The organism is Amycolatopsis sp. NPDC059235 (assembly GCF_042754125.1).
GTDB lineage: Bacteria > Actinomycetota > Actinomycetes > Mycobacteriales > Pseudonocardiaceae > Amycolatopsis > Amycolatopsis albidoflava.
In genome coordinates this window covers 1-55,981 of the sequence record NZ_JBHZAG010000032.1, presented here as the reverse complement: position 1 = coordinate 55,981, position 55,981 = coordinate 1, and the positions used below count along the sequence as shown (strand labels likewise).

Genomic DNA, 55,981 nt, shown 5'->3' with positions numbered 1-55,981 from the left:
ACTTGGTCGCGGTGTAGGCGACGAGAAACGGCATCCCGGCCAGACCCTCCACAGAGGACACGTTGACGATGGAGCCGCCGCCGGCCCCCGCCATCGGTTCAACGACCGAGCGCATGCCGAGAAACGCCCCGATCTGGTTGATCCGCACGACGCGTTCGTATTCGGCCAGCGGCGTCTTCGCGAGCTCCGAAAAGTACAGCACCCCGGCGTTGTTGACCAGCACCGTCGGCGGCCCGAATGCGGCGACCGTGGCCTCGACCGCGGCCGTCCAGCCGTCCTCGTCGCTCACGTCGAGGTGGCAGAACAAGGCCGATTCGCCGAGTTCGGCGGCGAGCTGCTTGCCTTCGTCGTCGAGGACGTCGGCGATCACCACCTTCGCGCCCTGCGCGACGAACGCGCGCGCGGCCGCCGCGCCCTGGCCGCGTGCTGCTCCGGTGATCAGGGCGACTTTGCCGGCCAACCGGTCGTCGGTCATGCGTCCTCCGGGTTCAGGGCAGCGAAAGCAGATCGGTCGCGGCGAACATCCGCTCCGGGTCGCGATCGGCGAAATGCGCGCCGACGGTCGCGGCGAGTTCGCCGGTGGTCCAGGCGCCGTTCGCGGTGTCGAACCGCTCCTCCACCGACGGCGGCTTCAGCAACGCGACCATGCCGCCGTGGACGACGAAAACCTGTCCGTTGACGGCGTCCGCGTCCGGTGAGGCAAGGAATGCGACAAACGGAGCAACGTGCTCTACCGACAACGGATCGAGCCCGTTTTCCGGTGCTTCGCCGAAGACATCCGCGGTCATCGCGGTGCGGGCGCGCGGGCAGATCGTGTTGGCGCGCACGCCGTATTTCGCCAGTCCACGCGCCGCGGACATGGTGAGCGCCGCGATGCCCGCCTTGGCCGCCGAGTAGTTGGGCTGGCCCGGCGAACCGACCAGAAACGCCTCGGACGCGGTATTGATCAGCCGGCCGTACACCGGCTGTCCCTCCATTTTGGAGCGATCGCGCCAGTACGCGGCGGCGTTGCGGGACAGCAGGAAATGCCCGCGCAGGTGTACCGCGATGACCTTGTCCCAGTCCTCGTCGGACATCGAGAACAGCATCCGGTCGCGGAGCACACCCGCGTTGTTCACGACGATGTCGAGGCTGCCGAAGTGGCCCACTGCCGCCGACAGCAGTTCCTTCGCGGTCTCGGCCGAGGAGACGTCCCCGGCCACCGCGAGCGCCTTGCCGCCGTGCTTCTCGATCTCGGCCACGACGTCCGTCGCCTCGCCGATGTCGTTGACCACCACGGACGCGCCTTCGCGGGCCAGCGCGAGCACTTCGGCCCGGCCCAGCCCCGCTCCGGCTCCGGTGACGACAGCGACCTTGCCCTCGAGCGTCATCGAATCGCCCCAGCCCGGTCGTCGTACGTGTTCCCTGCGGCCGATTTCACCCGCGAGCCTCCTCGTCGAAGCCTGCCTGACGAAGCACAGACTAGAATCTGTTCTCGTATTGAGCAAGCCCCGATCAACCGGTCGTGAACAGGGCGTTCTTCGGGCAGTTCGTCACCGCTTGCGAAACACGTTCTACTTCGTCCTCCGGAACCGGGCCGATCACCAGGTTCTCGTCGTCGTCGAGATCGAAGACGTCCGGCGCGAACCCCACGCACACCGCGTTGGCCTCGCACAGCGTCCGGTCGACACTGACCTCCATGCTTCCTCCCGCTCGCCGCTCCTGGTACAACTAGAACAGGTTCTAGCTTACCGCCGGGGCCCGGTACGACACCACAACGAGACCGGCGGGGTGGAGGTGACGGGTGCGGATCGACTATACGAGCGAGCAGCAGGCACTGGCCGCTGAGCTGCGGGAATACTTCGCCGAACTGATGACTCCGGCACGGCGGGAAAGTCTCGCCGCGCCGGGCGGAGAGTACGGCGACGGGTTGGCGTACAAGGAAATCGTGCGGCAGCTCGGCAAGGACGGCTGGCTCGCGCTCGGCTGGCCGCGCGAGTACGGCGGCCAGGACCGGAGCATGCTCGACCAGCTGGTTTTCACCGACGAGGCGGCGATCGCCGGGGTGCCGGTGCCGTTCCTGACGGTGAACACGGTCGGCCCGACGATCATGCGCTTCGGCACGCCGGATCAGAAGGCGTTCTACCTGCCGAAGATCGCCGCCGGCGAGCTGCATTTCGCGATCGGCTACTCCGAGCCGGGCGCGGGCACAGACCTCGCCTCGCTGCGCACGCGGGCTACCCGCGACGGCGACGAGTACGTGGTCAACGGGCAGAAAATGTGGACCAGCCTGATCGAGTACGCCGACTACGTGTGGCTCGCCGCGCGCACCGATCCGGAGGCGCGCAAGCACAAGGGCCTGTCGATCCTGATCGTGCCGACCTCCGCGCCGGGCTTTTCCTGGACGAAGGTGCACACCGTCGCCGGCCCCGGCACCAGCGCGACCTACTACGACGACATCCGCGTGCCGGTCACGTCGCGCGTCGCCGAGGAGAACGCGGGCTGGCCGCTGATCACCAACCAGCTCAACCACGAACGCGTCGCGCTGACCTCTGCCGCACCGGTGCGGAAAGCGCTGGCCGACGTCGTGGAATGGGCTCGCGCGGAGTCGCTGACGGACCGCGAGTGGGTCCGGACGCACCTCGCGCGCGTGCACGCCTACGCGGAGTATCTGAAGCTGCGGAACTGGAAGATCGCCTGGGCCGCCGCTGCCAGCGAACTCGGCCCGGCCGAGGCGTCGGCGACCAAGGTGTACGGCACCGAGATGGCGATCGAGGCGTACCGGCTGCTGATGGAGGTGGTCGGCGCGGCCGCCGTGGTGCGCGACGGCTCCCCCGGCGCGGTGCTCGCGGGACGGCTGGAACGGCTGCACCGTTCGGCGTTGATCCTCACTTTCGGCGGCGGCACCAACGAGGTGCAGCGCGACATCGTCGCCGCCACCGCCCTCGGCCAGCCCGTGACGCGTTAGGAGTTCTCCCGGTGGACTTCTCTCTCACCGAAGCACAAAACGACCTCTCCGCCCTTGCCCGGCGCATTCTCGGCGACCAGGTCACCGCGGAATCGCTGGGCCCGCACGGCTCCGGCGGCTTCGATGCTCCACTATGGACGGTCTTAGCCCGTTCCGGAGTCCTCGACGCCGCCCTGCCCTCGACAGTCGGCGGCGGCGGTTTCGGGTTGCTGGAACAGTGTTCTGTCCTGATCGAGATCGGCCGCGCGGTCGCTCCGGTCCCCTATCTGTCGTCGGTCGTCCAGGCCGGTTCGGTGCTCACCGATCCGTTGCTGGCTGAGAAATGGCTGCTGCCGGTTTCGCGCGGCAAGGCCGTACTCGCTGTCGCGCTGGGCGGTTCGTTCGTCGCTTCAGACGGACGCCTCACCGGTACGCAGACCGCTGTCCCCTTCGCAGCCTTCGCGGACGCCTTACTCGTCGAAGCCAACGACGGCGTGTACATCGTCGAGAAGGACGCTGTTGGTGTCTCTATCGAGGCGCAGTCCACGACCGACCACGCCGACGCGGGTTTGGTGACACTTTCCGACACCCCCGGAGTCGCTCTCGGCGATGTCGGCGAACAGCTGCGCCTTCGCGGCACTCTCGGCGCTTGCGCGCAACAGTTGGGCGTCTTGGAACGCGCGCTCGAACTGACCGCCGACTACACGCGCGAGCGCAAGCAGTTCGACAAGGTGCTGGGCAGCTTCCAGGCCGTCCGACACCGTCTCGCCGACGCGTACATCGACGTCGAAGCCGTACGGCTGACGCTGTGGCAAGCAGCCTGGAAGCTCTCCGAAGGCCTGCCCGCCGCCGCTGACGTGGCCACGGCGAAGTTCTGGGCCGCCGAAGCCGGACACCGCGTCGCGCACACCGCGGTGCACCTGCACGGCGGCGTCGGCATCGACGTCGAGCACCCTGTCCACCGCTACTTCGCCGCCGCGAAGCGCCTAGAGTTCACCAGCGGCGGCGCGACCGAACAGCTGTTGGGCCTCGGCGAACTGGTGGTCAGTCCAACGGCGTGATGTGCCGCAGCCGACGCGGTCCGGTATCCGGCCGCGTCGGCGGCGCGCCCACCACCAGCCGCGCGTTGGCGACGAACGCCCCGTCCGGCGACGCGAGGATCGGATCCAACGCCAACGACCGCACCTCGGGGTTGTCCTCGGCAAGCGCCGCCACGCGCAACACCATGTCCTGCAACGCCGCAAGGTCCGCGGGCTCGTCACCGCGGTACCCCGTCAGCAACGGCGACGTACGCGGCTCACGGATCAGCGTCGCCGCGTCGACGTCGGTCAACGGCACCGCCCGGTACGCGCGGTCCCCGAGCAGCGTGCTGACCAACCCGGACAGCCCGAACGACACAAGCGTGCCGAACGACGGGTCGTCCTGTAGCCCGATCGCGCACGACAGCCCCTTCGGCGCCATCTGTTGCACGTACACGTCTTCGTCGCCCGACACCGCACACAGATCCCGGTACGCACCGCGTACGGAGTCTTCGGACATCAGGTCAAGCCGTACGCCAGCGAAGTCCGGCCTTCCACGCAGCCGCTCGTCGACGGCCTTGAGCGTGACGGGATACCCAAGTTCAGCCGCCGCGGCCACCGCTTTGCTCTCACTGGACGCCACCCGGAACGGCACCACATCCACGCCGTAACAGCTGAGCAACCGCACCACGTCGTCGTCAGACAACAGCGTCGAACTGCCGTCCTCCGGCAACAACTCGCGCACGATCTCCTGTGCCTGCTCGACATGCAATCCGCCAGGCCGCACCAAGGTCCCCTGCGGCCGCTGCCGCCACGCCGCGTACCGCACCACGCGCGCCAACGCGTTGACCGCGCGCTCCGGACTCGAATACGACGGAATCGACCCGCGCGTCGGCACCCCGTCATCGGACAACACCGCCAACTCGTCCGGTACGCCTTCCGCGGCGAGGAACGTCGAGACGATCGGCTTCGACTGCTTCATCTCCGACACCGCTTCGCGCAACGCCCGCGCGTACGCAGCCCCAGGAATCGCCACCGGCGGAGCGAAGACCGCTATCAACGCGTCCGTCTCCGGCGAATCCAACGCCTCGCGCACCGCCGTCGCGAACTCGTCCGGCCCAGCCTGCGGGCCGATGTCGACCGGATCGAACGCCAGCCGCAACCCCTCCGCGCGGGCGGTATCGGCGGCCAGCAACCCGATCGCACTGGAGTTCCCGACAATCCCGATCCGCGGCCCCGCCGGCAACGGCTGATGCGCGAACACGAGCGCCGTGTCGAACAACTGCGCCAGCGACTCGACCCGCACGACCCCGGCCTGCTCGAACAACGCCTGCACACTGGCCTCGTCGACCTCCGCGGAGGTCGCCGCGAGCTGCGGCCGCACCGCGTGCCGCCCGGACTTCACCGCCACGATCGGCTTCGACCGCGCCAACCTGCGCGCGAGCCGCGCGAACTTCCGCGGGTTGCCGAACGACTCCAGATACAGCAGCACCAGGTCGGTATCCGGATCGGTTTCCCAATACTGCAGCAGATCATTGCCGGACACGTCCGCCCGGTTGCCCGCCGACACGAACGTCGACAACCCGAGCCCGCGCGATCCCGCGTCGGCGAGAATCGCTGTTCCGAGCGCCCCCGACTGACAGAAGAACCCAGTCCGCCCCCGCTTCGGCAACCGCGGCGCGAGCGTCGCATTCAGCCGGACGTCCTTCGCGGTATTCAGCACGCCCAGCGCGTTCGGCCCGACCACGCGCATCCCGTGCGCCCGCGCCTCGCCGACCAGCCGCAACTCCGCGTGCAACCCGAGCGGCCCGGACTCGGCGAACCCGCCGGACACGATCACGAGCGTCTTGACGCCCTTGGCCAAACAAGCGTCCAGCACCGATTCGACGGCCTCCGCGGGCACCGCCACCAACGCGAGATCGACGGGATCCGGAATGTCCAGCACCGACGGATACGCCCGCACCCCGCGAACCGACCGATGCTCCGGATTGACCGGATAGACGGCCCCCGCGAAATCGGCCGCGAGCATGTTGGCGAACGCGACATGCCCGACCTTGGTGGGATCCGCCGACGCCCCGATCACCGCCACCGTGTCGGGATGGAGCAGATTGTGCACACTCCGCGCCTCCGCGGCTTGCTCCCTCGACCGCGCGACCGCGAGCGATTCCTCCGTGGGGTCGATGTCGAACTCGAGATGCAGCACGCCTTCCTCGATCGCGCGGCTGACCTGATAGCCCGCGTCGCGGAACACGCGCACCATCGCCGCGTTCTCGCTCAGCACCTCGGCCACGAACCGCCGCAACCCGCTTTCCGACGCCGCCGCCGCGAGGTGCTCCAGCAGAATCGACCCGAGCCCGCGCCCCTGATGCTTGTCGTCGACGACGAACGCGACCTCCGCCGAAGGCCCCTGATCGAGCCGCTCGTAGCGCCCCACCGCGACCACGTCGTCCCCGAGCAAAGCGACGAACGCGACCCGATCGTGGTGGTCCACAGTGGAAAACCGCTCAAGATCCCGCGGCGGGATGCGGGGGTAGGCGCCGAAGTACCGGAAGTACCGCGTGCGCTCAGAAAGCCTGCCGTGCAAAGCGACGAGCCCGTCGGCGTCACTGGGCACGACGGGTCGCAAGTGGACAGTGCCGCCGTCGGAGAGGACGACGTCGGCTTCCCAATCGCGGGGGTAGTCGTAGGGATCGCGCTTCCCGCTGGGGGCGGGGTGTGCTGCCGCAGCTTCGCCAGCTGTTGGGCCGTGCGCAGCGGAATTCCCCGCGGAATCAGGCTGTTCCGACGCCGCTCGCCCATCCGCGGCCGGGTGCGGAGCGGAAAACCCGCCGGACTCGCCCGGCTCGCCGCCCCGTTCGGGTTCGCCTGGCAAACCGCTCTCTCCGTGCTTGCCGTCGGCGGCCGAACCAGGCGATCCGGCGCTGTCCCTTGCGGAAGCGCGGCCAGGCTCCGCCGGTCCGGCCGCGGCGGGCCTGCCCGCTGGGTAACCGGCGTCGCGGGCAAAGGTGCCGCCGGACTCGCCCGTCCCGCGGGCGCCGGGAGCAGGGCCACCGGGGTCGGAAGTGCCGGAGTTTTCGCCGGGATGGCGAGGCTGGTCGGGCATGGTCAGTCCCTCGGATCGTCCGGGTCGAGGCCGTGCAGCGGGAAGATCGCGCGGCGGGTGTCGCGGATCGCGATGTCCACCGGGTCGTCCGCGTCGTCGCCCCACGGTTTGAAGGCGGTGTCCTTGCCGTCGGTCATCGCGGCGGGAAGTTCGGCCGCCGGGGCCGCGCGCGTGACCGTCGAGACCCAGCCGGGCGGGAGCGGCGTTTCCGGCGGGACGTCGCGGTCCAGCACGGTCGCCATCAGGTGCGTCCACGAACGCGGCACCACGCGGATCAGCTGGTATCCCCCGCCGCCGACGGCCAGCCAGCGGCCGTTCGCGTAGCGTTCGGCCAGGTCGCGCAGGGTGGAGTAGATGGTGCGGTGTCCGTCGACCGACAGGGACATGTCCGCCATCGGGTCTTCCTCGTGCGAGTCGACCCCGCACTGCGTGACGAGCAGCTGCGGCTGGAACTCTTGCAGCACAGCCGGAACCACCGCGTCGAACGCGCGCAGCCATCCGGGGTCCCGAGTGTGCGGCGGCAGCGGGATGTTCACCGCCGTGCCGGCCGCCTTGCCCTTGCCGACCTCGGCGGAGTAGCCGGTGCCGGGCCAGAGCGTGAACGGGTGCTGGTGCATCGAAACAGTCAGGACGCGCGGGTCGTCGTAAAACGCGGCCTGGACGCCGTCGCCGTGGTGCACGTCGGTGTCGACGTACGCGATGCGGTCGAAGCCGTGGTCGAGCAACCACGAGATGGCGATCGCGCAGTCGTTGTAGATGCAGAACCCGGACGCGTGATCGCGCATCGCGTGGTGCAGCCCGCCCGCGATGTTGACTGCCCGCCGCACCTCGCCGTCGGCGATCTTGCGTGCGGCGAGCAGCGTCGAGCCCACGACCAGCGCGGTCGCGTCGTGCATGCCGGGGAACACGGGGTTGTCGTCAGTCCCGAGCCCATGCCCGACGTCCCAGCTCACGTTCGGAGCTTCCCGCACGGCGGCCAAGTACTCGGGCGCGTGCACTCGCAGCAGTTCCTCGTCGCCGGCCGCAGTGGGCACGAGCAGTTCGACGCCGTCGAGCACGCCCAGCTCGGTCGCGAGCCGCACGGTGAGGTCGAGCCGGACGGGGTTGAACGGATGTTGCCCGCCCAGGTCGTACTTCAGCAGCGACGGATCCCAGACAACTGCAGGCGACGACATGCCCCGCACTGTACTTCCCCGCCGCGCCCCGAGCCGGATTCCGCGGCGGGGCGGAACTCAGCCGCGCGTCCAGACGACGCCGCGCGCTTCGTACTCCAGCATCTCCTCCAGCCCGGCCGCCGCGTCGGAGCCGAGTTCCCGTTTCACCAGCCATAAGGCCAGGTCCAGCCCGCTCGTGATGCCGCCCGAGGTGACCACGTCGCCGTCGTCGACCACCCGGGCTTTCTTGACCACGCCGCCCTGCTGGACAAGCGTCTCGACCGCGCCGTGGTGCGTCGTGCACGGACGCCCGCGCACCAGTCCGGCCGCGCCAAGCAGAAGCGTGCCCGTGCACAGCGACGCCAAAGTCAGCCCTTCGCGCTGCGCCGCGGCAAGCGCGTCCGGCAGCACCCGGCGATCGATCTCCGCCCAGATGCCCGGCCCTTTCCGCTTCCCGTAACCGCCGCCCGGCACGACGATGATGTCAGCGTCCTGCGGAGACCAGCCGCGCTCGACCTCCACCTTCGTGCCGTACGAAGCGCGCACGACGCCCGGCCCGTCCACGCGCACGTACGAAACGTCCGTGCCGCGCTTCGCGTGCATGCCCGCCGCGGAGAACACCTCGTAGGGACCGGCGAAGTCCTGCTCCTCGACGCCGTCGAACAACACGACCTGCACCCGCAACGGCCGCCGCCCGGCCGCGGCCTCAGTCGCCGCCGACCCGGTCGACACAGCCCCGGTCGCCGCCACAGCCCCAGGCGTCGCCGCAGCCGAAGTCCCGGCCGCAGTCCCAGCCGTCGCGGCAGCTCCGGTCGCCGCCGCGGCCCCAGTCCCAGCCGCAGACCCGGTCACCACCGCAGCCCCGGCCGGCACCGCAGCCACGGACGTCGCCGCCATCGCCGCTCCGGCCGCCGCCGACCCGCGCAGGAATGTCCGTCTCTCCATGAACGCCGCCTCTCGCCTGGAAAAGCCTTCCGGACGAAAAGTCGGCCCGCGGCACCGAAAGTTCCGGCGAATTCAGCCGCGCTCGGGACCGGTGGCCGCCGGACGTTCCGGATCGCGCGACCAGTGCGACCACGACCCCGCATACAGCGCGGCAGGCTCCGTCCGCCCCGCCACCTCCAGCGCGAGCACCACCGACGACGCCGTCACGCCCGAACCGCAGTAAGCGCCGACCGGAACGTCCTCGGCCAAACCGAGCGCCGAGAACCGTTCGGCAAGTTCGGACGGCGACTTCCAGCGCCCGTCCGCGCCCGCGTGCTCGGACGACGGCGCGCTCACCGCCCCCGGAATGTGCCCGGCCCGCGGGTCGACCGGCTCGGTCTCGCCCGTGTAGCGGACGTGCGCCCGCGCGTCGAACAGCACGCCTTCGCGCGCGAGCACCGCCGCGTCGTCCGCCGACAGGACCGGCATGCCGCCCGGCCGGACCTCGATGTCGCCCGGCTCCGGCGACGGCGCCTCGGCCGTCACTTCCCGCCCCTCGGCCAGCCACGCTGTGTAACCGCCGTCGAGCACCGCGACCTCCGGATGGCCGGCCCAGCGCAGCAGCCACCAGGCCCGCGCGGCGACCGAACCGTCGGCGTCGTCGTACACGACCACCGCGCGCCCGTCCCGAACGCCCGCTTTGCGCAGCTCACGCTGCAGCACCGCCGGGTCGGGCAGCGGGTGGCGGCCGCCGTCTCCGGGTGGAGCGGCCAGCGCCGTGTCGAGGTCGACGAACACCGCCCCGGGCACGTGTCCCTCCTGGTAGGACTCCGCTCCGGGCGGTCCGCCGAGCCGCCAGCGGACGTCCAGCACGACGGGACGCTCGCGATCGGGGAACGCGGCGAGCTCAGCGGGCGAGATCAACGGTCGCATGGCCCCATCCTGCAGGTCCGGACGCGGTTCGCGCATCAGGGCAGGACTTTTCGGCGGGGCCGCGCCGTTACGCCGAGGCGGGCCGTCGCTGTCGGGGCCAACGACTACGATGAGCTACGCGGACGAAGGGGACAGCGTGAACGATCTCATCGACACCACCGAGATGTACCTGCGTACCATCTACGAGCTCGAAGAGGAAGGGGTCGTCCCGCTGCGGGCCCGGATCGCGGAGCGGCTGCAGCAGAGCGGCCCCACCGTGAGCCAGACCGTGGCCAGGATGGAGCGCGACGGGCTGGTCGTCGTCGCCGACGACCGGCATCTGCAGCTCACCGACCACGGCCACGACCTCGCCGTCGCGGTCATGCGCAAGCACCGGCTCGCCGAACGCCTCCTCGTCGACGTGATCGGCCTCGAGTGGGAGCACGTGCACAACGAGGCGTGCCGCTGGGAGCACGTGATGAGCGAGGCCGTCGAGCGCAAGCTGGTGAAGCTGCTCGACCACCCGACCACGTCGCCCTACGGCAACCCGATCCCCGGCCTCGACAAGCTCGGCGACGGCGATCCCGCGCCGCGCGCCGAGGACGGCCTGGTGCGCCTCGACGAGTACGCCCGCACCGGCGGCGGCGAGGTGGAGATCCGCCGCATCGCCGAGCACGTGCAGCTCGACGAGTCGCTGCTCACCGAGCTGCGGACGGTCGGGATCGTGCCCGGCGGGCTCGTCACGGTCGGCAAGGCTTCCGGCGGGAGCGCGACCGTCGAGGTCAAGGGCACCGAGACCACGGCGCAGGTGTCCACCGCGGCGCTGCACGCCGTGCTGGCGCTCGCCAAGTGACCCCGGCGACCGACGCGGCGCGCGCGTTCCGGGAGGTCCACGGGCGGGCCCCGGCAGGCGTGTGGTCCGCGCCGGGCCGGGTGAACCTGATCGGCGAGCACACCGACTACAACGACGGTTTCGTGCTGCCTTTCGCGCTCCCGCACCGGCTCGCCGCGGCCGCTTCCCCGCGCCAGGACGGCAAGCTCCAGGTCGCCACGCTCGGCGACGACGGGCAGCTGCAGCACTCGGGGCCGCACGACATCGCCGCGCTCGAACCGGGTTCGGTGCCGGGATGGGCCGCGTATCCCGCCGGGGTGGCGTGGGTGCTGCGCGACCAGGGTTTCGCAGATGGAGCCGACCTGGTCATCGCCGGCGACGTGCCGTCCGGGGCCGGGCTTTCCTCCTCTCACGCGCTGGAATGCGCGGTTTCGCTGGCTTTGCTGGGCGTGGCCGGGGTGGAACTCGAAGACGGCGGCGCGAGCACTCCCGCGCGCCCGGAGATCGCGCGCTGGGTGCAGCGGTCGGAAAACGACTTCGTCGGCGCGCCCACCGGGCTGCTCGACCAGACGGCGTCGCTGTGCTGCGAGGATTCGCGGGTGCTGTTCCTCGACGTCCGCTCGGGCGAGATGGAGCAGGTGCCGTTCCCGCTCGGCGAAGCCGGGCTCCGGGTGCTGATCATGGACACCCGCACCAAGCATTCCCACGCCGACGGCGGCTACGGCGCCCGGCGGCGCGGCACCGAGCGCGCGGCGGAACTGCTCGGCGTGAAGGCGCTGCGCGACGTCGCGCTCGACGGCCTCGACGAGGCTCTCGGGCGCCTGCCCGAGGATCTGGTTCCGCTGGTGCGCCACGTGGTCACCGAGAACCAGCGGGTGCTCGACGTGGTCGCGTTGCTGCGCGAGAAGAAGCTCGCCGAGATCGGGCCGCACCTCGACGCTTCGCACGTGAGCATGCGCGACGACTACCGCATCTCGACGCCCGAGCTCGACCTCGCGGTCGACTCGGCCCGGTCGGCAGGCGCGCTGGGCGCGCGGATGACCGGCGGCGGGTTCGGCGGCTCGGCGATCGCACTGGTCCGCGACGAGGATCTGGACGGAGTGCGCACCGCGGTCGAAACCGCCTGCGAGCAGGCCGGGTTCCGCCGCCCGCGGATGTTCACGGCGGTCCCGTCGCGCGGCGCGGGCCGCGACGAAGCCTGATTTCCGGAGCAACCCCCGGAGGGTCCGTCGCGTCGCACTGAGGGGAGACTGTGCCGCAGAGTCGCCACCCCTCAGCAGAAAGGCCTTGACGTGACGGACCAGCAAAGCCCCCTGAAACTCATCGTGACGGGCGGCGCGGGGTACGTGGGCAGCGTGTGCGCCGCCCGCCTCATCGAAGCGGGTCACCAGGTCACCGTGGTGGACGACCTGTCGACCGGGCACGCGGACGCGGTGCACCCGCAGGCGCGCTTCGTCGAGGGCGACGCCGCCGAGGTCGCCGCGGACCTTCTCGGCGAGGGTTTCGACGGCGTGCTGCACTTCGCCGCGAAATCGCTGGTGGGCGAGTCGATGGCCGACCCGGCGAAGTACTGGGAAGGCAACGTGGTGACCTCGCTGCGGCTGCTGGAGGCGATGAAGAAGCACGGCACGCCGCGCCTGGTGTTCTCCTCGACCGCGGCGACCTACGGCGAGCCCGACGTGTCGCCGATCCCGGAAACGGCCCCGACGCAGCCGACCAACACCTACGGCGCGTCGAAGCTCGCCATCGACCACGCGATCACCAGCTTCTCCCGCGCCCACGGCATCGCCGCGGTCAGCCTGCGGTACTTCAACGTGGCCGGAGCCTACGGCGCGTTCGGCGAACGGCACACCACCGAAACCCATCTCATTCCTCTCGTTCTCCAGGTCGCGACCGGCGATCGCGACCACATCTCCATCTACGGCGACGACTACCCGACGCCCGACAAAACGGCCGTCCGCGACTACATCCACGTGGTCGACCTCGCCGACGCCCACCTCCTCGCCCTGCGCCACGCCGCCGCCGGCGAGCACCGCATCTACAACCTCGGCAGCGGCACCGGGTTCTCGGTGCTGGAGGTCGTGGAAGCCTGCCGCCGGGTCACCGGGCACGCGATCCCCGCCGTCGTGGCCCCGCGCCGCGCCGGCGACCCGTCGGTGCTGGTCGCGTCGAGCGACAAGGCCAACGGCGAACTCGGCTGGACCCCCAAGCTGACCGACCTGGACGGGATCGTCTCGGACGCTTGGCAGTTCACCCAGTCGCGTCCTTCCTGACGGCGAGTCCCCGGCTGGGCTCAGGACCGTGGCGGCGCGCTGCGGACGGGTCTGGTGCGGGTGGTGTTTCGGGGCGGGGATCCGGGCTAGATCCCCGCCCCGCATCGTTTGCGGCGAACCATGAGCGTCGTTCGGACGCGCCGAGGCAGGGCACCAAGGTCCACTGAGGACTCACCGGTGCGGCATCAGCTCGGGACCGCGGAAGGAATCCGGCTCGGGCACCGTGCCGTCCTTCGGCCAGAACCCCGTCCGCCACCGCGGTATCGAACCGGTTCACGGGAGCGCGTCTCGGCCTGCCGTCCGACGCGTGGCCAAGGCCTGGTCACCTCATCCCCCTCGGCGGCCCCGATCTTCGACCCCGGTCCCGCTCGGCGCCGCTCCCCGGTTCCGACGGCGGAGACAACCCGAGATCCACCGCAGTGCTCAAGTCGGCGAGGCCAGCCAGTTTCGCCGGATCCGTGCCGATGTTCCACGCGGTCTGCAGCAACTGCGCCACCATGTGGTCAGGGTCGGCCTCGACAGCGTTCGCCAGCGCCATCCCCGCGAGCGCTCCTTCCCCGCGCATCAAAGCGGTGTAGCCGAGATAGAGCGCGGCCTCGGCGCGGTGCGGCGGCGGCAATTCACGGACGAGCGTCAGCCACACCTCCTCCGCCTCCCGGGTCAGGGACGTATGCGGTGGGACCGCCAAGGCCATGCACGCGTCCCGGATGGGGGTGAACATCAGCGCATGGGCCAGCCGGACGGCTTGGTCGTCATCAGGAGGGCCCGCACCTCGACGCTGGCGGAGGAACGCATCGCGGAGTTCGGTCACCGCGGCGTCCAAGACATCGCTCCGCGACATTCCGGGGCTGTACAACGGTTCCGGGGACGATGCCAGCAACTCGGCGCGACGGGTGATCGCTTCCGGGGAACGCGGTTCCAGTACGGCGGCCAGCTCTTCACGGCTGCGGAAGACGACGAACCCAGCCTCCGTGGTTGCCGCAGCGATGACCGTCTCCTGCGGATCGGGCACCACGCCGCCGCAATCCGGATCCAGATAGCACGCCCATTCCGCACCGGGTTCGATCTCGGACGCCCACAGTGCGTGGAACAGACGGAGGCTGTGCCGAGCCAGGACCCGCTGAAGCTCGGCCAAGAATTCCCTGTGGGGTGGACCGTTTTCGTCGGCCGAGCCGCCCACGAGGACGACGGTGACACCGTTGTGCTCGCGATTGGCGAAGCGCGGGATCAGCGCATCGGCTTGCTCTGCTTGGAGTTCTCGCGCCGGCAGGTCGGCGCGCAGCATCAGGCCGATCGTGGTGCCGGGTACGCGATGGCCCAGCAGCACAAGGGAATCAGCCGGACAGAAGCCGAGCAGGTACGGGAGGGAGGCGATGAGGTCGGCCGGATTGCGGAGGGTGGCCCGGGAGATGCCGGGCGGCGTCGAGGTGGTCACGCCTCCACTGTGCGCCGGAAAAACGCGAGTCAAGGCCCGCGAGGCAAATCTGTGGACGACGGCGGGCCGTTGTGGACAACCGCGTCACCGGCGAAGAGAACCGGCGGAAATTGTCGGTGGGGTGTGCATCGGCCAACACTGTCCACAATAGACAAATGCTGCCGGAGCCGGCGAGAAGGCTCCGGCAGCATCGGTCAAGACAAACTCACCCGCAGTGTTCGAACGGGCTCTCGTACGACGAAGAGCCGACCGAACCGCCCCACTTGACGCACGTCGAACCGGCAGTCTTCTTCACCGGACCCGCGTAGTAGGTGAAGTTCCCCGAATCCGTAGCCCTGGTCGAGCCCTGCACCTCCAAGAACGCCGAAGCCGCGCTCGCGGTCCCCAGCGAAACCGCCTTCAGGGTCGTCACGCAGTTCTCTTTGGAAGACGAGTTGTACAGCAGGTACGCGGTGCCCGCCGAGCCCAGCGCCTGCTGGTCGATCACCGAGAAGCCCGACCCGCACACCTGCGTCGCCGAGTACGGGTTGCCGCCGCAGCCGTTCTTGCTCGTGAAGTCCTTCTTGCCGTAGTACGGCACCGCGACGCCGTTCAGCACGGCCTTCTGCGTCACGCCGTTCAAGTTCTCTTCGAAATGCAGGTGCGGTCCGGTCACCCCGCCGGTCGCGCCCGCCTTGCCGATCTCCTTGCCCTGCCCGACGCTCTGGCCCACCGAGACTTCCTGCTCGGACAGGTGCGCGTACCGGGTCCGCCAGCCGCCGCCGTGGTCCAGTTCGATCCAGCGGCCGTAGCTGGTGCTGCCCTCGTTCGCGACGCGCGTGACCGTCCCGGGCGCGGCCGCGAGCACCGGCATGCCGGTGATGCCGGACTTCTGGAAGTCGACCGAGTTGGCCGGGTTGTGGCCGCTGAAGGTCGCCGCGGTGACCGTGACGCCGCACTTGAACGGCACCTGGAAGTTGGGAGCCGCGGACGCCGCCGACTGGGCGGCGAGCGTCAGGCCGCACGCGGGCAAGGCCACCGCGGCCGCGACCGCCGCGAACCGTCTCAACCTGGACATGGGGCGTACCTCCTGGTGGGGGAAATGTCCGACGCCCTCCAGCCAAGCCCGAGCCAGTACATTTTCCGTACAAGACGACGGGGAGGACCCATGGGCACACCGGCGGCCTCGCTCGCCAACGCCCGGCGGCGGTTCGAGGGCGCCGACTGGGTGCGCTGGGGCGTGCTCGCCGTGCCGCCGCTGTTCGCGATCCCGCACGCGCGACCGTGGACGTGGCCGCTGATCGGGCTGATCCTCGTACTGTCCGTCCCGGCCCTGTGGCTCACCCGCGAGTCGAAGCCGCGCTGGCTGATGCCCGCGACCATGATCGCCGTGGTGGCCGCGGCGGGAGCGCTCTGGATCCTTCAGCCGAGCAGCTGGACCTCGACGACGATGTTCGGCGCGGTCTTCTACACCCTGCGCGTGAGCAGCCGGATCGCGGCGGCTGTCGCGCTCGCCGTGGCTTCGGCGACGATCCTCGTCTGGTCGATCGCCTACGAGCTCGACTGGCTGAACGCGGTCGCCCTCTTCGCCGTCCTCGTCGTGATGGTGCTGCTCGCGGCCAACCGCCGAGGCCGCGCGGAACGGCTGGAACAGACCGAACTCGCGCTCGCCCGCGCCCAGACCGCGAGCGAGGAGCACGCTCGCGCTGCCGCCCTCGCCGAACGCGCGCGCATCGCCCGCGAACTGCACGACGTCCTCGCGCACTCCCTCGCCGGTCTCGCGCTCAACCTTCAGGGCGCGCGCCTGATGCTGGTCCGCGACGGTGCGAGCGAAGAGTCTCTCGCGCAGATAGAACGCGCGCAGAAGCTGGCGACAGACGGTCTCGCCGAAGCACGCGAGGCCGTCGCCGCGCTGCGCGAAGACGCGGTACCCGTCGAGCGCTCAGTATCGGACCTTCTCGCCGCGTACAGGCTCGACACCGGCTCTCGCGCCGACCTGGTGATCGAAGGCGAACCACGCGAGCTAGACGCAGCTGTCGGCACCACGCTCGTACGCGCCGTACAGGAAGCCCTCGCGAACTCGCGCAAACACGCGGGCGGTCCCGCCGTAGACGTCACGGTGGCCTTCAACAACGACGAAGTCGACTTAACGATCATCGACCACCAGGGCCGCCGTCCGCCGGAGCCGCCGTCGCCGGGATACGGTTTGCGAGGCATGGGCGAACGGGCCGCGCTGTTGAACGGGAAGCTCGAATGCGGCCCTGGGGAGGACGGATGGCGGATTCAGCTGACAGTGCCGGCGTGACGCTGCGCGTGGTGCTGGCCGACGACCAGGCAGTGGTGCGCGAAGGGCTCGTAACGCTGCTCGGCCTGCTGCCGGGCGTCGAGGTCGTAGGCGCGGCGGCAGACGGCGTACAGGCTCTCGAACTTGTCGCCGAGCACCAGCCGGACGTACTGCTCGTCGATCTGCGCATGCCGAACCGCGACGGCGTCGAGACCACTGAACTGGTGCGCGCGCAGCATCCGAAGACCGAGGTAGTCGTCCTCACCACGTACGCCGACGACGATTCCCTGCTCGCCGCGCTCAAAGCAGGCGCACGCGGGTTCCTCACGAAGGACGCCGACGCCGACGCGATCGTCCGCGCGCTCCGTTCAGCCGCCGCCGGTCAGTCCACTGTGGACGGCGCACTCCAGCAACGGCTGGTAGCGGCTGCGACAAGCCGCTCCCCGGTACGCACGAAGGAGCTGGAAGGCCTCACCGCACGCGAAGTCGAGGTGTTGCGGCTGATCGCGGCCGGCCTGTCGAACACGGAAATCGCGCGCACTCTCGTAGTCAGCGAGGCGACGGTGAAGACGCACGTCAATCACCTGTTCGCCAAGGCAGGACTGCGCGACCGCGCGCAAGCCGTCGCCTTCGCCTACCGCGCCGGGATCGCCGAGTAGAACGCCTGCTTCCCGCCGACGATCGGCAGCGTCACAGTCGTCCCGGTCAGATCCAGCGACAGCCCGGTGCCCGGCTCCGGCCGCAGCGTGAAGTCGTGGTCGCTGGAGGCCAGCACGAACTCCAGCCGATGCCCGGCCGCCACGATGTAGTCCTTGGGCATCAGCGAAACCTCGATGCGGTACCGCTGTCCGGGCGTGATCGGCGACGTGATCGACGGGCTGACGCGGTTCTGCGGGTCCGTCCAGCCCCGGCTGATCACGTGGGAAGTGCCGTCCGGCGCACGGTCGAGCAGCACCGCGGTGACGTTCGCGGCAGGGCGGTCGAACGACAGCCGCAGCTCGGCCTTCGCCGTGCCGGACAGCCGCACCGGCTCCGTGGTCGCGGAAGTACGGTAGCGCAAGCGGTTCCCGGACGACGCCGCGTCGGCGAGCTGTTCGATCTTCTTGCTCGCGTCGTCGGAAAGCGTTTCGACGGTCGGACGGCCTGGCACCGGCTGCCGGTCGAGTGTCCCGGTCGAACGTCCGCCCGGCCACGGGTGCAGCTCGACGTCCGAAGTGCCTGGCGCGGGCCACTCGGCCTCGTCGACCCACGACTTGTCCTCGCGCTGGATGGTCGCCTTCGGCTCGCGCTCGATGCCGTTGTCGACGCCGTAGAGGTAGTGCGACATCCACTTGTTCAACGTCGTCAGCCAGACGTCGCGACGCAGCGAAATCGGGTCCGCATGGCCGGACTGGTGCAGCCAGATCTTGTGCTCGACGCCGTGCTTCTTGAGCGCTTCGTACCAGGTCGCGACCTGTTCGGTCTTCACGTTCCAGTCGTTCAGCCCGTGCACCGCCAGCACCGACGCGTGCACCTTGCCGACGTCGTCGCGGTAGTTCCGCACGTCCCAGAACTGGCTGTAGTCCCCGGTCAGCCGGTCCTGATCGGCGGTGAGGCCGTCGAGCACCGGACGGCAGACCTGCTGGTCGGCGCGCGAGTAGACGTAGCCGGCGAGCACGTCCGTGTCCTCGCCCTGGTATCCGCCGGGAGCGACGACCGCGCCGGCGTTGCGGTAGTAGCCGTACCAGCTCGAAATGGCAGCGATCGGCACGATCGTCTCGAGTCCTTCGACACCGGTGCTCGCCACGGCGTTGGGCAGCGTGCCGTTGTAGGACACGCCCATCATTCCGGTCTTCCCGGTGCTCCAGCTCGCCGCGACGGGCGCGCCGGCCTTGTCGTGCGCTTCGGCGCGGCCGTTCAGCCAGTCGACCACGGAACGCGCGCCGATGGTCTCGTTCACGTCGCCGGTCGTCGGACAGCCGGTGGACAGCCCGGTGCCGAGGGATTCGCCGTACACGACAGCGAATCCGCGCGCGGTGAAGTAGTTCTGGTAGCTCCAGCCGATCGGTGCCGCGACATGCGGACCCGGCACGTACAGCTCGGTGTCGACGTCGTGGTTCGGCACGTCGTTGCCGCCCGCGAAGTACGGGCTCGCTTCGTACACGACAGGCACCTTCATGCCCTGCTCCGTGGCTCGCGGACGCACCACTTGCGCGTGTACGAGGTCAGGCTTCCCGTCGTGGTCGCTGTCGACGGGCGCGGTGACCCAGACGTCCTCGCGGATGACGTCAGCCGGATCGAAGACCGCCTGCGCTTGACCGTCGGTGAAAACCGGCGCTGGCGGCGAAGCGGCTTCAGCGACCGCGGGCACGGACAACATGGCCACTGCGACGAAAACGGCAGCGACTCGAGCGGCAACTCCCACCAGAACCCCCAAGCTGGACGAAGCAGGCGAGCAAGTTGAGAGTTCCGTCAACCGCAACTCGCGTCAACCGACTAACGTCGGAGCCATGGACGCACCGATCGCCACGGTCACGGTCTATCCGCAGAACGCGCGCGTCACCCGTCGCTCTCAAGTCACTCCGGCCGACGGTTCCCGCGTAGAGATCACGGGTCTCCCCCTGTCGCTCGACGCTGCTTCGGTGCGCGTCAGCGGCTCGGGCGACGCGTTGGTCACCGGCGTTGACGTCGCGTACGCGCAGCACGCCGCGCCTGCGGACCCAACGCTGCGCGCGCTCGTGGAGCAGCGACGCGCGGATCAAGCGACTGTCGACGAGGTCGCGGACGACGAGAGCGCTGCTGCGGCGCGCGTCGACCTGTTGACCGGCGTCTCACGACGCAGCGGAGCAAGCTTCGCGAAGGCGTTGGCCGGCGGCGACGCCGAACCGGGACGCGTGCAAGAAGTGAGCGAAGCGCTCAGCACGCAGTTAGCGGTGGCGCTCAAGGAACGCCGCGCGCTCGCCACAAGGCTCGAACGGCTGCGCGAAGACCTTGCTGCGCTTGACCGTCAGATCGAAACCCGCAGCGCACAGTCCGAACAGGACAGTTCGACGATCACCGTGGAGCTGGAATCCCCTGCCACCGCCGAAATCGAACTGTCCTATGTAGTCCCCGGCGCGCGCTGGGAACCGGGATACGACGTCCGCGTACGCGGCACTGACGTCACGGTCACCTCGTACGGGCTCGTCAGCCAGCACACCGGCGAGGACTGGCCGGAGTGCGAGCTGACACTGTCCACCGCTCGCCCGGCGAACACCGTCGTGATCCCGGAACTCCAGCCCTGGTACCTGGATCGGCAGCAGCCTCCGCCACCCCAGCCGCGAGCTGCGATGGCGGCCCCTGCGATGGCGTACGGCGGCGCAGCAGGAGCCGGTCGAGACGGCTTCGCCGCGAAGCTCTCCGCGGTGGAGCAAGGCGCCACCGCAGTCACCTACCGCCCGGCGCGCCCGGTCGCGATCCCGTCCGGCGCGCAAGGCCACCGGACAACGCTCGCGCAACTGGACCTCACGGCCGAACTCGACTACGTGACCGCGCCGACGCAGGCTGAAGAGGCCTACCTGCGCGCGAAGGTGGTCAACACCGCCGAGCACACGCTTCGCGCCGGTCGCGCCGCGGTGTTCCACGAAGCCGAATTCGTCGGCAGCACGCAGCTAGAGCTGTGGGCTCCCGGCGAGGAACTCGAACTCGCCCTCGGCGTCGACGACCGAATCCGTGTCGAACGCGAACTGGTCAAGCGCAGTGCCAGCAAGGCGACGTTCTCCACGCAACGCCGCCGCGAAGCCGATTACCTGACGACAGTGACCAACCACAGCCCGCGCGAAGCCGTGGTGGCCGTGCTCGACCAGGCCCCGGTCTCCCGGGACGACTCGATCACCGTGCGGGACCTGCGGCTGAGCCCGGAGCCGGTCGAGCGCACCGAACTGGGCCAGTTCACCTGGCGGCTCACGATCGCGCCCGGGGCGTCCGCGACGGTCTCGCTCGGCTACCGGGTGGACGTCGCGAAGGGCGTCGAGCTCAGCGGCTGGCGCGAGTGAGGCGTCAGCCCTGGGAGATGTAGGCCTCCAGCTGTTCCTGGCTCTGTTCCAGCTGCTCCATCCGGATCTTCACCACGTCGCCGATGCTCACGATCCCGGCGAGGCGCCCGCCGTCGAGCACCGGCACGTGCCGGATCCGCCGTTCGGTCATCACCACGCTGAGCTGGTCCACCGGATCGTCCGGGGTGCAGCTCGCGACCATGGTGGTCATGATGTCCGCGACCGGCCCCTGCAGGACCGAGGGACCGTGGTCGTTGAGCCTGCGCACGACGTCGCGTTCGGACACGATCCCGGCGATCCCGCCTTCGGCGTCCACCACGACCATCGCGCCGACGTTGTGCCGGGCGAGCCCCGCCAGCAGCTCGGCGACCGTGGTACCCGGCGACACAGTGGCGACCGTCGCGCCCTTGCGCTGAAGCACATCCGCAATCCGCATGGCGATGCCCTCTCCTCGGTGAGTCGGGTCACATCAGGTTAGGGCCCCGCTGCCGTGTGCGAAAGTCCAGCGGGATGCGTCCGTTCGTGGTAACGCGCTCATCCGTCGAACACCCGGCGCAACCGGGCGAGCCCGGGTCCGATCCGGTCGGTGGCGATCGCGCCGTAGCCGAACAGCAGTCCGTGCCGCCGCGCCGCCACGGAGAAATCGCCGAGTGAGAACAGCCGGACCCCCGCCCCGGTCGCCTTCCGCGCGAAGCCGCGCAGGTCCCGGTCCGCCGACGCGCTCAGGTGCAGACCGGCCGACGCGGGCACCGGCTCCAGCACGTCGCCGAATTCGGCCCGCAGACCGTCCACGAGCAGGTCGTGGCGGGCGCGGTAGATGCCGCGCATCCGGCGGACGTGCCGGGCGAACCCGCCTTCGGCGATGAACGCCGCGACCACCGCCTGCTCGATGCCCGGGGAATGCCAGTCGGCGAGATATTTCGCCTTCACGATCGCCTCCGCCAACGCGGGCGGCGCGGCGAGAAAACCCAGCCGCAGCGCGGGCGACAGGACCTTCGAGAACGAACCGACGTAGACCACCCGGCCGTGAGAATCCAAGCTGTGCAACGGTTCCAGCGGACGTCCGGAGTAGCGGAACTCGGTGTCGTAATCGTCCTCGACCACGACGGCCCCGTTGTCCTCAGCCCAATCCAGCAACGCTCGCCGGCGAGACGGCGACATCGCGACACCGAGCGGATACTGGTGCGACGGCGTCACGTGCACCAGACGAGTGCCCGGCGGGATCGCGTCGACCACGATGCCCTCGTCGTCCACCGGAACCGGTGCGACGCGTACGCCGAGCGTGCCCAGCAACAAGCGCGGCGGCGGGTAACCGGGATCCTCGACCGCAGCCAGGTCGCCCGGCCGCAGCAGGACCCGGGCGACGAGGTCGATCGTCTGCTGCGCGCCTGAGGTGATCACGAGGTGTTCGGGTCGTACGCGAACATTCCGGGACACCGCGAGGTGCCGCGCGAGTTCCGTGCGCAGCCGGGGATCGCCTTGCGGTTCGCCGTAAGTCATCAGCTCCGCGCGGGAACCGCGCAACGACTGGGTCATCAGCCGACGCCAGGTGTCGAACGGAAACAGCCGCACATCCGGCACTCCAGCACGGAAATCGAACTCCGGCGGGCCGGTGAACGCTTTCGGCGGCGCGGGTACGTCTGTCCACTCTGGACGCGGCTGGACGCCGTCGGAGAGCCCGGCCGGTTCGACCGGACGCGGCGCGGCGCCGGCCCGCACGTAAGTGCCGGCTCCGACCCGGCCGGCGAGGAATCCTTCCGCGGTGAGGCGTTCGTAGGCGGCGGTGACGGTGGTGCGCGAAACGGCCAGCTGGTGCGCCAGTTCCCGGGTCGGCGGCAGCGCGTCGCCGTCGCGGAGCCGCCCGTCGAGCACCGCTTCGCGGATCTGGCGGTAGATCTCATCGCGGTGGCCGCGGGTGCCGGACAGGTCCAGATGCAGGTCCACGCGTCCAGCCTAGATTGGTCCACCGCAGTTGGCTTCGCTTTGGCTCTCTTCCTGGACCGATCTGGCGGTTAGCGTGACCCCATGACCACGTTCGACCTCGACCGGCAGTCCCTTCTCGTCCTCGACCCCATCGTCGCGAAGACCACCGCGGCGGACCTCGACCGGCCCACGCCGTGCGCCGGCTGGACGCTCGCCGACCTCCTCCGCCACCAAGTCAGCGAAAACCACGCCTTCGCCGAAGCAGCACGCGCCGGCTCCGCGAAAGACTGGGACAGCGGTCAGCTCGGCGAAGACCCGTACGCCGCGTACGCAGCTTCGGTGACCGACTACCTCGCCGCGTACAGCGAAGCTGACGTCGCGGAACGGCAGATCGCCATCAACACCTTCGGCACCTTCACCGGCACAGTCGCGATCGCAATGCACCTCGTCGACACCGTCGCGCACGGCTGGGACCTGGCCAAGACCCTCGACGTCGCGTACGACCCGGTGCCGGAGGCAGTCCACGCCGCGCTGCAGTTCGCGCTCATGATCCCCGCCGACCCGAAGGCCCGAATCGAGCGCGGGACGTTCGCGCCGGTCGTGCCCGTCAGCACCGACGAAGGCGAACTGGACCAGTTCCTCGGCCTGCTGGGCCGCGACCCGGACTGGCGGGTCAGCTGACCTTGTCCGCCGGGGCCGACCAGGTGTCGCAGGCAGCCGGGCCAGCTCCGGTGTAGCCGGCCTTCGCCCAGGCCAACTGGTTCGCGCGGGTCCCGTGGTCGCCGCTGTCGTCGGCGCGGCCGTAGTCGGCGACGGCGGCGTTCGCGGTGGCCCGGCTGATCGACCCGTGATCGGACGCGGCGTGCAGGAACAGCGCGCCGAAACAGTTGGCCTGCAGCTCGATCCGGCGCACGACGGCCTTGTCCGCGTCGCTGGTCGGTTCCGGAGAAGCCATCTCGGCGCTCGCCGCGTCGAGGATGCCGCTCTCGCGCTGGACGTGGTGGCCGTACTCGTGCGCGAGCGTCGCCAGGTGGCGGGCGCGGCTCAGCCCGGCGTCCGCCAGCATCCAGTCGGTGGGCGCGTAGATCGTGGCGTCGCCGCCGCAGTAGTACGCGACCGCTTCGTCCCGGGACGGCGCGTTGCCGCAGGCGCTGGTTTTCGGCAGCGTGACCGACACCTTCACCGGCAGGTTCGGCTCGTCCGCTTTGTCCAGCGCCGGCTGCCACGCCTGTTTCAGACAGGCGACCAGCGCGGTGTAGAACGTCTTGAGCTGCTCCGCGTCCCGGCTCAGCTCCGGCAGGTCGCACGACACGGGACCGAGCGCGACCCCTTGGGCCAGCAACGGGTTGCCGCTGAGCTTGCGCACCGGTTTGGCGTCCTGGCGGTCCGGCATCGCGTCGGCGTCCGGGGCCGCGATCGCGTGCCCGGACACCTCGTGCGGCACGACGGCCATGAGCGCGAGCGTGCCCGCGACGATCGCCACCGCGGCGACCGCGCCCAGCGCCCTGCCCGGCCTTCGGCGCGGCGCCCGCGGCGGCGGTGGCGGCGGTGGCGGCGGTGGCGGCGGCGGCCACGAGCCTCCGGCGTAATACGTCATTCCTCCCCCTCCCGACCAGCATACGGAGACCGCGAGCCGCCCTGGATCACGAAACGGGAACGCCGGGCTCCTGGCCTGATCCGCGACCGGCAGCGAGACTGGACGCTATGACTGTCGAAGATCCGTACCTGTGGCTGGAAGACGTGACGGGCGACGAGGCGCTCGAATGGGTCCGTTCGCGCAACGCGGAGACGCTGGACGTGCTCACCGCGAGCGAGAGGTTCGGGCAGCTGCGGGACTCGATCCGCGAGGTGCTCGACGCGGGCGGCCGGATCCCGTACGTCGCGCGCCGGGGAACGCGCTACTACAACTTCTGGCAGGACGCCGAGCACCCGCGCGGGCTGTGGCGGCGCACCACGCTGGAGCAGTACCGCACCGGCGAACCGGACTGGGAGATCCTGCTCGACGTCGACGCGCTCGCCGCGGCCGAGGACGAGAACTGGGTCTGGAAGGGCGCCGCGGTGCTGCGTCCCGGGCACCGGCTCGGCCTGGTCCAGCTGTCGAGGGGCGGCGCGGACGCGACCGTCGTCCGCGAGTTCGACCTCGACGCGCACGAGTTCGTGGCGGACGGCTACACCCTGCCCGAGGCGAAGCACCGGATCGGGTGGATCGACGCCGACCGGGTGTACATCGGAACCGACTTCGGCCCGGGCTCGCTCACCACGTCCGGCTATCCGCGGCTGGTGAAGGAATGGCGGCGCGGCACCCCGATCGAGGACGCGGTGCTCGTCGCCGAGGGCAAGCCGGACGACGTCGCGGTGATGGCGGTGCACGACCCGACCGAGGGCTTCGAACGCGATTTCGTGCGCCGCGCGATCGACTTCTACCGCACCGAGTACTTCGAGCGGACCCCGTCCGGGCTGGCCAAACTGGACCTGCCCGAGGACGTCGAGGTGTCCACGCACCGCGAATGGCTGCTCGTGCACCCGCGCAGCGCGTGGACCGTCGGCGGTGCCGAACATCCGGCGGGCACCCTGCTCGCGATCCGCTACGACGCGTTCAAATCCGGCGACCGCGATTTCACCGCGCTGTTCACCCCGGATGCGCACACCTCGCTGGACTACTACACGTGGACCCGCAACCACTTGCTGCTCGCGACACTGCACGACGTCAAGTCCGAGCTGCGCGTGCTGACGCCGGGCCCGGACGGCTGGACCGAAGCGGAACTGGGCGGTGCGCCGGAATTCGGCAGCGCGCAGATCGTCGACACCGAACCGGACGTCGACGACGAATACCTGGTGGATTCCTCCAGCTACGTCCAGCCGTCCACGCTCACCCGCGGTGTCGTCGGCGGCGACGTCGAGGTGCTGAAGCAGGCGCCGGCGTTCTTCGACGCGAGCGGGATGGAGGTCAGCCAGTACTTCGCGACGTCGGACGACGGCACGAAGATCCCGTACTTCGTGGTCCGTCCGCCCGGCGCGGAAAACGGCCCGACGCTGCTGTACGGGTACGGCGGTTTCGAGGTATCGCTGACTCCGTCGTACGGCGGGGTCGTCGGCCGGTCCTGGCTGTCGCGCGGCGGCACGTACGTGGTCGCGAACATCCGCGGCGGCGGCGAGTACGGCCCGGAATGGCACATGCAGGCGGTGAAGGAGAACCGGCACAAGGCGTACGAGGACTTCGCCGCCGTCGCGCGCGATCTGGTCGCGCGGGGCATCACGACGAAGGAACGGCTCGGCATCCAGGGCGGCAGCAACGGCGGGCTGCTGATGGGCGTCATGCTCACCCGCTACCCGGAGCTGTTCAGCGCGATCGTGTGCCAGGTGCCGCTGCTCGACATGAAGCGCTACCACCTGTTGCCTGCCGGGGCCTCGTGGATGGCCGAATGGGGCGACCCGGACGTCCCGGAAGAGTGGGAGTACATCTCGAAATACTCGCCGTACCACAACGTTTCGGCCGACGTCGAGTATCCGCCGATCCTCTTCGTCACCTCCACCCGCGACGACCGCGTGCACCCCGGGCACGCGCGCAAGATGGTCGCCCGGATGCGCGAGCAGGGCCACGACGTGGAGTGCTTCGAGAACATCGAAGGCGGCCACGGAGCGGCCGCGGACAACGAACAACTCGCGTTCCGTTCGGCGGTCGCGTACGAATTCCTCTGGTCGAAGCTTTCCTAGACCAGGTCCCGGGGCCGCGCTCGCACGCGCGGCCCCGGGCGTACCGACGGTCCTCTGTGGACATCGACGAGGGCCTGCTCGAACCGCGCCCAGGCGTCGGTGACGAACGCGAGCCAGGGCACCCCGAGCCTCCGCAACGCGCGTCCGTGGCCGACCAGTACGCCGCCGGTTTCCAGCACCGCTCTGGCTCGCCACTTCACCGAGGCCGCGATTCTTTGCCGCCGCAACCGGTCCACGTGATAACCGAGGCGCCGTTCCAGCCCGGCGAACACGCGTGCGGCGACCTCCACGGTGACCGGATCGCGGGTGCCGTCCCGCAACGCGCGATAGTAGCCAAGCGCGAGAACGTCGGAGATCAGCTGGCTCATCACGTCGCTTTTCCTTGCCTGGCCAGCGGTTTCGAGCAACCGGGCGACCAGCCGCCGGTCTTGCGCGGTCAGCTCGTCCGGCTGCCGCTGGAACCGCCGGACGCTGCGCGCCACCACCGGATCCAGCCGCACCCCGCTCCCCCACGCCGGCTGCGGCCTCACCTTCCGCCGCCGCGCCTCCGCCTCGAACACCGCACTCCAGTCCACGGCGGTCATGCTGCCGCCTGGATGTGCCGGTGCGGCGGGGAGGTTGTGGAGATTCGGTGGAGCTACGGGACGAACAGCGCGGCGGCGGCCCAGTGGAACACTTTCGGGTCGCCAAGGCCGGATTCGGTGAGCCAGCCAGCAGCCTGGCGGGCCGCGGCCGCGTCCTCGATCAGCCCGTAGCGACCGGGCACGACGCCGGTGGCCGCACGGACGTCGTCGACCAGGCCGCCGAGGCAGCGCCAGGTGTGCCAGAGTCCGCCGTCGTAACCGACCAACTCGAAGCCGAGCAACTCGCCGGACGTGCTCGCGCCTTCCTCGATCCGCCCGACGACGACGCTGGTCTCGCGATTCCAGCCGTCCTCGACGATTTCGCGGACGATCGGCTCGGCTTCCTCCGGCGCGAAGCCCACTTCGAGCACGTCAAGCCCGGTTTGCCGAGCGGGGGCGAGAGCGCGGAACCAGTCGTCGTGCACCTCAGTGACACACTCGCTGATCGACACGAGTTCGCTTGTCCGGCGCACAGCGCGATAGCCCGCCGACACGAGAGTCATGACCGCTAGTTTCCTCCCCGGTTCGCCCGGATCGTCCGCCGGATCCAGTCGGCGTACGCGGGCACGCTGCTGTACAGCCCGGGCCCGCCGGCACACGCCGGGCGCGCGGTGCCCGGCCCCGAAGTCACACCGATCAGCTCCCACCGCCCACTAGCTCCGCGCCGAATCTGCGGACCACCGGAATCGCCGATGCACGCCATCGCTTCCGACCTGGGGCTGACTGTGCACAACCGCATCCGCCCCGCGTAACCCGGACCGCACTCGGACTCCGCGCCGCGTCGAACATCCAGCTCCTGCAACCGTTCCGCGAACCGTGCTTTCGCTGCGTCGTTCGTGTCCACGGTGGTGCCGAACCCGAGCAGACGCGTCGGCGTCCCGGGCGCACCGGGGCTCGACGCCAGCCGGATCGGCTTCTCGGCGACGGGACGGTCCAGCTTGATCAACGCGACATCGTTGCGGTTGAAGGGAATGATCTCGCTCTGCAGCGCGTAACCCGGATGCGTGATCACCTGCGCGATCCTCCGGACGGTGCCGCCGGAATGCTGTCGCTCGCTGCCGATCCGGACGGTGCCGTCCGGCGTCACCAGGGTGGAGTCCACACAGTGACCCGCCGTCACCACCCACTGCGGGTCGATCAGAGAGGCGCCGCACACGCCGCGGTCGCCGGTCTGGTCGACCCTCTCCGGAATGGAGGCCATGAACGGGTAACGCTGCGTCGAATCGCCGCCCTTCACGATCGCCTCGGCAGTGCCGGTCGAAAACAGGGTGGCGCACACCGCGGCGGCCATCGTCACGGCGACCGCCCGGCGGCCAGCAGACTTGATCACGGAGAAGTCCTTTCCTTCGGCTCGCGACCAGCCTGCCGGGTCAAGATCATCCGGACCATGCGGTCAGCCGGTCTCCCCGCGGTAGGGCCTGCCCCCATGGTTGTCTCTGTACCTACTAGTATGTACGCTTTCGTCATGTCCACCAGAGACCAGCTCATCGCGAGCACTCAGGACCTGCTGTGGGAGCGGGGGTACGTCGGCACCAGCCCGAAGGCGATCCAGCAGCGCGCCGGAGCCGGGCAGGGCAGCATGTACCACCACTTCGCCGGCAAGGCCGACCTGGCGCTCGCCGCGATCCGGCAGAACGCCGACGATCTGCGCGCCTCCGCCGAGGCCGCTTTCGCCCAGGGCGAGACCGCGGTCGACCGCGTTTCCGCCTACCTGCTGCGCGAACGGGACGTCCTGCGCGGCTGCCCGGTCGGCCGGCTGGCGCTGGATCCCGAGATCGTCACGAACCCGGAATTGCGTGCCCCGCTGGAAGAAACCTTCGATTGGCTGCGCGGCCGCCTCGCCGAAGTGCTCGCCGAGGGCATCGCGAACGACGAACTGCCGAGCGACCTCGACCCGGCCGAGACAGCAACCACACTGGTCGCGGTACTGCAGGGCGGGTACGTCCTCGCCCGCTCGTCCGGCACGGTCGATCCGTTCGACCAAGCGATCCGCGGAGCACTCGCCCTCCTCGGCCGGCGGTGACGCCGATGTACGCGATGCAGTACGAGATCGACCTGCCGGACGGCTACGACATCGAGCACCGAGTCGCCACCCGAGGCCACCGCACCGACGCGTTTCCCGGACTGGGCCTCAAAGCGTATTTGGTGCGTGACAACCACTATGCGCCGTTCTACCTGTGGACCGACACCGCCGGAATGAGCCGATTCCTCTGGGGCGGAGGAGGATTCGACGGCATAGTCGAGGATTTCGGCCGACCGCCCGTGCGGCATTGGACCGGCGCTCGTTGCCTCGCCGGTCCGGCGCGAGCGACCGCCCCGGAGTTCGCGACCAAACGCTTACGCCCGCTGCCCGCGGACTCCGCTGCGATCGAACGCGAACTCGAAGAACTCACGCGACAGTCCCAAAACCCGGCCGTGCACACCACTGCGCTGGCCGTCGACCCGCACCGCTGGGAAGTCGTGCGCTTCACCCTCTGGACCACCGATCCGACCGAGGACACCGACGTCCGCTACCGGGTGCTTCACCTGTCCCAACCGAATCTCGACCAGCTGAGCTGAAAGGCCCCTCCATGCCGCTCGTCCGCATTGACGTGCTGTCCGAACCGAACGCCGGCCACCTCCCCGCCATCGGCGAAGCCGTGCACCAGGCGATGACCGAAACCATCGACGTCCCCGCCGACGACCGATTCCAGATCCTGAACAGCCACACCGCCGACCGCTTGCGCTACGACCCCGACTACTTCGGCGTCCACCGCGACGACGACATCGTGTACATCGCCATCACCTTGCGCGCCGGCCGCACGAACGACCAGAAAACCGCGCTGTACCGGCGAGCGACCGAACTGATCGCCGAGTCGACGGGGATCGAGCCGAGGAATGTGTTCTTCAGCCTGACGGAAAACCACGAGGTGGACTGGTCGTTCGGCGAGGGGGTCGCGCAGATGCTGCCGTCAACGCCCTGAACGTCCTCGCCCGATCAAGCATCTTCGGTCCAGTAGCGCTGAACCCTGGCCACCGCCTCGTCCTTGCTCATCCCAGCCACCTCCGGCTCTTCGAGACCCACGCGCGAGAGCAGCAGGTACACGAGATCGGCGGGCAGGGCTCCGGCAGGAGGCTCCGGAGTCCCGCGAGCCGGTTTGACGCCATCCTGCACGCAGGACCAGAATTCCGGTTCCTCGACGTCGAGCTGATCCCGGAGAATGTGGTTCCACAGGCCCGGTCCATAGCCGCCGCGGTCCACCGGATGCGAGATGCGGGTGCGGAGAATCCGGCCGTCGGCAAGATCGAACTCGTACGTGACGTGATGCGTTCCGGTTCGCCCGCGCGCGTCTCGCACTCTTCGCCATTCTTCGACCTTGCAGAACGTCTGGTGGTCGCTGCGGGTCGGCTGCGGCCAGGAAGTCATTGTGCGGCACCGACAAGCCAGTCACGCAGCTGCGCGTCGTCGCTGAAGCTGATCAGCTGCACCAGCCCCCAGTTGTCCCGGTGGTTCGGAGCGTTCAGCAGCCGCTCCTGCCAGTCCTGCGCGTACTCCCGCAGGGCGTCGGCCATTTCGTCGACCGCCTCGTCGAACGACGCGCCGTCCGCGGACACCGGCAGCCCCGGCAGGAACACCGACCAGCCGCCGGCTTCGGGGACGACCTGAGCGTGCGACGGAACGACTGACGCGAGGACGTGGCGCAGGCGCACGACATCCACCACAGCGGTCGTCGCGGAATCGCGCCGGACAGTCGCGACGACCCCTTTCTCAGCGGCATCCAGCAAATCCTTCAAATGTGCACGCGCATCGGTGTAGCTGTCGTAGTGCACAGCAGACATGTCAGCCTCCCAGCCGGTCCCCACCAGCTTGCCTCGCCGAACCAAGTACGTCAAGTACTTGAAGTACTCACGATGGCGGGCGGGATCGCCGGCACACAAAAAACGGAGCTGGGGCAGCACCTGCTGCCCCAGCTCCGATCAATCGTTCAGCCGGCGAAGAAACGCTCGCCCTCAGCTGCAGCCGGAAGTAGCCCCGCAGCCCTCGCAGGCGTAGCACGATCCGGCGGGCCTCATCTTGGTTCCGCAGGTCATGCAGAGCGGTGCGTCCGCCGCCTTGCCGAGGTGCAGTTCCATCAGTTCGGCCGTGCTGTGCGCGTCACGCCCGGAGGTGTCCGTTGTGGACTCATCCGCGCGGGCGGGCGACGAATCCACACTGCTGCGCAGCGCCTCGATCTCGAGGTTCTGCCCGCCGTAGTTCGCCTCGACCTCCGCGGAGCGTTCGTCCGCGGTGAAGATGCCCAGCTGGGCCCGCTTTTCGTACGGCAGGTAGTCGAGTGCCAAGCGGCGGAACAGGTAGTCCATGACGCTCGTGGCGATCCGGATGTCCGGGTCGTCGGTCATGCCCGCCGGTTCGAAGCGCAGGTTGGAGAACTTCGAGACGTAGAACTCGAGCGGGATGCCGTGCTGCAGGCCGACCGAGATCGACATCGAGAAGGCGTCCATCACGCCCGACAGGGTGGAGCCCTGCTTGCCGAGTTTCACGAAGATCTCGCCGAGGCCGTCGTCCGGGTACGAGCCCGCGTGCAGGTAGCCCTCGGCGCCGCCGACGGTGAACGACACCGTCTGGCTCGGGCGCTTCTTCGGCAGGCGGCGGCGCACCGGGCGGTATTCGACGACCTTCTCCGGCTCGGTCTCCGCCGCGGCTTCCTTCTTCTTGCCCGTGGACAGCGGCTGGCCGACCTTGCAGTTGTCGCGGTAGATCGCGAGCGCCTTGAGGCCGAGTTTCCATCCCTGGAAGTAGATCTCCTCGACGTCCTCGACCGTCGCCGACTCCGGCATGTTGACCGTCTTCGAGATCGCGCCCGAGATGAACGGCTGCACCGCGGCCATCATCCGCACGTGGCCCATCGGCGCGATCGACCGGTCTCCGACCGCGCAGTCGAACACCTCGTAGTGCTCGGGGCGCAGGCCCGGCGCGTCGACCACGTGGCCATGCTGCGCGACGTACTCGACGATCGCCTCGACCTGCTCGGCCTGATAGCCCAGCACCCGCAGCGCGCGCGGCACGGTCTGGTTCACGATCTGCATCGACCCGCCGCCGACGAGCTTCTTGAACTTCACCAGCGAGAAGTCCGGCTCGATACCGGTGGTGTCGCAGTCCATCATGAAGCCGATGGTGCCGGTGGGCGCGAGCACCGAGGCCTGCGCGTTGCGCCAGCCGTTGCGGGTGCCGAGTTCGATGCCCTGCTGCCATTCCTGCGACGCGAGCGCGCGAACCGCCGCGTCGTTGCCGTGATAGGTGCGGACCAGCTCGTTGGCCGCGGCGTGCTTGCGCATGACGCGCTGGTGCGCCTCGGCGTTGCGGGCGTAGCCCTCGTACGGTCCGACGACGCCGGCCAGCTCGGCCGAACGACGGTAGGACACGCCGGTCATCAGGGACGTGATCGCGGCGGCGAGCGCGCGGCCGCCCTCGGAGTCGTACGCGTGGCCCAGCGCCATCAGCAGCGCGCCGAGGTTGGCGTAGCCGATGCCGAGCTGGCGGAACTTGCGCGTGGTGTCGGCGATCGGCTCGGTCGGGAAGTCGGCGAAGCAGATCGAGATGTCCATCGCGGTGATGACGAACTCGACGGCCTTCGCGAACAGCGGCGCGTCGAACGTGCCCTCTTCGGACACGAACTTCAGCAGGTTGAGCGAGGCGAGGTTGCAGCTCGAGTTGTCGAGGTGCATGTACTCGCTGCACGGGTTGGACGCGGTGATCCGGCCCGATTCGGGGCAGGTGTGCCAGTCGTTGATGGTGCTGTCGTACTGGATGCCCGGGTCGGCGCATTCCCACGCCGCCTGCGCCATGCTGCGGAAGAGCTTCTTCCCGTCGGTGCGGTCGATGACCTCGCCGGTGAGCCGGGCGCGCAGGCCGAAGTCGGTGCCGTTCTCGACGGCGTGCATGAACTCGTCGGAGACGCGGACCGAGTTGTTCGCGTTCTGGTACTGCACCGAGGAGATGTCGGAGCCGGAGAGGTCCATGTCGAACCCGGCGTCGCGCAGGACCTTGATCTTTTCCTCTTCGCGCGCCTTGGTCTGGATGAACTCCTCGATGTCCGGGTGGTCGACGTCGAGCACGACCATCTTCGCCGCGCGCCGGGTGGCGCCGCCGGACTTGATGGTGCCCGCGGACGCGTCGGCGCCGCGCATGAACGAGACCGGGCCGGACGCGGTGCCGCCGGAGGTGAGCAGTTCCTTCGACGACCGGATGCGCGAGAGGTTGAGGCCCGCGCCGGAACCGCCCTTGAAGATCAGGCCTTCCTCGCGGTACCAGTTGAGGATCGACTCCATCGTGTCGTCGACGGCGAGGATGAAGCAGGCGGACACCTGCTGCTTCGAGGACGTGCCGACGTTGAACCACACCGGGGAGTTGAAGCTGAAGACCTGGTGCAGCAGCATCCAGGTGAGCTCGTGCTCGAAGATCTCGAGGTCGGACGGACCGGCGAAGTAGTCGTGCTCGGCGGCGGCCTTCACATAGGTGCGCACCACGCGGTCGATGAGCTGCTTGAGGCTGCTCTCGCGCTGCGGGCTGCCGACGGCGCCGCGGAAGTACTTGCTGGTGACGATGTTGGTGGCGTTGACCGACCAGAACTCGGGGAATTCGACCCCGCGCTGCTCGAAGTTGACGCTGCCGTCGCGCCAGTTCGTCATGACGACGTCGCGGGTCTCCCACGCGACCTCGTCGTAGGGGTGGGTCCCCTCGGTGGTGAAGACCCGCCGGACGGTGAGGCCCTTGTTCGGCTTCTTGTTCTGTCCGGCCGCCGCGCCGGTTCCCACGGTTTCGGTCATGCGGTTCTGTCCCTCGCTCCCCGCGACCCGGTGACGGCTCAGTCGTCGCCGGCGCGCTCGCCTTCCTGGTCCTCCGCAGTTCCCGCCATGGCTTTCCGCAGGTCGGAGATCTCCTTCTCGAAGTCCTCGACCGAGGAGAAGGAGCGGTAGACGCTGGCGAACCGGAGATACGCGACGCCGTCCAGTTCCCGCAGCGGGCCGAGGATGGCGAGGCCGACCTCGTGGCTGGGGATCTCGGCCAAGCCGGCGGAACGGATCGACTCCTCCACGCGCTGCGCGAGCTTCTGCAGCGCGTCGTCGTCGACCGGACGGCCCTGGCAGGCCCTCCGCACGCCGTTGACCACCTTGTCCCGGCTGAACTGCTCGGTGGCGCCGGACCGTTTGACCACGGCCAGCACCATCGTCTCCGACGTGGTGAAACGCCGGCCGCATTCGGCGCACGAACGCCGCCGCCGGATCGCCTGTCCCTCGTCCACCTCTCGGGAGTCGACGACCCGAGAGTCCGCATGCCGGCAGAACGGGCACCTCATCCGCCGATCACCTTCCCCTCCGCGCCGGTCGATTCCTGTCCCAACCGGCCCCTGCCGCCACGCTACGGCCTGGACCGCGGTCACCGCGCGCGACCCCGCGCCTGGTGATCGACTTGTGGACATCCGGTGGGCAACTGCCGGCCGGCTGTGGACAACTGCCGCCAGTCTACCCCTACCTGTGGACCAACTACAGCGGTGTAACTACTAGATATAGGGGTAGACCATAGATCGCCTCCGGGACGGGCGCAAGAAACCCGAGAGGGTGAAAGACCGGTCGCGCAAGATGCGACCGGGTGGTTTCCGACAGTCATCATCCGGCAGAACCCGGTCCTTCGCCCGATTCCCCCGCCGAACCGCCGCCGGACCAGGCGACCGGCACGGTGAGCGGCATGCCGGGCAGCAGCGCGGTGTCGTCGAGGTTGTTGAGCTCCTTGATGCGTTCGACGACCGCGCTCTGGTCGGCGTTCGGCGCGAACCGGGCGGCGAGCGCGCCGAGCGAATCGCCGGGCTGCACGGAAACGGACGCGGTCCGCGACGGCACCGGGCCGCCGGACACTCCCGAGCCGAAAACGCCGAGCCCGGTGACGATCAGGCAGGCCGCGAAGGCGATCGCGAACAGCCACGGCCACCGCACCGACGGCCTGGTCGCGGTCTGGCAGGCCACGCCGCCGCGCCGTCCGGCGACGACCCGCGCCCGGGACGGCGGCCGCAACGGCTCGCCGCGCCGCTCGCGCGCGGTGCGGCCCGGGTTGGCCGGGACAGCGGCGGGAACGTGCCGGATCGCGGTGCGGCCGCGAGCCTCCCGGGGCTGACGGGCAGGGGCTTCTTCGGTTTCGACGGCCGACGGGGCCGACGTCTGGAATCCGGCTCGCTCGCCGGACCGGACCGCGGCGGCGGAGCGCGGCTCGGCAATCGCGGCAGCCCGCGCGCCTCGTCCGGCCGAGGGCGAGAAACCGGCGGATTCCCTTGCGGACCGCGCACCGATCTCGCCCGCCGCGCGAGCATCCCGCCCCGCCGACCTCGACCCGGCTGACGACACGAACTCAGCGGACTCCCCCGCCGACCGCGCACCAATCTCGCCCGCCGCGCGAGCACCCCGCCCCACCGACCTCGACCCGGCCGACGACACGAACTCAGCCGACTCCCCCGCCGACCGCGCACCGACCCGCCCGGCAACGCGACCGGACGCACCGCCCGGCACCGACTGCCCGGAGTCAGGCAACTCGCCGCCGGCGAGCCCGGCCTCTGCCGCCGCCCGCCAGGCGCGCCGCCGTCCGGGCTCGCCGCGCGACCCTCCTCGAGATTCCCCACCCCGGCCCCGCCGCGAGTCGCCGCGACCTGCCTCGCCGCGCGAACTCTCGCCGGACCGATCCGAAGCAGGGCCGCGCCGGGCGCCTGTCCGGCCGCGAAGCTCCACCACCTCGCCGGAACCGGCCGACGGGCCCGGATCAGCGCCCGATTCGGCTTCGATCGCCTCCGGAACACCATCCTTTCGGGTGGCGTCGACGCTCTCCGCACGCCGCCGCGAACGGCGCGCCGGACCGCCGGACCCGGGCGACCTCCGGGCCGGGATCGCCCCTTCCGACGCACCGCCGCCCTCGACGGGGCGGTCGGCGGGGACGGGCCGAAGCGGGCGGACGAGCCCGCGATCTGCCAGGATCGACATGACGGAACCTCCTCGTGACCTGCGGATCCGTCCGGTCCGGGCCGTACACCTGCGCCGCAGCGGTCCAGATCGAACAGGCGTTCTATCGAACGTCCGTGCGAAGGTCTACCACCCCGCACCGACAAAATCGAGAGGACACGGCGTGTCGATCGAACAGATGTTTGAAATCGTCGCGCGCGGTGGCTAACGTCGGTGACCAGGACATCTGCCGGACCGGCTCCGGCGGGTGCCGCCGGACGGGCGTTCGCGGAAAACGCGGATCCCGGACCGGCGCACGCGGACACGCGCGGGACGCCGACACGGCGGCCGCGGGACGGCTGGAGGCGACGCAGCGTTGGAGAAGGACACGGTGAAGGGCACCGCGGCGAAGGGGGCCAAGACGGCCTCGCGGGGCAAGGCGTCCGCACAATCCGCGCGCGAATCCGGTCACGACAGCACGGGGAAGGTGAGCGCCATGCCGGAGGTGTACGACGTGGACGAGACGCTGACCGTCCGCCAGCAGCAAGTGCTCGACGTCATCCGCACGTGGGTGAGCCGGTTCGGCTACCCGCCGAGCGTGCGCGAGATCGGCGAGGCGGTGGGGCTGACGTCCACGTCGTCGGTGTCGCACCAGCTGCGCGCGCTGCAGCGCAAGGGCTACCTGCGCCGCGACGCCAACCGGCCGCGCGCGGTGGGCGTGCTCGCGTCCACGGACGACAACCCGATGGGCATCGACATGGACCAGCAGCCGTCCGTGCCGAAGGCGGCGTACGTGCCGCTGGTCGGTCGGATCGCGGCGGGCGGCCCGGTGCTCGCCGAGCAGGCCGTCGAGGACGTTTTCCCGCTGCCGCGCGAGATCGTCGGCGAGGGCGAACTGTTCCTGCTGAGCGTCACCGGCGATTCGATGGTCGACGCGGCCATCACCGACGGCGACTGGGTCGTCGTCCGGCAGCAGCCCGCCGCGGAGAACGGGGACATCGTCGCCGCGATGATCGACGGCGAGGCCACGGTGAAGACGTTCAAGCGCAAGGACGGACACGTGTGGCTGATGCCGCACAACGAGGCGTACGAGCCCATTCCCGGCGACGACGCGTCGATCCTGGGCAAGGTGGTGGCGGTTCTGCGCCGTCTCTGAACCGTGGTTCGCTCCCCTCCCCTGAGGCCGCGGCCCGGGGTGAGGGGGCGAGCGACCCGAGGTGGGGGCTTCGCCGACGGCTGTGGGGTTGTTGCGTCGGGGCAGGCGCGGCGTAAGGCCGGAAGCGGTGCCATGTCAGGAGCCGCGCCGAGTCAGTGGCAGCGGCCCGTCAGGAACGGCACCGCGCCAGCGACAAAGCCACGCCGGGAACGGCATCGCGCCACTGGCAGCGCCACGCCAGAAACAAGGAGCACCGCGCCACGGACAGCGGCAGGTCCGGAACCCTGCGGTGGCAGGAGCGACGGCGCGGCAGGAACTCACGCACCCGGAGCGAGCAACAGGTCAAGCGCGGCGGCGTTTCCGCCCCAGCAGAAACCACGCCGCGAGAACGACGACCGCGGCGATGCCCGCAGCAGGAATGAGCGGGAAGCCCCCGGCCTCTTCCTCGGCTGGTTGCGGAGTGGCGGCGCCGCCAGGTTTAGGCGCGGACGCGTTCGGGGCGACCAAGGCCGTCGCGTTTTTGATCGCCCGCACTGGTTCGCCGACGCCTTCGCTTCCGGACAGCAGAGTGCCGTCCGGTTCGAAAGCGATGGCTTCGCCCTGTTTTTCGTTCGGCAGCGGAATGCGCACGGGTTCTCGCTGCAATGCTGCCGCGACGTCGCCGTCCGGGGCTGCGTACACATACGCGTCCGTGTAGGTCCGCAGGGCGATGACTTTGCCGTCCGCGCTGGTCGCGCCTCCGGTGATCAGCGCCGAGCCGAACGAGCCGACCGGACCTCCGGGAGTGTCGGTGCTGCGGACTCGCAGGGTGCCGACCTGCTCCAGTTTCGTCGGGCCGGGAGTCGCCAGCGGGGCCGAAGGCTTGTAGACCTTGGAAGTGCCCAGCAGGTCCTTGGTCACCAGGAACGGCGTGCCGGACTGGTCCAGGACAAGGGCTTCGGTGTCGTGCGGGCCGTCCGGATAGGTCAGGCGATGCACGACCGCCGCGCCGCCGGACGGTTTCAGCTCCAGCAGGGCGACCGTTTCGCGTTTCGCGCGGTTGTCGCCGGTGTCCGAGAGCCACAGCGTGCCGTCTTTGCCTCGGGCGAGGTCTTCGACGTCGTACGGGTCCGTCGGGTCGCTCAGGACGTCCTTGACCTGGCATTTCCGGTCCAGGACGAAGACCTGCACTTTGGTGCCGCCGTCGTTGATGGCGTACCAATGCTCGCCGTCGGAAACCAGGCCGGACAGTTCGTTGAGGCGCTTGTCCGTGACCTGGCACAGCGTCTCCGGCGAAGGAGAAGGATCAGGAGCCGCCGCGGCCGGGACCGCGCCCGCGAGCATCAGGACAGCCGTCAGTGCCAGGACGACCCGCACCAGTTCACCTCCGTAGTGCACGACCCGCTCGGGCCGTGCACTACGGAAGACGTTCAGAGCGCCGAGGCGTTGGTCTCGAACGCCCGCAACGCCGCGGCGAGGTCCGGGCGGACCCGCACCTGCAGGCGCGTGCCGTCGGCGACGTGCTCCTCTTCCAGCACCTCGCCCTCCGCGTGCGCCCGGGACACGAGCTCGCCCCGCGCATACGGGACCAGCACGTCGATCACCGTTTCCGCGCGCGGCAGCCGCTCGGCCAGCACCTCGGCCAGGTCGGCCACGCCCGAACCGGTGCGCGCCGAGATCTGCACCGAACCGGCCAGCGCGTGCCGCAGCCGGGCCAGGGTGACCGCGTCGGCCGCGTCGGCCTTGTTGATCACCAGCAGTTCCGGCGGGAGCGGCTCCTTGCGGCTGCGGGTGATCTCGGCGAGCACCTCGCGCACCGCGTTGACCTGGTCCTCCGGTGCCGGGTCGGAGCCGTCCACGACGTGCAGCAGCAGGTCGGCGTCGGCCGCCTCCTCCAGCGTCGAGCGGAACGCGTCCACCAGCTGGTGCGGCAGGTGCCGCACGAACCCGACGGTGTCGGTGAGGGTGAACGTGCGCCCGTCGGCCGTCTGCGCCCGGCGCGTGGTCGGGTCGAGGGTGGCGAACAGCGCGTCCTCCACCAGCACCCCGGCCCCGGTCAGGGCGTTGAGCAGGCTCGACTTGCCGGCGTTGGTGTAGCCGACGATCGCCACGCTCGGCACCTCGTTGGCCACGCGCTTGCCGCGCTTGGTCTCGCGGATGGTGTCCATCGCGGCGATCTCCCGGCGCAGCTTCGCCACGCGCTTGCTGATCCGCCGCCGGTCCGTCTCCAGCTTCGTTTCACCAGGTCCGCGCAGGCCCACGCCGCCGTTCGCGCCGCCCGCGCGGCCACCGGCCTGCCGGGACAGCGCCGAACCCCACCCGCGAAGCCGCGGGACGAGGTACTGCAGCTGGGCCAGCTCGACCTGCGCCTTGCCCTCCTTGGACCGGGCGTGCTGGGCGAAGATGTCGAGGATCAGGGCGGTCCGGTCGATCACCTTGACCTTGACCTTCTCCTCCAGCTGGCGCAGCTGGCCGGGCGAAAGCTCGCCGTCGCAGATCACCGTGTCGGCGCCGGTCGCCACGACGATGTCGCGGAGCTCGCGCACCTTGCCGGAGCCGACGTACGTCGCCGGGTCGGGCTTCTGCCGCCGCTGGACGATGCCTTCGAGCACTTCCGAGCCCGCCGTCTCGGCCAGTCGCGCCAGTTCGGCCAGCGACGCCTCGGACTGCTGGGCGGTGCCTTCAGTCCACACGCCGACCAGCACAACGCGCTCCAGCCGAAGCTGCCGGTACTCGACCTCGGTGATGTCCTCGAGCTCGGTGGACAGGCCCGCGACCCGGCGCAGTGACGCGCGGTCCTCGAGCTCCATCTCCCCGACCGAGGGGTCGTAGGGGTCGTTGTCGTCGTAAAAGTCTTCGTGTGTCTGTTCTGTCATCGTGCCTCCATGGTCCCACGTTTCGGCGCGGGAACCGAACGGATTACCTGCTGGGATAAACCGAGACGTACACGGCGGTGCGTTCCGAGCCCGGATCGCGGGGCCTGGCCTTGAATTCTTCGAGCAGCCCGTCGAGCCGCCGCTTGAACTCCGCGACGTCCCGCGCGCCCACCTGGACCACGAGCCGGGTCGTCTCCGTCTCCGCCAGGTCGGCCTCCGCCATTTCGGCCAGATAGGCCTCGAACATCGCCTCGTTGACCACGACGGGGTCCGCGTCGCTGTGGTCCAGCTGCCAGGAAAGCCCGGTGGACAGGTACGGGATCTCCTTCGCCCCGCGCGCGCCGCGCCGCGGCTCCTGCGCGACGAGAAAACCGGTGTCGACCAGGCGCCGCACGTGGTGCAGCGTGGTCGCCGGGTCGCGGCCGAGCCGCTCCGCCAGTTCCTTGTTCGTCATCGCTTCAAAGGTGGTCAACCGGATGATGCGCAGCCGTATTCCGGACGCGAGCGCGGCTGCCTCGGCTTCGGTGGAGGGACGTCGGTTGAGCGGCATCCGAGCAGCTTAAACAAAGTGATTGACTCTTTCCAATCACTCCGCGACACTCGATCGAGTGCGTCGAGACTCGTTGTTCTTCCACGCCGACTTCCGCAGGCTGTGGGCCGGGGACACGGCGAGCCAGCTGGGGATGTTCGTCGGCCTCACCGCCATCCCGCTGCTCGCCGCGGTCACGCTGGCCGCCACCCCGTTCGAGATGGGCCTGCTGACCATGGCCGAAACGCTCGGCTTCCTGGTTCTCGGCCTGCCCGCGGGCGTGTGGGTGGACCGGATGCGCAAACGGCCGCTCATGCTCGCCGCCGACCTGATCCGCGGGATCCTGCTGCTCAGCATCCCGTTCGCGTGGTGGGCCGGCGTGCTCACCATGGCGCAGGTGCTGGTGGTCGTGCTGCTCGTCGGGTTCGCGACGGTGTTCTTCGACGTCTCCTACCAGGCGTATCTGCCCGCGCTGGTCGGCCGCGAAAAGCTGCTGGAAGGCAACGCGAAACTGCAGGGCGTGCAGTCGTCCGCGCAGATCGCCGGGCCGAGCCTCGCCGGCGTGCTCGTGCAATTCGTCGGCGCCGCGAGCACGGTCCTGGTCACCGGGATCGGCTACCTCACGTCCGCGCTGTGCCTGTGGCGCATCCGCACTGTCGAAACCCGCCCGGAACGCGGCGAACACGACCGCCTGGTGCCGCAGATGCTCGAAGGCCTGCGGTTCGTCGTCGCCGACCGGCCGCTGCGCGCGATCGTCGCCTGCACCGCCACGTCGAACTTCTTCGGCGGAGTGGTGCAGGCCGTCCAGGTGCTGTTCCTGACCCGCACGGCCGGGCTGAAACCGGCCGAGGTCGGCGGACTGCTCGCGGTGAGCGGCATCGGCGGCATCGCGGCCGCGCTCTGCGCCGGGCCGATCATCCGGAAGATCGGCCAGGCCCGGTCGATCTGGCTGGTCCCGGCGCTGTTCTGGCCGGGCGAGGTGCTGGTCCTGGCCGCCGCGCCGGACTGGCGGATCGCGCTCGCCGGGCTGGGGATGGCGTCGTTCGGCTTCGGCGTGATCCTCTACAACATCGCGCAGGTCTCCTACCGCCAGGCGATCACGCCGGACCGGCTGCTCGGCCGGATGAACGCGAGCGTCCGGTTCGTCGTCTGGGGAGCGCTGCCGCTCGGCGGGCTGCTGGGCGGCGGGCTCGGCGAATGGCTCGGGCTCACCGGCGCGCTGTGGATCGGGACCGCCGGGCCGGTCGCGGGCGCGCTCTGGGTGATCTGCTCGCCGCTGCGGCGCATGCGGGACCTGCCGACGGGCGGGGAAATGGCTGTACCCGCCCCGTAAAGTGCGGGCATGAACGAGAAGATCCCGCACAAAGTCGGCGTCGACGGCCTTGCCGCCAAATGGGTACCGGTGTGGGAACGCGAAGGCGTATACCGGTTCGACCGCACGCGCCCGGACGTCTACTCGATCGACACGCCGCCGCTGACCGCGAGCGGTTCGCTGCACATCGGGCACGTCTTCTCCTACACCCACACCGACGTTCTCGCGCGCTACCAACGGATGCGCGGCCGTTCGGTCTTCTACCCGGTCGGGTGGGACGACAACGGCCTGCCCACCGAACGCCGCGTGCAGAACCATTTCGGCGTGCGCTGCGAGCCGTCGCTGCCTTACGACCCGTCGTTCTCCCCGCCGGAAAAGCCCGGCAAGAACGCGATTCCGGTGTCGCGGCGCAATTTCGTGGAGCTGTGTCTCCAACTGACCGAAACCGACGAGAAGGTGTTCGAGGAGGTCTGGCGAAGCATCGGGCTTTCGGTGGACTGGACGCTGGCCTACCAGACGATCGACCCGGCGACCACGGAGATCTCGCAGCGCGCGTTCCTGCGCAACCTCGCGCGCGGCGAGGCGTACCAATCCGAAGCCCCGACGCTGTGGGACGTCACCTTCCGCACCGCTGTCGCCCAGGCGGAACTGGAAGACCGCGAACGGCCGGGCGCGTATCACGATCTCGTGTTCACCGCGGATACCGGCGAGGTGCTGATCTCGACGACGCGGCCCGAGCTGCTGCCCGCGTGCGTCGCGCTCGTCGCGCATCCGGATGACGAGCGGTACCAAGGCCTTCTCGGGAAAACCGTGCGCACGCCGGTGTTCGGTGTCGAGGTGCCGGTGCACGCGCACCATCTCGCGGATCCGGAAAAGGGCACCGGCATCGCGATGGTGTGCACCTTCGGCGACACCACGGACGTCACCTGGTGGCGCGCGCTGCAGCTCGAAACGCGTCCGGTGCTGGGCCGCGACGGCCGGTTCCGCGCCGAGCCGCCGCACGGCGTTCCAGCCGACAAATACGAGCCCCTGGCGGGCAAGACTGTCCACACTGGACGCCAGATCGTCGTGGACCTCCTGAGTGAAGCGGGCGCGCTGCGCGGCGAGCCGAGGCCGATCACGCATCCGGTGAAGTTCTACGAAAAGGGCGACAAGCCACTGGAAATCGTCACCAGCCGCCAGTGGTATCTCCGCAACGGCGGCCGCGACGACGCTCTGCGCGCGAAGCTTCTGGAGCGCGGCGAGGAGCTGAACTGGGTCCCGCCGCACATGGAGGTCCGCTACCGCAGCTGGGTCGAGGGCCTGACCAGCGACTGGCTGGTCAGCCGCCAGCGGTTCTTCGGCGTGCCGATCCCGGTCTGGTACCCGCTGGACGCCGACGGCGAGCCGGACCACGACGCGGTGCTCACCCCCGACGACACGAGCCTGCCGGTGGACCCGAGCACCGACGTCCCGCCGGGCTACACCGAGGAGCAGCGCGGCGTGCCGGGCGGGTTCGTCGCGGAGACGGACGTGATGGACACCTGGGCGACGTCGTCGCTGACGCCGCAGATCGCCGGCCGCTGGAGCCTCGACGACGACCTGTTCCGCCGCGTGTTCCCGTTCTCGCTGCGGCCGCAAGCGCACGAGATCATCCGCACCTGGCTGTTCTCCACCGCGGTGCGCGCCGAGCTGGAGGAAGGCGTGCTGCCGTGGCGGGACGCGGTGATCTCCGGCTGGGTGCTGGACCCGGACCGCAAGAAGATGTCGAAGTCGGTCGGCAACGTCGTCACCCCGGCTGATCTGCTGGAACGGCACGGTTCCGACGCGGTGCGCTACTGGGCGGCGAGCGCTCGCCCGGGTGTGGACACGGCGGTCGACGAAGGCCAGATGAAGGTCGGGCGGCGGCTGGCGACGAAGCTGTTGAACGTGAGCAAGTTCGTGCTCGGCCTCGGGACGCCTGCGGCCGAGTCGGTCGCGACGGAGCCGCTGGACCGGTCCGTGCTCGCCGCGCTGGCGAAGGTGATCGAGGAAGCGACAGCCGCTTTCGAGGCGCTCGACCAGGCGCGTGCGTTGCAGGTGACGGAGACGTTCTTCTGGACGTTCTGCGACGACTACGTGGAGCTGGTGAAGGGCCGCGCGTACGGCGACCTCGGCGCGGCGGCAGCGGAATCGGCACAGGTGGCGTTGCGGACCGTGCTGTCGGCGTTGGTGCGGATGTTCGCGCCGGTGCTGCCGTTCTCCGCCGAGGAGATCTGGTCGTGGTGGCAGGAAGGTTCGGTGCACCAAGCGTCCTGGCCGACCGCGCCTGACGTCGACGGCGACGTCGCCTTGCTGCCGCTCGCCGGTTCCGTGATCGCAGCCGTGCGCCGGGCCAAGACCGACGCAAAGGTGTCGATGCGGACCGCCGTCGAGACGCTGTCGGTCACCGCGCCGGCGGACGTGCTCGAAGGCTTCGCCGGAATCGCCGAGGACGTGCGGATCGCCGGCGCGGTGAACACCGTGACCACCCGGGAAGGCGAGCTCTCGGTGGCGGTGACGATCAGCTGATCAAGCGCCCGCGGCGAGCCACCAGGCTTCGTCCAGCTCGCCGCGGGCCACGATCTCGGCCGGTCCGGTCAGCGTGGACTCGCCGCGCCCGATCGTGACCGACACCTGCCCGCCCGGGATGTCCACTGTGGACTCGCCGGTGTCTTTGCCCGCGAGGTGCAGCGAGGCGGCCACCGCGGCGACGGTGCCGGTGCCGCAGGCGCGGGTTTCCCCCACGCCGCGCTCGTGCACGCGCATCCGCAGCGCGCCCTCGCCGAGCACGTTGACGAACTCCAGGTTGACCCCGGCCGGGAAGACGTCGTGGTCGAAATCGGGCTGGTCCCGCAGGTCGAGGCCGGCGATGTCGGTGTCGGTGACCGACACCAGGTGCGGGTTGCCGACGTTCACCGCGACCCCGGAGAACGGCTGCCCGGCCACCACGGTGACCGACGTGCCGGTGATCGCCGCCGGGCCCATCTGGACCGTGACCGAACGGTCCGGGTGCACGACGACCGGCCGGTCGCCCGCGCGGGTGCCGATGACGAACTCGCCGCCCTCGGCCAGCCCGGCGTCGACCAGGTAGCGCGCGAAAACGCGGGTGCCGTTGCCGCACATCTCGGCGATCGAGCCGTCGGCGTTGCGGTAGTCCATGAACCACTCGCCGGCCGACTCTTCGCCGATCGCCTTCGCGCGCACGACACGCAGCACGCCGTCCGCGCCGATGCCCCGCTGCCGATCGCACAGCGCCGCCACTCGCTCCGCGGTGAGGTCGAGGCGGCCGGCCGCGTCAGGCAGCAGCACAAAGTCGTTCTGCGTGCCGTGGCCCTTGAGGAATTCGATGCCGCCCATGTCTCCAGGCTACTGGTCGAGCACGGCGAGGACCCGCGCGGCCAGGTCCGCCGATCCGCCGTCGAACCACTGGATCCGCTTGTCCCGCCGGAACCACGAACGCTGCCGCCGCACGAACCGGCGAGTGGCCTGCGCAGTCGCCGCCGCGGCTGCCGCGAAGTCGCTTTCGCCGTCCAGTTCGGCCAGCACCTGCTGGTAGCCGAGCGCTCGCGAAGCGGTCTTCCCGTCCCGCAAACCACGGCCGAGCAACGCGCGCACCTCGTCCACGAGACCGCCCTCGAACATCCGCTCCACCCGCAGGTCGACGCGCTCGTCCAGTTCGGCGACCTCGCGATCGACCCCGATCAGCACGGTGTCCCAGCGCGCCGGGCCCGGCTTCGGCAGATTCGCGGAGAACGGCTCGCCGGTGATCTCGATGACCTCCAGCGCGCGCACGATGCGGCGGGTGTTCGTCGGCAGGATCGCCGCCGCGGCGACCGGGTCGCGCTCCCCCAGCCGGGTGTAGAGCGCGGCGGTGCCGAATTCGACGGCCTCCTCGTCGAGCCGCGCGCGCACCGCGGGGTCGGTGCCGGGGAAACGGAGGTCGTCCAGGACCGCTTGCACGTACAGTCCCGAGCCGCCGGTCAGCACCGGAACCCGGCCCGTTCCGAGAATCCGCTCGATCGTGCTGCGAGCGTCACGCTGATAGGCGGCGACCGACGCGGTCTCGGTCACGTCGAGTACGTCCAGCAGGTGGTGCGGGACCCCTCGCCGCTCGTCCATGGTCGCTTTGGCGGTGCCGATGTCCATGCCCCGGTAGAGCTGGAGCGCGTCGGCGTTCACCACCTCGCCGTCCAGGGCCAGCGCCAGCTCGACGGCCAGCGCCGTCTTCCCGGTGGCGGTGGGGCCGACGACGGCCACCGGACGGGGCCGTTGAGCAGGGCTGATCACGCCGGGAAACGCTACCCGGCCGGGGCGGGACGCGGGCACGGAGCGTCAAGGAGAAGTAGGATCAACGCTTTCAGGCGGCTCATCCAGTACCACGGCGCGCGCTGAGCTGCTTGAATGCCGCTGGGGCCCCATGCCCCCGGCAGAGCACGACAACAGCGTAACCCGGCCCCGCTCACGCGGCGGGGCGCCCGCAGCCGCGGGCGTACAGGCGATAAGGAGCCTGCGATGGCCCAGGAGAACACGTCCCCCGGCACCCCGGCACCGCACCCGGTGCCGCACGCGCACGGCGCCGGCCATGCCGCGCCTCCGGTGCCGCCCGCCGAGCCCGCCCCCGCCACCTGGGGCCGGGTCGACGGGGAAGGCACCGTTTACGTCTTCACCGCCGACGGCGAACGCGAGGTCGGGGTCTGGCAGGCCGGTACGCCCGAGGAAGGCCTGCTGCACTACGCACGCCGCTTCGACGACGTGCGCACCGAGGTCGAACTGCTCGAAACGCGGCTGAACTCCGGGGCGGGAGACCCGAAGCACGCGCTCTCGAGCGCCACCCAGATCCGCGACGGGCTCGGCGAGGCGGCCGTGGTCGGCGACCTCAAGGCGCTCGCCGCGCGGCTCGAGTTCGTGATCGGGCTGGCCGAGAAGGCCCTGGTCAACGTCAAGCACGAGCGCGAGGAAGCCCGGGCCGCGGCGGTCGCGCGCAAGCAGACGCTGGCCGACGAGGCGGAGAAGATCGCCGCCGATTCCACGCAGTGGAAGGCCGCGGGCGACCGGCTGCGCGCGATCCTCGACGAGTGGAAGACGGTCAAGGGCGTCGACCGCAAGACCGACGACGAGCTGTGGAAGCGGTTCTCGAAGGCGCGCGAGGCGTTCAACCGCCGCCGCGGCTCGCACTTCGCCGAACTGGACAAGCAGCGGGCGAGCGCGAAGCAGCGCAAGGAAGAGCTGATCGCCGAGGCCGAGTCGATCGCCGATTCGGACGACTGGGGCGCCACCGCGGGCCGGTACAAGGACCTGATGGCCGAGTGGAAGGCCGCCGGGCGCGCGCCGAAGGACAGCGACGAAGCGCTGTGGCAGCGGTTCCGCGCGGCGCAGGACGCGTTCTTCGCCCGCCGTTCGGCGGTGTTCTCCGAGCGCGACGCGGAGTTCGCCGGCAACGCCCAGCGCAAGGAAGAACTGCTGGTCGAGGCCGAGAAGATCGACGTGGCGGCCAACCTCGAAGCGGCCAAGTCGGCGCTGCGCCGGATCCAGGAGCAGTGGGACGAGATCGGCAAGGTCCCCCGCGAACGCATCCGCGAGCTGGACGGTCGGCTCAAGGCGGTGCAGGACGCGGTGAAGTCGGCCGAGGACAGCCGCTGGCGCCGCACGGACCCGGAGGCGCAGGCGCGTGCCGCGCAGTTCCGGGAGCGGGTCGAGCAGTTCGAATCGCAGGCCGCGAAGGCCAGGGCCGCCGGGGACGAGCGGCGGGCGAAGAAGGCCGACGAGCAGGCCGCCCAGTGGCGGGAATGGATGGAGGCCGCGGAAGCCGCGGTCGCCGATCGCTGATCTGAATGCGAAAGGGCCGGTACCGCTGGGTACCGGCCCTTTCGCTGCCAGCCAAAGTCCGTGAGGGGAACCCTGAGGGACTCAGAGTCCGTGAGGGTTCCCCTCACGGACCTTTGCCGAAAGCGCTCAGGTGCGCGAGAAAGCGGTCCGCATCCAGAGCGTCGCCAGGATGATCGTCGCGATCCACGCCACGATCATCCCGATTCCCGGACCGTCGCCGGCCGCTCCGCTGGCGTGCGCGGACTGCTGCGACCAGATCGCCAGCAGGCCGTCGACCGAGGCGAACCAGCCGCCCGCGGCGCAGCACCACGCGACCCACCATCGGCGCGACACCAGCGCGACCGCGCCGATGAACACGCCGACGCCGGTGGACGTGACGGCAAACAGCTGCGGCACCCCGCCCGCCTCGCCGGCCAGCGTCTCCCAGCCCGCGCGGCCCTGTGCCCAAGGCAGGATCTGGGCCACCAGCAGCACGAACATCAGCACCGAGATGGTGAAGCCGCGCCTGCCCAGCTCGACCGTCCGCGACGCGCGGCGGCCCGCGTCGTCGATCTCGTCGCTCAGCCGCTGATCGACCTCGGCCGGCGTTCCCGGTTCGCTCATCCCGCACACCCACTCACCGGGGCAGGCTGCGCCGCCGGGGCTCCGAAGCCCGGCAGTCCCAGGGTGACCCCGCTCGTCTTGGGCCGAAGACCGGCTTCGGCGTTGTCGCCCGCCCGCGTGCGGCGATGCGTCAGAAGGTCGCCGTCGGCGACCAGGTGGTGCGGCGCTCCGTAGCTGATCACCGTCTCCACGACGTCGCCCGGCCGGACCGAACGGTCGACGGCCGAACCGGAGGGCGTGAAGTGCACCAGCCGGCCGTCGCGGGCGCGCCCGCTCATCCGGTGCGTCTCGGCGTCCTTGCGGCCCTCGCCCGCGGCGACCAGCAGCTCGACCCGGCGGCCGACCAGCTTGCGGTTCTCTTCCCAGGAGATCTCGTTCTGCAGTTCGACCAGCCGGTCGTAGCGCTCCTGCACGACCTCCTTCGGCAGCTGCTCCGCCATCTCGGCGGCGGGCGTGCCGGGGCGCTTCGAGTACTGGAAGGTGAACGCGCTGGAGAACCGCGCGGCGCGCACGACGTCGAGCGTCGCCTGGAAGTCTTCCTCGGTCTCGCCGGGGAAGCCGACGATGATGTCGGTGGTGATGGCGGCGTCCGGCATCTTGGCGCGCACCTCGTCGAGGATGTTCAGGAACCGCGTCGACCGGTAGGAGCGGCGCATCTCGCGCAGCACCCGGTCCGAACCGGACTGCAGCGGCATGTGCAGCTGGTGGCAGACGTTCGGCGTCTCGGCCATCGCGTCGATGACGTCAGAGGTGAACGCGGCCGGATGCGGCGAGGTGAACCGCACGCGCTCCAGCCCGTCGATCCCGCCGGTGGCGCGCAGCAGCTTGCCGAACGCGAGCCGGTCGCCGAACTCGACGCCGTAGGAGTTCACGTTCTGGCCCAGCAGGGTCACCTCGAGCACGCCCTCGGCGACCAGCGCCTCGACCTCGGCGAGGATCTCGCCGGGACGCCGGTCGCGCTCCTTGCCGCGCAGCGACGGCACGATGCAGAACGTGCAGGTGTTGTTGCAGCCGACCGAAACCGACACCCAGCTCGCGTAGGACGATTCGCGGCGCGCGGGCAGCGTGGACGGGAACGTCTCGAGCGATTCGAGGATTTCGACCTCGGCCTCGGCGTTGTGCCGCGCGCGCTCCAGCAGCGTCGGCAGCGAACCGATGTTGTGCGTCCCGAAGACGACGTCGACCCACGGCGCGCGCTTGACGATGTCGCCGCGGTCCTTCTGCGCGAGACAGCCGCCGACGGCGATCTGCATGTCCGGATTGGCGACCTTGTCCGGGCGGAGGTGCCCGAGGGTGCCGTAGAGCTTGTTGTCCGCGTTCTCCCGCACGGCGCAGGTGTTGAACACGACCAGATCCGGCTTCGACGGCCCCGCGGCGGGGACGTAGCCGGCTTCCTCGAGCTGCCCGGCGAGCCGTTCGGAGTCGTGCACGTTCATCTGGCAGCCGAACGTGCGGATCTGGTACGTTTTCGCGTTCATCGCACTCCAGCCTAAACCCCGGAGCCCGCGCCGGACCCGGCACCCGCCTCCCGGACGTTATGCGGCCTGGCTCACCAGGCATTCCGCTAATCGGGAAATGTGCCGTTGACCGGGAACGGAAATGCACCGAACCGGCCACCGCCGAACAATACCGCCGGAATTTCTCCTATTGTTTTCCGCGCGCTCCCGAAGATAAGATCATCGCCATTGTTTCCGAATCGGACCGCCGCCGCTCTGGAGGAAAAGTGCGCAAGGTTTTCGCCTGCTCCGCGGCTGCTGCCGCGAGCGCCCTCGCCGTCGCGGCATTGGCGGCCGCCCCGGTCACCGCGGCCCCGGCTCCCCGCTCGGTCACCTGGTCCGCCGACCCGGCCGACGGGGCCAAGGCGTTCAACTCAATCCAGTGCGCCGACGGCCACTTCAAGACCGCGGACTCCGCGAAGGGCAAAGTGTTCGTCGCCGAGCAGCTCGCGAAGGAGGAACGCTGCGAGGCGGTCGGCCCGGATCTCGAAGCGGGCAAGACCTTCTACCTCGGCTGGTCGTCGAAGTACCGCATCACGGACGCCACCAGCCGCTACGTGTTCCAGCTGAAATGCAGCCCGAGCACCGGCACCGCGAACCATCCGATCGTCCTCAAGATCTCCGGCGGCAAGCTCCAGCTGGAGGAATGGACCGTCGACCACACGAGCGTCAAGCTCTGGGAAGCGCCGGTCTCGAACGACCAGTGGCACGACATCGCCTTCCGGATTTCGACCGACCGCACCAAGGGCACCATCCAGTTCTGGTTCGACGGCAAGCAGCAGACGTTCTCCGACGGGTCGACCACTTACACCGGCACCACGATCGACGGGGACCGCAACTATCTGAAGTGGGGCGTCTACCACGAGGCCGACCAAACGGCGACGCAATGGTTCAGCAAGATCCGGATGGGCACGAGCCTGACCGACGTCACCGGCTGACCTCTGGCACCATCGCCCCATGCGATGGAGGCTGACGCTGGCGCTGGCAGTGCTCACGGTGCTGCTGAGCGGGTGCGGGCCGAGCTTCGCGAACCTGCACCTGCGCGTCGCGGCCGGGTCGGTGGGCGGCGTCTACCACGACCTCGCCGGGCCGCTGGCGTCGTCGTGGGCGGGCGAACTCGGCATCGAGACGCCCGAGGTGCTCGCCACCCAGGGGTCGCGCGACAACCTCAACCGAGTGCTTTCCGGGGGCGCGGACGTCGCGTTCGTCGCCGCGGACCTGGCCGCGGACGCGGCGGCCGCGCACCCCGGCAAGCTCGCCGCGCTGGCCCGCATCCACGACGACTACCTGCACATCGTCGTCCGCAAGGATTCGCCCTACACCTCGGTGTCGATGCTGCGCGGCCGCCACATCGCGGTGGGCTCGCCGGAGTCGGGCGTGGAGTACATCGCCGACCGGGTGCTGGGGGTCGCCGGGCTGAAAGGCGCGGTCGCGGTCGACCAGCTGAGCCTGGACGATTCGCTCGCCGCGCTGGCCGACCGCAAAATCGACGCGATGTTCTGGTCCGGCGGGCTGCCGACGCCGCTCATCACCGAGTACAACCGCAAGATCGGCCTGCGGCTGCTCGACATGTCCTCGCTGATGCCGGGCATGCAGCGGTTCAGCCCGGTGTACGGCACCGCGACCATCCCCGGCAGCACCTACGACCAGGGCGGGCCGGTCACGACGCTGGTGGTGCCGAACTTCCTGGTCGTGCCCACCTCGATGTCCGCCGACGTCGCCGAAGCGCTCACGAAGGGCCTGTACGACGCCCGCCCGGCGCTCGCGGCGGTCAACCGGGCGGCGCTGTCGATCGACGTGCACCCGGGGATCGAGACGGGGCCGCTGCCGCTGCATCACGGGGCGTTGGCGTATTACCGCGCGGAGAAGGTCTAGCCCGCGACCGGAAAGTCCATCGCGATCCGCAACCCGCCGCCCTCGGGCAGGGACAACTGGATCTCGCCGTCGGAATGCCGGACGATCTCGGTCACGATCGCCAGCCCGAGCCCCGACCCCGGCACGTTCTGATGCGCCGTGCTCCGCCAGAACCGGTCGGCAGCCCGCTCCAGCTCGTCCTCTCGCAGGCCAGGACCGTGGTCGCGGACCGAAACCGTCACCCGGTCCTGCGCGACGCTCGCGGCCACCTCCACCGAGGTGCCGGAAGGGCTGAACTTGAGCGCGTTGTCCAGCAAAGCGTCGAGCACGACCTCCAGCCCGCGCGGCGGCACGAGCACCCGCGCGCCGTTGACGTCCACCGCACTCTCCAGCGCGACCTCGCGAGCCGCGCCGACCACTGACCAGTCCGCGACCCGGTCGGCGATCACCTCGGCGAGGTCTTCGGAAACCAGCTCGCCGCCCGCCGATTCGGCACGGGCCATCGACAGCAACTCGTCGAGGATCTGGTTCAGCCGCTTGGCGTCCACCTGCGCCGCTTCGAGGTCGGCGGCCGCGGTTTCGTCGGTCACCTGACCGTCGAGATTGCCCAGCCGGATCTTCAGCGCCGTCAACGGATTGCGCAGCTGATGCGAAGCGTCGGCGACGAACGCGCGTTGTGCGGCCAGCGCCTCCGACACGCTCGCCGCCATCCGATCGAACGACCGGCCCAGCTGCCGCAGCTCCGGCGGGCCGCCGCTCTCCCCCACCGGCTCCGCCTCCCGGCCGCTGACCACGGACGCGACCAGCGCGCCCGTCGCCTCGTCCAGCCGCCGGACCGGGCGCAGCGTCCAGCGCACCACCGGCAGCGCGACGAGCAGCGCGAGCCCGAACGCGACCAGCGCGCACGCGGCCAGCAGCAACCACTGCCACAGCAACTGGGTGCGAACGTGATCGGTCGCGGACTCCGTCACGACCGCGCCGCGCACCTCGCCGTCGATGAGGATCGGCTCGGCCAGCACCAGCGGTTTGCTCGCCCACGGCATCAGCAACGGCCCGGCTTCGGGCGGGCGGGCGGCGAGCGCCTCGTTCACCGGCACCCGGATCGCGGCCCGGTCGACGCGCCGCGCGTCGGTGCCGCCGGGCGAGCTCAGCACCGGGTCGCCGTCCTGGTTCACGACGACCACTTTCACGCCGTACACCTCGGTGTAGCGGCGCAGTTCGGGTTCCAGCCGGCCGAGCTGGTTGTCGAGCAGCGGGCGCTGGGCCAGCGACGCGAACCGCGAGGTGTCGGTGAGCCGGTCGAGGAACAGCTTCTGCTGGAGGCTGCTCGCGATGCTCAGCGCGAGCGGGATGCCGAGCCCGAACACGAGCAGCGCGACGAGCGTGACGACGATGCCCTGCAGCCGGACGCGCACCGGTCAGTCCCGTCCGCTGCCCAGCCGGTAGCCGACGCCGCGCACCGTTTCGATCAGCGCCGGACGGCCGAGTTTCGTGCGCAGGGTGGCGACGTGCACGTCCAGCGACCGGCTCTCGGCCGCGCCGCGATGTCCCCACACCTCGTTCAGCACCTGCTCGCGCGAACACACCGCGCCGCCCGCCGCCGCGACCAGCGCGAGCACCTGGAACTCCTTGCGGGACAACGCGATCGGCTCGCCGTCGACCAGCACCTCGTGCCGGGAGAGGTCGATCCGGACGTCGCCGACCTCGACCACCGGCACCGTCGGCGCGGTCTTTTCGGTGCGCCGCCTGCGCACCGCTTCGACACGCGCGAGCAGTTCCTCCACGTCGTACGGCTTGACCAGGTAGTCGTCGGCGCCGGCGCGCAGGCCGTGCACCCGGTCGTTCACCTCGCCGCGCGCGGACACCACGATCACCGCGACGTCGCTCACCGCCCGGATCTGGCGACAGAGCACCACGCCGTCTACGTCGGGAAGGCCCAGGTCGAGAAGGATCACGTCGACGTCGTGGACCCGGTCGAGCACTCCGGCGCCGGACGGCAGCCGCTGCATGGTGAGGCCCCGGCGGACCAGCGCGGGAACGAGCGCGCCCGCGACCCGGTCGTCGTCTTCCACCAGCAGCACGCGCACGCTTCAGCCTCCCCGGTGATCCCGACCACGGTATCCGGACTTTAGGGCGCCACGCCCCGCGGACACGGTGCGTGGCGGCCGCCACAGTCCCGACTAGGCTGAAAGCCGCCACGACGGCCGCATCCGATACGTAGTTGAAACCCTAAGTATTGCTCAAGCCGTCTTTACAAGAGATGTCCCGGTAGTAGGTTTCCGCAAGCGTTGCGGAACCCCGGTTCCGCGGACGCCGACGACCAACGGAGCTCTGGAGGCCACGATGACCACCGAGGTGGCGACGCCGATGATCAAGGCGGCCGCCGTGAACAAGTACTTCGGCGAGCTGCACGTGCTGCGCGAGATCACCCTCGAGGTGCCGCGCGGCCAGGTCGTCGTCGTGCTCGGGCCCTCCGGGTCGGGCAAGTCGACGCTGTGCCGCGCGATCAACCGGCTCGAGCCGATCAACTCCGGCGAGATCGCCGTCGACGGCGTGCCGCTGCCCGCCGAGGGCAAGGCGCTCGCCGCGCTGCGCGCCGACGTCGGCATGGTCTTCCAGCAGTTCAACCTCTTCGCGCACAAGACGATCCTCGAGAACGTCATGCTCGCGCCGGTCAAGGTGCGCAAGACGGCGCAGGCCGAGGCGCGCAAGACCGCGATGGAACTGCTCGAGCGCGTCGGCATCGCGAACCAGGCCGACAAGTACCCGGCCCAGCTGTCCGGCGGCCAGCAGCAGCGCGTGGCGATCGCCCGCGCGCTCGCGATGAAGCCCAAGGTGATGCTGTTCGACGAGCCGACCTCGGCGCTGGACCCGGAAATGGTCCAGGAGGTGCTGGACGTGATGACCGGGCTGGCGAAGGACGGCATGACCATGCTCGTGGTCACGCACGAGATGGGCTTCGCCCGGCGCGCCGCCGACCGCGTCCTGTTCATGGCCGACGGCGAGATCGTCGAGGACACGACGCCGGAGGAGTTCTTCACCAAGCCGAAGTCCGACCGCGCGAAGGACTTCCTCGGCAAGATCCTGACCCACTGACCCGTTCGGGGGAATCCCCCGGCGCCCCGCGGCCGAGGTGGCTGTAATCGGCCGTGTCCAGCGGTGCCGCCCCGACCGGCACCGACGTTCCCGGACAGATGTTTCCCGGACAGATATTGGAGAGACTGACATGAGGATCCGCACCCTCGCGGCCGCTCTGCTCGCCGGCGGGCTGCTGCTCACGGCCTGCGGCAAGGAAGGCACCCCGGCCGGTTCCGGCGGCGACGCCAACACCAACGCCGCGGCCCTGCCGACCTACGAAGTGGCGAAGGACGTCAAACTCGACGGCTCGCCGGTGTTCACGAAGATCAAGTCCGCGGGCACGATCACCATCGGCGTCAAGGACGACCAGCCCGAGCTGGGCCAGAAGGACCCGAAGACCGGCAAGTTCCAGGGCTTCGACATCGAGATCGCCCGGATGGTCGCGGCGGGCCTCGGCTTCAGCGAGGACAAGATCAAGTACACGACGGTCGACTCCGCCGCCCGCGAACAGGCCATCTCCAACGGCCAGGTCGACCTCTACGTCGGCACCTACACCATCAGCGACAAGCGCAAGAAGCTCGTGTCGTTCGGCGGCCCGTACTTCCAGGCCGGGCAGGACCTGCTGGTGCGCAAGGACGACACCTCGATCACCGGCCCGGAGACGCTGAAGGGCAAGAAGGTCTGCTCGGTCACCGGGTCGACCCCGATCCAGCGCGTGCGCGAGCAGAAGCTGACCGACCAGATCGTCGAGTTCCAGAAGTACTCGCAGTGCGTGGAGAAGCTGCAGACGAAGGACGTCGACGCGGTCACCACCGACGACGCGATCCTCAAGGGCTACGCGGCGCAGGACCCGGACAGCTTCAAGGTCGTCGGCAAGCCGTTCTCGAGGGAGCCCTACGGCATCGGCCTGAACAAGGACGACAAGGTGCTGCGCGACAAGATCGACGACCTGCTGCAGGCCGCCGAGACCAACGGCACCTGGAAGAAGATCTACGACGCGACCCTCGGCAAGTCCGGCGCGCCCGCGACGCCGCCGGCCATCGAGCGGTACTGACCTGATCCGGCGGGGGGGGGGGGGGGGGTTGGGCCCCCCCCCCCCCCCCCCCCCCCAAACGCCCACCCCGCCGGGGGCGGGGGCCAGAGCCGGCAGGACCAGAAAAAAAAACGAGAGAGGAGCGGAGTACGAGGAAACCAAAG

At 70.0% G+C, this 55,981-nt stretch carries 51 protein-coding genes (1 of these 51 cut by a window edge); 21 read left to right on the top strand and 30 right to left on the bottom strand.

The window, feature by feature from the left end:
* From ACFXI3_RS21790 to ACFXI3_RS21780, 3 genes are all read right to left on the bottom strand, one after another.
* Window positions 1-475 carry the 5' portion of a glucose 1-dehydrogenase gene (locus tag ACFXI3_RS21790; protein WP_378401654.1) on the bottom strand. Its footprint begins 290 nt before the window's first position, so the window shows 475 of its 765 coding nt (coding positions 1-475); it begins with the start codon at window positions 473-475; the stop codon falls past the left edge of the window.
* 13 nt (window positions 476-488) lie between these two features.
* The gene (locus tag ACFXI3_RS21785; protein ID WP_378401652.1) at window positions 489-1,370 is read right to left on the bottom strand and encodes a 3-oxoacyl-ACP reductase; all 882 of its coding nucleotides are present in this window, start codon (window positions 1,368-1,370) and stop codon (window positions 489-491) included.
* Between the two features lie 124 nt (window positions 1,371-1,494).
* Window positions 1,495-1,680, bottom strand: coding sequence for a ferredoxin (locus tag ACFXI3_RS21780; RefSeq protein ID WP_378401650.1), 186 nt, complete (start codon window positions 1,678-1,680; stop codon window positions 1,495-1,497).
* Between the two features lie 103 nt (window positions 1,681-1,783).
* Here ACFXI3_RS21780 and ACFXI3_RS21775 point away from each other — a divergent pair, with 103 nt between their 5' ends.
* Together ACFXI3_RS21775 and ACFXI3_RS21770 are read left to right on the top strand one after the other, a co-directional pair.
* Window positions 1,784-2,947, top strand: a complete 1,164-nt coding sequence (locus ACFXI3_RS21775; protein ID WP_378401648.1) for an acyl-CoA dehydrogenase family protein — start codon at window positions 1,784-1,786, stop codon at window positions 2,945-2,947.
* Window positions 2,948-2,958: 11 nt separating this feature from the next.
* A complete protein-coding gene (locus ACFXI3_RS21770; protein WP_344267897.1) occupies window positions 2,959-3,987 on the top strand; it encodes an acyl-CoA dehydrogenase family protein in 1,029 nt (342 codons plus the stop codon).
* On the opposite strand, the gene ACFXI3_RS21765 is transcribed toward ACFXI3_RS21770, so the two are convergent.
* The 4 genes from ACFXI3_RS21765 to ACFXI3_RS21750 form a co-directional block, all read right to left on the bottom strand.
* On the bottom strand, window positions 3,971-7,048 hold the full coding sequence (locus tag ACFXI3_RS21765; protein ID WP_378401646.1) for a GNAT family N-acetyltransferase: 3,078 nt from the start codon (window positions 7,046-7,048) through the stop codon (window positions 3,971-3,973). The two genes, ACFXI3_RS21770 and ACFXI3_RS21765, sit on opposite strands and share 17 nt — an antisense overlap.
* Window positions 7,049-7,050: 2 nt before the next feature.
* Window positions 7,051-8,223, bottom strand: coding sequence for an acetoin utilization protein AcuC (locus ACFXI3_RS21760; RefSeq protein WP_378401644.1), 1,173 nt, complete (start codon window positions 8,221-8,223; stop codon window positions 7,051-7,053).
* A 57-nt stretch (window positions 8,224-8,280) separates the two neighbouring features.
* A complete protein-coding gene (locus tag ACFXI3_RS21755) occupies window positions 8,281-9,147 on the bottom strand; it encodes a DJ-1/PfpI family protein (protein ID WP_378401642.1) in 867 nt (288 codons plus the stop codon).
* A gap of 72 nt (window positions 9,148-9,219) precedes the next feature.
* Entirely contained in the window at window positions 9,220-10,059 is an 840-nt protein-coding gene (locus tag ACFXI3_RS21750; RefSeq protein WP_378401640.1) for a sulfurtransferase, read from the bottom strand.
* Window positions 10,060-10,168: 109 nt separating this feature from the next.
* Here ACFXI3_RS21750 and ACFXI3_RS21745 point away from each other — a divergent pair, with 109 nt between their 5' ends.
* The 3 genes from ACFXI3_RS21745 to galE all read left to right on the top strand — a co-directional run bounded on the left by ACFXI3_RS21745 (window position 10,169) and on the right by galE (window position 13,143).
* A complete protein-coding gene (locus tag ACFXI3_RS21745; RefSeq protein WP_344267907.1) occupies window positions 10,169-10,891 on the top strand; it encodes a metal-dependent transcriptional regulator in 723 nt (240 codons plus the stop codon).
* Entirely contained in the window at window positions 10,888-12,072 is a 1,185-nt protein-coding gene (galK, locus tag ACFXI3_RS21740; protein WP_378401638.1) for a galactokinase, read from the top strand. Before ACFXI3_RS21745 ends, galK begins: the two co-directional genes overlap by 4 nt.
* A gap of 90 nt (window positions 12,073-12,162) precedes the next feature.
* The gene (gene galE, locus ACFXI3_RS21735; protein ID WP_378401637.1) at window positions 12,163-13,143 is read left to right on the top strand and encodes a UDP-glucose 4-epimerase GalE; all 981 of its coding nucleotides are present in this window, start codon (window positions 12,163-12,165) and stop codon (window positions 13,141-13,143) included.
* Between the two features lie 322 nt (window positions 13,144-13,465).
* On the opposite strand, the gene ACFXI3_RS21730 is transcribed toward galE, so the two are convergent.
* Entirely contained in the window at window positions 13,466-14,578 is a 1,113-nt protein-coding gene (locus ACFXI3_RS21730; protein WP_378401636.1) for a DUF4192 domain-containing protein, read from the bottom strand.
* A gap of 205 nt (window positions 14,579-14,783) precedes the next feature.
* Window positions 14,784-15,635, bottom strand: coding sequence for a M23 family metallopeptidase (locus tag ACFXI3_RS21725; RefSeq protein WP_378401635.1), 852 nt, complete (start codon window positions 15,633-15,635; stop codon window positions 14,784-14,786).
* Between the two features lie 90 nt (window positions 15,636-15,725).
* On the opposite strand from ACFXI3_RS21725, the gene ACFXI3_RS21720 reads away from it, so the two are divergent.
* Window positions 15,726-16,862: a sensor histidine kinase gene (locus ACFXI3_RS21720; protein WP_378401634.1), complete on the top strand. Its 1,137-nt coding sequence runs from the start codon at window positions 15,726-15,728 to the stop codon at window positions 16,860-16,862.
* A complete protein-coding gene (locus ACFXI3_RS21715) occupies window positions 16,859-17,500 on the top strand; it encodes a response regulator transcription factor (protein WP_344268544.1) in 642 nt (213 codons plus the stop codon). The genes ACFXI3_RS21720 and ACFXI3_RS21715 overlap by 4 nt, the downstream gene beginning before the upstream one ends.
* Here the strand turns inward: ACFXI3_RS21715 and ACFXI3_RS21710 are convergent.
* Window positions 17,476-19,200, bottom strand: coding sequence for a Xaa-Pro dipeptidyl-peptidase (locus tag ACFXI3_RS21710; protein ID WP_378401633.1), 1,725 nt, complete (start codon window positions 19,198-19,200; stop codon window positions 17,476-17,478). The genes ACFXI3_RS21715 and ACFXI3_RS21710 overlap by 25 nt on opposite strands.
* Before the next feature lie 130 nt (window positions 19,201-19,330).
* Between ACFXI3_RS21710 and ACFXI3_RS21705 the strand changes: the two genes are divergently transcribed.
* Window positions 19,331-20,854 (top strand): DUF4139 domain-containing protein, encoded by a 1,524-nt coding sequence (locus tag ACFXI3_RS21705; RefSeq protein ID WP_378401632.1) that lies wholly within the window; start codon window positions 19,331-19,333, stop codon window positions 20,852-20,854.
* Between the two features lie 4 nt (window positions 20,855-20,858).
* Here the strand turns inward: ACFXI3_RS21705 and ACFXI3_RS21700 are convergent, their stop codons facing one another.
* Both ACFXI3_RS21700 and ACFXI3_RS21695 read right to left on the bottom strand, forming a co-directional pair.
* Entirely contained in the window at window positions 20,859-21,290 is a 432-nt protein-coding gene (locus ACFXI3_RS21700; protein ID WP_344267923.1) for a CBS domain-containing protein, read from the bottom strand.
* A 98-nt stretch (window positions 21,291-21,388) separates the two neighbouring features.
* Window positions 21,389-22,798 carry a PLP-dependent aminotransferase family protein gene (locus ACFXI3_RS21695; protein ID WP_378401631.1) on the bottom strand — a complete coding sequence of 470 codons (1,410 nt, stop codon included), beginning with the start codon at window positions 22,796-22,798 and terminating at the stop codon, window positions 21,389-21,391.
* Window positions 22,799-22,879: 81 nt separating this feature from the next.
* Here ACFXI3_RS21695 and ACFXI3_RS21690 point away from each other — a divergent pair, with 81 nt between their 5' ends.
* Entirely contained in the window at window positions 22,880-23,458 is a 579-nt protein-coding gene (locus ACFXI3_RS21690; protein WP_378401629.1) for a TIGR03086 family metal-binding protein, read from the top strand.
* On the opposite strand, the gene ACFXI3_RS21685 is transcribed toward ACFXI3_RS21690, so the two are convergent.
* The gene (locus ACFXI3_RS21685; protein ID WP_378401627.1) at window positions 23,451-24,374 is read right to left on the bottom strand and encodes a neutral zinc metallopeptidase; all 924 of its coding nucleotides are present in this window, start codon (window positions 24,372-24,374) and stop codon (window positions 23,451-23,453) included. The genes ACFXI3_RS21690 and ACFXI3_RS21685 overlap by 8 nt on opposite strands.
* Window positions 24,375-24,481: 107 nt before the next feature.
* On the opposite strand from ACFXI3_RS21685, the gene ACFXI3_RS21680 reads away from it, so the two are divergent.
* Complete coding sequence (locus ACFXI3_RS21680; protein ID WP_378401625.1) at window positions 24,482-26,491, top strand: prolyl oligopeptidase family protein; 2,010 nt, start codon at window positions 24,482-24,484, stop codon at window positions 26,489-26,491.
* On the opposite strand, the gene ACFXI3_RS21675 is transcribed toward ACFXI3_RS21680, so the two are convergent.
* From ACFXI3_RS21675 to ACFXI3_RS21665, 3 genes are read right to left on the bottom strand one after another with little or no spacing between them, the layout of a single operon-like run.
* Window positions 26,488-27,075, bottom strand: coding sequence for a hypothetical protein (locus tag ACFXI3_RS21675; RefSeq protein WP_344267933.1), 588 nt, complete (start codon window positions 27,073-27,075; stop codon window positions 26,488-26,490). The two genes, ACFXI3_RS21680 and ACFXI3_RS21675, sit on opposite strands and share 4 nt — an antisense overlap.
* A 53-nt stretch (window positions 27,076-27,128) precedes the next feature.
* Window positions 27,129-27,617, bottom strand: coding sequence for a hypothetical protein (locus tag ACFXI3_RS21670; protein WP_378401623.1), 489 nt, complete (start codon window positions 27,615-27,617; stop codon window positions 27,129-27,131).
* Window positions 27,618-27,622: 5 nt separating this feature from the next.
* Window positions 27,623-28,444, bottom strand: a complete 822-nt coding sequence (locus ACFXI3_RS21665; RefSeq protein WP_378401621.1) for a S1 family peptidase — start codon at window positions 28,442-28,444, stop codon at window positions 27,623-27,625.
* Window positions 28,445-28,579: 135 nt separating this feature from the next.
* Here ACFXI3_RS21665 and ACFXI3_RS21660 point away from each other — a divergent pair, with 135 nt between their 5' ends.
* From ACFXI3_RS21660 to ACFXI3_RS21650, 3 genes are read left to right on the top strand one after another with little or no spacing between them, the layout of a single operon-like run.
* Entirely contained in the window at window positions 28,580-29,137 is a 558-nt protein-coding gene (locus tag ACFXI3_RS21660; RefSeq protein WP_378401619.1) for a TetR/AcrR family transcriptional regulator, read from the top strand.
* A 5-nt stretch (window positions 29,138-29,142) separates the two neighbouring features.
* Window positions 29,143-29,673: a DUF4865 family protein gene (locus tag ACFXI3_RS21655; RefSeq protein ID WP_378401617.1), complete on the top strand. Its 531-nt coding sequence runs from the start codon at window positions 29,143-29,145 to the stop codon at window positions 29,671-29,673.
* Window positions 29,674-29,684: 11 nt separating this feature from the next.
* Window positions 29,685-30,077 (top strand): tautomerase family protein, encoded by a 393-nt coding sequence (locus ACFXI3_RS21650; RefSeq protein WP_378401615.1) that lies wholly within the window; start codon window positions 29,685-29,687, stop codon window positions 30,075-30,077.
* Window positions 30,078-30,091: 14 nt separating this feature from the next.
* Here the strand turns inward: ACFXI3_RS21650 and ACFXI3_RS21645 are convergent, their stop codons facing one another.
* The 5 genes from ACFXI3_RS21645 to ACFXI3_RS21625 form a co-directional block, all read right to left on the bottom strand.
* On the bottom strand, window positions 30,092-30,520 hold the full coding sequence (locus tag ACFXI3_RS21645) for a cytotoxic translational repressor of toxin-antitoxin stability system (RefSeq protein WP_378401613.1): 429 nt from the start codon (window positions 30,518-30,520) through the stop codon (window positions 30,092-30,094).
* Window positions 30,517-30,933 (bottom strand): prevent-host-death protein, encoded by a 417-nt coding sequence (locus ACFXI3_RS21640; protein WP_378401611.1) that lies wholly within the window; start codon window positions 30,931-30,933, stop codon window positions 30,517-30,519. Before ACFXI3_RS21640 ends, ACFXI3_RS21645 begins: the two co-directional genes overlap by 4 nt.
* A gap of 171 nt (window positions 30,934-31,104) precedes the next feature.
* Window positions 31,105-33,921: a vitamin B12-dependent ribonucleotide reductase gene (locus ACFXI3_RS21635; protein WP_378401609.1), complete on the bottom strand. Its 2,817-nt coding sequence runs from the start codon at window positions 33,919-33,921 to the stop codon at window positions 31,105-31,107.
* Window positions 33,922-33,959: 38 nt separating this feature from the next.
* Window positions 33,960-34,451: a transcriptional regulator NrdR gene (gene nrdR / locus ACFXI3_RS21630; RefSeq protein WP_037809784.1), complete on the bottom strand. Its 492-nt coding sequence runs from the start codon at window positions 34,449-34,451 to the stop codon at window positions 33,960-33,962.
* Between the two features lie 310 nt (window positions 34,452-34,761).
* Window positions 34,762-36,117 (bottom strand): LysM peptidoglycan-binding domain-containing protein, encoded by a 1,356-nt coding sequence (locus ACFXI3_RS21625; protein ID WP_378401607.1) that lies wholly within the window; start codon window positions 36,115-36,117, stop codon window positions 34,762-34,764.
* 454 nt (window positions 36,118-36,571) lie between these two features.
* Here ACFXI3_RS21625 and lexA point away from each other — a divergent pair, with 454 nt between their 5' ends.
* A complete protein-coding gene (gene lexA / locus ACFXI3_RS21620) occupies window positions 36,572-37,231 on the top strand; it encodes a transcriptional repressor LexA (protein WP_037810096.1) in 660 nt (219 codons plus the stop codon).
* Between the two features lie 342 nt (window positions 37,232-37,573).
* Here lexA and ACFXI3_RS21615 read toward each other — a convergent pair whose 3' ends face one another.
* From ACFXI3_RS21615 to ACFXI3_RS21605, 3 genes are all read right to left on the bottom strand, one after another.
* On the bottom strand, window positions 37,574-38,554 hold the full coding sequence (locus ACFXI3_RS21615; protein WP_378401695.1) for a hypothetical protein: 981 nt from the start codon (window positions 38,552-38,554) through the stop codon (window positions 37,574-37,576).
* An 86-nt stretch (window positions 38,555-38,640) separates the two neighbouring features.
* Window positions 38,641-40,086 carry a GTPase HflX gene (gene hflX, locus ACFXI3_RS21610; protein ID WP_344267952.1) on the bottom strand — a complete coding sequence of 482 codons (1,446 nt, stop codon included), beginning with the start codon at window positions 40,084-40,086 and terminating at the stop codon, window positions 38,641-38,643.
* Window positions 40,087-40,129: 43 nt separating this feature from the next.
* Window positions 40,130-40,636 carry an ArsR/SmtB family transcription factor gene (locus tag ACFXI3_RS21605; RefSeq protein ID WP_378401605.1) on the bottom strand — a complete coding sequence of 169 codons (507 nt, stop codon included), beginning with the start codon at window positions 40,634-40,636 and terminating at the stop codon, window positions 40,130-40,132.
* Window positions 40,637-40,694: 58 nt separating this feature from the next.
* On the opposite strand from ACFXI3_RS21605, the gene ACFXI3_RS21600 reads away from it, so the two are divergent.
* Window positions 40,695-41,948 (top strand): MFS transporter, encoded by a 1,254-nt coding sequence (locus ACFXI3_RS21600; protein WP_378401603.1) that lies wholly within the window; start codon window positions 40,695-40,697, stop codon window positions 41,946-41,948.
* A 9-nt stretch (window positions 41,949-41,957) separates the two neighbouring features.
* Window positions 41,958-44,456 carry a valine--tRNA ligase gene (gene valS, locus ACFXI3_RS21595; RefSeq protein WP_378401601.1) on the top strand — a complete coding sequence of 833 codons (2,499 nt, stop codon included), beginning with the start codon at window positions 41,958-41,960 and terminating at the stop codon, window positions 44,454-44,456.
* Here the strand turns inward: valS and dapF are convergent, their stop codons facing one another.
* Both dapF and miaA read right to left on the bottom strand, forming a co-directional pair.
* Window positions 44,457-45,284: a diaminopimelate epimerase gene (dapF, locus tag ACFXI3_RS21590; protein ID WP_344267960.1), complete on the bottom strand. Its 828-nt coding sequence runs from the start codon at window positions 45,282-45,284 to the stop codon at window positions 44,457-44,459.
* Between the two features lie 9 nt (window positions 45,285-45,293).
* Window positions 45,294-46,214 carry a tRNA (adenosine(37)-N6)-dimethylallyltransferase MiaA gene (miaA, locus tag ACFXI3_RS21585; protein ID WP_378401599.1) on the bottom strand — a complete coding sequence of 307 codons (921 nt, stop codon included), beginning with the start codon at window positions 46,212-46,214 and terminating at the stop codon, window positions 45,294-45,296.
* Window positions 46,215-46,439: 225 nt separating this feature from the next.
* Here miaA and ACFXI3_RS21580 point away from each other — a divergent pair, with 225 nt between their 5' ends.
* The gene (locus ACFXI3_RS21580; protein WP_344267962.1) at window positions 46,440-47,753 is read left to right on the top strand and encodes a DUF349 domain-containing protein; all 1,314 of its coding nucleotides are present in this window, start codon (window positions 46,440-46,442) and stop codon (window positions 47,751-47,753) included.
* Window positions 47,754-47,879: 126 nt separating this feature from the next.
* Here the strand turns inward: ACFXI3_RS21580 and ACFXI3_RS21575 are convergent, their stop codons facing one another.
* The gene (locus ACFXI3_RS21575; RefSeq protein ID WP_378401597.1) at window positions 47,880-48,356 is read right to left on the bottom strand and encodes a hypothetical protein; all 477 of its coding nucleotides are present in this window, start codon (window positions 48,354-48,356) and stop codon (window positions 47,880-47,882) included.
* Entirely contained in the window at window positions 48,353-49,834 is a 1,482-nt protein-coding gene (gene miaB, locus ACFXI3_RS21570; RefSeq protein WP_344267966.1) for a tRNA (N6-isopentenyl adenosine(37)-C2)-methylthiotransferase MiaB, read from the bottom strand. Before miaB ends, ACFXI3_RS21575 begins: the two co-directional genes overlap by 4 nt.
* 245 nt (window positions 49,835-50,079) lie before the next feature.
* On the opposite strand from miaB, the gene ACFXI3_RS21565 reads away from it, so the two are divergent.
* Together ACFXI3_RS21565 and ACFXI3_RS21560 are read left to right on the top strand one after the other, a co-directional pair.
* Entirely contained in the window at window positions 50,080-50,790 is a 711-nt protein-coding gene (locus tag ACFXI3_RS21565) for a heparin lyase I family protein (protein WP_378401595.1), read from the top strand.
* Window positions 50,791-50,809: 19 nt separating this feature from the next.
* On the top strand, window positions 50,810-51,727 hold the full coding sequence (locus tag ACFXI3_RS21560) for a TAXI family TRAP transporter solute-binding subunit (RefSeq protein ID WP_378401593.1): 918 nt from the start codon (window positions 50,810-50,812) through the stop codon (window positions 51,725-51,727).
* Here the strand turns inward: ACFXI3_RS21560 and ACFXI3_RS21555 are convergent.
* Together ACFXI3_RS21555 and ACFXI3_RS21550 are read right to left on the bottom strand one after the other, a co-directional pair.
* A complete protein-coding gene (locus ACFXI3_RS21555) occupies window positions 51,724-53,121 on the bottom strand; it encodes an ATP-binding protein (protein WP_378401591.1) in 1,398 nt (465 codons plus the stop codon). The two genes, ACFXI3_RS21560 and ACFXI3_RS21555, sit on opposite strands and share 4 nt — an antisense overlap.
* A 3-nt stretch (window positions 53,122-53,124) precedes the next feature.
* Window positions 53,125-53,793: a response regulator transcription factor gene (locus tag ACFXI3_RS21550; protein ID WP_344267975.1), complete on the bottom strand. Its 669-nt coding sequence runs from the start codon at window positions 53,791-53,793 to the stop codon at window positions 53,125-53,127.
* Between the two features lie 280 nt (window positions 53,794-54,073).
* Between ACFXI3_RS21550 and ACFXI3_RS21545 the strand changes: the two genes are divergently transcribed.
* Together ACFXI3_RS21545 and ACFXI3_RS21540 are read left to right on the top strand one after the other, a co-directional pair.
* Window positions 54,074-54,802, top strand: a complete 729-nt coding sequence (locus tag ACFXI3_RS21545) for an amino acid ABC transporter ATP-binding protein (RefSeq protein WP_344268550.1) — start codon at window positions 54,074-54,076, stop codon at window positions 54,800-54,802.
* Between the two features lie 130 nt (window positions 54,803-54,932).
* A complete protein-coding gene (locus ACFXI3_RS21540) occupies window positions 54,933-55,838 on the top strand; it encodes a glutamate ABC transporter substrate-binding protein (RefSeq protein WP_378401588.1) in 906 nt (301 codons plus the stop codon).
* Window positions 55,839-55,981: the final 143 nt, after the last annotated feature.

Excerpts from the sequence above, each read along its gene's own strand:
- ACFXI3_RS21785 (WP_378401652.1), bottom strand. The coding sequence starts at position 1,370 with ATGACGCTCGAGGGCAAGGTCGCTGTCGTCACCGGAGCCGGAGCGGGG.
- ACFXI3_RS21780 (WP_378401650.1), bottom strand. The coding sequence starts at position 1,680 with ATGGAGGTCAGTGTCGACCGGACGCTGTGCGAGGCCAACGCGGTGTGC.
- ACFXI3_RS21765 (WP_378401646.1), bottom strand. The coding sequence starts at position 7,048 with ATGCCCGACCAGCCTCGCCATCCCGGCGAAAACTCCGGCACTTCCGAC.
- ACFXI3_RS21760 (WP_378401644.1), bottom strand. The coding sequence starts at position 8,223 with ATGTCGTCGCCTGCAGTTGTCTGGGATCCGTCGCTGCTGAAGTACGAC.
- ACFXI3_RS21755 (WP_378401642.1), bottom strand. The coding sequence starts at position 9,147 with ATGGAGAGACGGACATTCCTGCGCGGGTCGGCGGCGGCCGGAGCGGCG.
- ACFXI3_RS21750 (WP_378401640.1), bottom strand. The coding sequence starts at position 10,059 with ATGCGACCGTTGATCTCGCCCGCTGAGCTCGCCGCGTTCCCCGATCGC.
- ACFXI3_RS21745 (WP_344267907.1), top strand. The coding sequence starts at position 10,169 with ATGAGCTACGCGGACGAAGGGGACAGCGTGAACGATCTCATCGACACC.
- ACFXI3_RS21725 (WP_378401635.1), bottom strand. The coding sequence starts at position 15,635 with ATGTCCAGGTTGAGACGGTTCGCGGCGGTCGCGGCCGCGGTGGCCTTG.
- ACFXI3_RS21720 (WP_378401634.1), top strand. The coding sequence starts at position 15,726 with ATGGGCACACCGGCGGCCTCGCTCGCCAACGCCCGGCGGCGGTTCGAG.
- ACFXI3_RS21710 (WP_378401633.1), bottom strand. The coding sequence starts at position 19,200 with ATGTTGTCCGTGCCCGCGGTCGCTGAAGCCGCTTCGCCGCCAGCGCCG.
- ACFXI3_RS21705 (WP_378401632.1), top strand. The coding sequence starts at position 19,331 with ATGGACGCACCGATCGCCACGGTCACGGTCTATCCGCAGAACGCGCGC.
- ACFXI3_RS21700 (WP_344267923.1), bottom strand. The coding sequence starts at position 21,290 with ATGCGGATTGCGGATGTGCTTCAGCGCAAGGGCGCGACGGTCGCCACT.
- ACFXI3_RS21690 (WP_378401629.1), top strand. The coding sequence starts at position 22,880 with ATGACCACGTTCGACCTCGACCGGCAGTCCCTTCTCGTCCTCGACCCC.
- ACFXI3_RS21685 (WP_378401627.1), bottom strand. The coding sequence starts at position 24,374 with ATGACGTATTACGCCGGAGGCTCGTGGCCGCCGCCGCCACCGCCGCCA.
- ACFXI3_RS21680 (WP_378401625.1), top strand. The coding sequence starts at position 24,482 with ATGACTGTCGAAGATCCGTACCTGTGGCTGGAAGACGTGACGGGCGAC.
- ACFXI3_RS21675 (WP_344267933.1), bottom strand. The coding sequence starts at position 27,075 with ATGACCGCCGTGGACTGGAGTGCGGTGTTCGAGGCGGAGGCGCGGCGG.
- ACFXI3_RS21670 (WP_378401623.1), bottom strand. The coding sequence starts at position 27,617 with ATGACTCTCGTGTCGGCGGGCTATCGCGCTGTGCGCCGGACAAGCGAA.
- ACFXI3_RS21660 (WP_378401619.1), top strand. The coding sequence starts at position 28,580 with ATGTCCACCAGAGACCAGCTCATCGCGAGCACTCAGGACCTGCTGTGG.
- ACFXI3_RS21655 (WP_378401617.1), top strand. The coding sequence starts at position 29,143 with ATGTACGCGATGCAGTACGAGATCGACCTGCCGGACGGCTACGACATC.
- ACFXI3_RS21650 (WP_378401615.1), top strand. The coding sequence starts at position 29,685 with ATGCCGCTCGTCCGCATTGACGTGCTGTCCGAACCGAACGCCGGCCAC.
- ACFXI3_RS21645 (WP_378401613.1), bottom strand. The coding sequence starts at position 30,520 with ATGACTTCCTGGCCGCAGCCGACCCGCAGCGACCACCAGACGTTCTGC.
- ACFXI3_RS21640 (WP_378401611.1), bottom strand. The coding sequence starts at position 30,933 with ATGTCTGCTGTGCACTACGACAGCTACACCGATGCGCGTGCACATTTG.
- ACFXI3_RS21635 (WP_378401609.1), bottom strand. The coding sequence starts at position 33,921 with ATGACCGAAACCGTGGGAACCGGCGCGGCGGCCGGACAGAACAAGAAG.
- nrdR (WP_037809784.1), bottom strand. The coding sequence starts at position 34,451 with ATGAGGTGCCCGTTCTGCCGGCATGCGGACTCTCGGGTCGTCGACTCC.
- ACFXI3_RS21625 (WP_378401607.1), bottom strand. The coding sequence starts at position 36,117 with ATGTCGATCCTGGCAGATCGCGGGCTCGTCCGCCCGCTTCGGCCCGTC.
- lexA (WP_037810096.1), top strand. The coding sequence starts at position 36,572 with ATGCCGGAGGTGTACGACGTGGACGAGACGCTGACCGTCCGCCAGCAG.
- ACFXI3_RS21615 (WP_378401695.1), bottom strand. The coding sequence starts at position 38,554 with ATGCTCGCGGGCGCGGTCCCGGCCGCGGCGGCTCCTGATCCTTCTCCT.
- hflX (WP_344267952.1), bottom strand. The coding sequence starts at position 40,086 with ATGACAGAACAGACACACGAAGACTTTTACGACGACAACGACCCCTAC.
- ACFXI3_RS21605 (WP_378401605.1), bottom strand. The coding sequence starts at position 40,636 with ATGCCGCTCAACCGACGTCCCTCCACCGAAGCCGAGGCAGCCGCGCTC.
- valS (WP_378401601.1), top strand. The coding sequence starts at position 41,958 with ATGAACGAGAAGATCCCGCACAAAGTCGGCGTCGACGGCCTTGCCGCC.
- dapF (WP_344267960.1), bottom strand. The coding sequence starts at position 45,284 with ATGGGCGGCATCGAATTCCTCAAGGGCCACGGCACGCAGAACGACTTT.
- ACFXI3_RS21580 (WP_344267962.1), top strand. The coding sequence starts at position 46,440 with ATGGCCCAGGAGAACACGTCCCCCGGCACCCCGGCACCGCACCCGGTG.
- ACFXI3_RS21575 (WP_378401597.1), bottom strand. The coding sequence starts at position 48,356 with ATGAGCGAACCGGGAACGCCGGCCGAGGTCGATCAGCGGCTGAGCGAC.
- miaB (WP_344267966.1), bottom strand. The coding sequence starts at position 49,834 with ATGAACGCGAAAACGTACCAGATCCGCACGTTCGGCTGCCAGATGAAC.
- ACFXI3_RS21560 (WP_378401593.1), top strand. The coding sequence starts at position 50,810 with ATGCGATGGAGGCTGACGCTGGCGCTGGCAGTGCTCACGGTGCTGCTG.
- ACFXI3_RS21545 (WP_344268550.1), top strand. The coding sequence starts at position 54,074 with ATGATCAAGGCGGCCGCCGTGAACAAGTACTTCGGCGAGCTGCACGTG.
- ACFXI3_RS21540 (WP_378401588.1), top strand. The coding sequence starts at position 54,933 with ATGAGGATCCGCACCCTCGCGGCCGCTCTGCTCGCCGGCGGGCTGCTG.